The organism is Bacillaceae bacterium S4-13-56 (assembly GCA_040191315.1).
In the GTDB taxonomy this organism is placed as follows: Bacteria; Bacillota; Bacilli; order Bacillales; family JAWJLM01; genus JAWJLM01.
In genome coordinates, this window is record JAWJLM010000028.1 from 1 (window position 1) to 56,301 (window position 56,301).

General features: G+C 41.0%; 53 protein-coding genes. 1 reads left to right on the plus strand and 52 read right to left on the minus strand.

Annotation, left to right across the window (positions count from 1 at the left end; genetic code table 11):
• Positions 1 to 526: 526 nt before the first annotated feature.
• The 50 genes from murA to RZN25_09375 form a co-directional block, all read right to left on the minus strand.
• Complete coding sequence (gene murA, locus RZN25_09130; protein ID MEQ6376979.1) at positions 527 to 1,825, minus strand: UDP-N-acetylglucosamine 1-carboxyvinyltransferase; 1,299 nt, start codon at positions 1,823 to 1,825, stop codon at positions 527 to 529.
• A gap of 32 nt (positions 1,826 to 1,857) precedes the next feature.
• Positions 1,858 to 2,577 carry a YwmB family TATA-box binding protein gene (locus RZN25_09135; GenBank protein ID MEQ6376980.1) on the minus strand — a complete coding sequence of 240 codons (720 nt, stop codon included), beginning with the start codon at positions 2,575 to 2,577 and terminating at the stop codon, positions 1,858 to 1,860.
• A gap of 123 nt (positions 2,578 to 2,700) precedes the next feature.
• Complete coding sequence (locus RZN25_09140) at positions 2,701 to 2,934, minus strand: DUF1146 family protein (GenBank protein ID MEQ6376981.1); 234 nt, start codon at positions 2,932 to 2,934, stop codon at positions 2,701 to 2,703.
• 795 nt (positions 2,935 to 3,729) lie between these two features.
• On the minus strand, positions 3,730 to 5,259 hold the full coding sequence (gene nuoN, locus RZN25_09145) for an NADH-quinone oxidoreductase subunit NuoN (GenBank protein MEQ6376982.1): 1,530 nt from the start codon (positions 5,257 to 5,259) through the stop codon (positions 3,730 to 3,732).
• 4 nt (positions 5,260 to 5,263) lie between these two features.
• A complete protein-coding gene (locus tag RZN25_09150) occupies positions 5,264 to 6,739 on the minus strand; it encodes an NADH-quinone oxidoreductase subunit M (GenBank protein MEQ6376983.1) in 1,476 nt (491 codons plus the stop codon).
• A 1-nt stretch (position 6,740) separates the two neighbouring features.
• Complete coding sequence (gene nuoL, locus RZN25_09155; GenBank protein ID MEQ6376984.1) at positions 6,741 to 8,603, minus strand: NADH-quinone oxidoreductase subunit L; 1,863 nt, start codon at positions 8,601 to 8,603, stop codon at positions 6,741 to 6,743.
• A 26-nt stretch (positions 8,604 to 8,629) separates the two neighbouring features.
• Complete coding sequence (gene nuoK / locus RZN25_09160; protein ID MEQ6376985.1) at positions 8,630 to 8,944, minus strand: NADH-quinone oxidoreductase subunit NuoK; 315 nt, start codon at positions 8,942 to 8,944, stop codon at positions 8,630 to 8,632.
• Positions 8,941 to 9,456, minus strand: coding sequence for an NADH-quinone oxidoreductase subunit J (locus RZN25_09165; protein ID MEQ6376986.1), 516 nt, complete (start codon positions 9,454 to 9,456; stop codon positions 8,941 to 8,943). The genes nuoK and RZN25_09165 overlap by 4 nt, the downstream gene beginning before the upstream one ends.
• Positions 9,453 to 9,872 carry an NADH-quinone oxidoreductase subunit NuoI gene (gene nuoI, locus RZN25_09170; GenBank protein ID MEQ6376987.1) on the minus strand — a complete coding sequence of 140 codons (420 nt, stop codon included), beginning with the start codon at positions 9,870 to 9,872 and terminating at the stop codon, positions 9,453 to 9,455. Before nuoI ends, RZN25_09165 begins: the two co-directional genes overlap by 4 nt.
• 179 nt (positions 9,873 to 10,051) lie before the next feature.
• Positions 10,052 to 11,050: an NADH-quinone oxidoreductase subunit NuoH gene (gene nuoH / locus RZN25_09175; protein ID MEQ6376988.1), complete on the minus strand. Its 999-nt coding sequence runs from the start codon at positions 11,048 to 11,050 to the stop codon at positions 10,052 to 10,054.
• A gap of 8 nt (positions 11,051 to 11,058) precedes the next feature.
• A complete protein-coding gene (locus RZN25_09180) occupies positions 11,059 to 12,159 on the minus strand; it encodes an NADH-quinone oxidoreductase subunit D (protein ID MEQ6376989.1) in 1,101 nt (366 codons plus the stop codon).
• Between the two features lie 3 nt (positions 12,160 to 12,162).
• A complete protein-coding gene (locus tag RZN25_09185) occupies positions 12,163 to 13,392 on the minus strand; it encodes an NADH-quinone oxidoreductase subunit C (protein ID MEQ6376990.1) in 1,230 nt (409 codons plus the stop codon).
• Entirely contained in the window at positions 13,389 to 13,907 is a 519-nt protein-coding gene (locus RZN25_09190) for an NADH-quinone oxidoreductase subunit B family protein (GenBank protein ID MEQ6376991.1), read from the minus strand. Before RZN25_09190 ends, RZN25_09185 begins: the two co-directional genes overlap by 4 nt.
• Complete coding sequence (locus RZN25_09195) at positions 13,898 to 14,272, minus strand: NADH-quinone oxidoreductase subunit A (protein ID MEQ6376992.1); 375 nt, start codon at positions 14,270 to 14,272, stop codon at positions 13,898 to 13,900. The genes RZN25_09190 and RZN25_09195 overlap by 10 nt, the downstream gene beginning before the upstream one ends.
• Before the next feature lie 1,357 nt (positions 14,273 to 15,629).
• A complete protein-coding gene (locus tag RZN25_09200; GenBank protein MEQ6376993.1) occupies positions 15,630 to 16,031 on the minus strand; it encodes a F0F1 ATP synthase subunit epsilon in 402 nt (133 codons plus the stop codon).
• Between the two features lie 95 nt (positions 16,032 to 16,126).
• A complete protein-coding gene (gene atpD / locus RZN25_09205; GenBank protein MEQ6376994.1) occupies positions 16,127 to 17,539 on the minus strand; it encodes a F0F1 ATP synthase subunit beta in 1,413 nt (470 codons plus the stop codon).
• Between the two features lie 27 nt (positions 17,540 to 17,566).
• Positions 17,567 to 18,427 (minus strand): F0F1 ATP synthase subunit gamma, encoded by an 861-nt coding sequence (locus RZN25_09210; protein MEQ6376995.1) that lies wholly within the window; start codon positions 18,425 to 18,427, stop codon positions 17,567 to 17,569.
• A 56-nt stretch (positions 18,428 to 18,483) separates the two neighbouring features.
• A complete protein-coding gene (gene atpA / locus RZN25_09215) occupies positions 18,484 to 19,995 on the minus strand; it encodes a F0F1 ATP synthase subunit alpha (protein ID MEQ6376996.1) in 1,512 nt (503 codons plus the stop codon).
• Between the two features lie 31 nt (positions 19,996 to 20,026).
• The gene (locus tag RZN25_09220) at positions 20,027 to 20,566 is read right to left on the minus strand and encodes a F0F1 ATP synthase subunit delta (protein MEQ6376997.1); all 540 of its coding nucleotides are present in this window, start codon (positions 20,564 to 20,566) and stop codon (positions 20,027 to 20,029) included.
• Positions 20,563 to 21,090: a F0F1 ATP synthase subunit B gene (gene atpF, locus RZN25_09225; protein MEQ6376998.1), complete on the minus strand. Its 528-nt coding sequence runs from the start codon at positions 21,088 to 21,090 to the stop codon at positions 20,563 to 20,565. The genes RZN25_09220 and atpF overlap by 4 nt, the downstream gene beginning before the upstream one ends.
• A 151-nt stretch (positions 21,091 to 21,241) precedes the next feature.
• A complete protein-coding gene (gene atpE / locus RZN25_09230; protein MEQ6376999.1) occupies positions 21,242 to 21,448 on the minus strand; it encodes a F0F1 ATP synthase subunit C in 207 nt (68 codons plus the stop codon).
• Between the two features lie 44 nt (positions 21,449 to 21,492).
• Positions 21,493 to 22,212 (minus strand): F0F1 ATP synthase subunit A, encoded by a 720-nt coding sequence (gene atpB, locus RZN25_09235; GenBank protein MEQ6377000.1) that lies wholly within the window; start codon positions 22,210 to 22,212, stop codon positions 21,493 to 21,495.
• A gap of 11 nt (positions 22,213 to 22,223) precedes the next feature.
• Positions 22,224 to 22,604, minus strand: a complete 381-nt coding sequence (locus RZN25_09240) for an ATP synthase subunit I (GenBank protein MEQ6377001.1) — start codon at positions 22,602 to 22,604, stop codon at positions 22,224 to 22,226.
• Positions 22,604 to 22,828 carry an AtpZ/AtpI family protein gene (locus tag RZN25_09245; GenBank protein ID MEQ6377002.1) on the minus strand — a complete coding sequence of 75 codons (225 nt, stop codon included), beginning with the start codon at positions 22,826 to 22,828 and terminating at the stop codon, positions 22,604 to 22,606. Before RZN25_09245 ends, RZN25_09240 begins: the two co-directional genes overlap by 1 nt.
• A 628-nt stretch (positions 22,829 to 23,456) precedes the next feature.
• Complete coding sequence (locus tag RZN25_09250) at positions 23,457 to 25,883, minus strand: S8 family serine peptidase (protein MEQ6377003.1); 2,427 nt, start codon at positions 25,881 to 25,883, stop codon at positions 23,457 to 23,459.
• A gap of 598 nt (positions 25,884 to 26,481) precedes the next feature.
• Positions 26,482 to 27,111, minus strand: coding sequence for a uracil phosphoribosyltransferase (gene upp / locus RZN25_09255; protein MEQ6377004.1), 630 nt, complete (start codon positions 27,109 to 27,111; stop codon positions 26,482 to 26,484).
• 220 nt (positions 27,112 to 27,331) lie between these two features.
• Positions 27,332 to 28,585 (minus strand): serine hydroxymethyltransferase, encoded by a 1,254-nt coding sequence (gene glyA / locus RZN25_09260; GenBank protein ID MEQ6377005.1) that lies wholly within the window; start codon positions 28,583 to 28,585, stop codon positions 27,332 to 27,334.
• Between the two features lie 98 nt (positions 28,586 to 28,683).
• Positions 28,684 to 29,244, minus strand: a complete 561-nt coding sequence (locus RZN25_09265; protein MEQ6377006.1) for a TIGR01440 family protein — start codon at positions 29,242 to 29,244, stop codon at positions 28,684 to 28,686.
• Positions 29,245 to 29,300: 56 nt separating this feature from the next.
• Positions 29,301 to 29,738 carry a ribose 5-phosphate isomerase B gene (gene rpiB, locus RZN25_09270; protein MEQ6377007.1) on the minus strand — a complete coding sequence of 146 codons (438 nt, stop codon included), beginning with the start codon at positions 29,736 to 29,738 and terminating at the stop codon, positions 29,301 to 29,303.
• A 417-nt stretch (positions 29,739 to 30,155) separates the two neighbouring features.
• Entirely contained in the window at positions 30,156 to 31,445 is a 1,290-nt protein-coding gene (locus RZN25_09275; GenBank protein MEQ6377008.1) for a methyl-accepting chemotaxis protein, read from the minus strand.
• Between the two features lie 20 nt (positions 31,446 to 31,465).
• Entirely contained in the window at positions 31,466 to 31,927 is a 462-nt protein-coding gene (locus tag RZN25_09280; GenBank protein ID MEQ6377009.1) for a low molecular weight protein arginine phosphatase, read from the minus strand.
• A 592-nt stretch (positions 31,928 to 32,519) separates the two neighbouring features.
• Positions 32,520 to 33,074: a manganese efflux pump gene (locus tag RZN25_09285; protein ID MEQ6377010.1), complete on the minus strand. Its 555-nt coding sequence runs from the start codon at positions 33,072 to 33,074 to the stop codon at positions 32,520 to 32,522.
• A gap of 225 nt (positions 33,075 to 33,299) precedes the next feature.
• On the minus strand, positions 33,300 to 34,364 hold the full coding sequence (locus tag RZN25_09290) for an L-threonylcarbamoyladenylate synthase (GenBank protein ID MEQ6377011.1): 1,065 nt from the start codon (positions 34,362 to 34,364) through the stop codon (positions 33,300 to 33,302).
• Between the two features lie 187 nt (positions 34,365 to 34,551).
• Positions 34,552 to 34,959 carry a hypothetical protein gene (locus tag RZN25_09295; protein ID MEQ6377012.1) on the minus strand — a complete coding sequence of 136 codons (408 nt, stop codon included), beginning with the start codon at positions 34,957 to 34,959 and terminating at the stop codon, positions 34,552 to 34,554.
• Between the two features lie 583 nt (positions 34,960 to 35,542).
• The gene (gene spoIIR, locus RZN25_09300; protein ID MEQ6377013.1) at positions 35,543 to 36,133 is read right to left on the minus strand and encodes a stage II sporulation protein R; all 591 of its coding nucleotides are present in this window, start codon (positions 36,131 to 36,133) and stop codon (positions 35,543 to 35,545) included.
• A 470-nt stretch (positions 36,134 to 36,603) separates the two neighbouring features.
• Positions 36,604 to 37,548, minus strand: a complete 945-nt coding sequence (prmC, locus tag RZN25_09305; protein ID MEQ6377014.1) for a peptide chain release factor N(5)-glutamine methyltransferase — start codon at positions 37,546 to 37,548, stop codon at positions 36,604 to 36,606.
• Between the two features lies 1 nt (position 37,549).
• Entirely contained in the window at positions 37,550 to 38,623 is a 1,074-nt protein-coding gene (prfA, locus tag RZN25_09310) for a peptide chain release factor 1 (protein MEQ6377015.1), read from the minus strand.
• Positions 38,624 to 39,391: 768 nt separating this feature from the next.
• Complete coding sequence (locus RZN25_09315; protein MEQ6377016.1) at positions 39,392 to 40,033, minus strand: YitT family protein; 642 nt, start codon at positions 40,031 to 40,033, stop codon at positions 39,392 to 39,394.
• Positions 40,034 to 40,064: 31 nt separating this feature from the next.
• Positions 40,065 to 40,616 carry a GNAT family N-acetyltransferase gene (locus tag RZN25_09320; GenBank protein MEQ6377017.1) on the minus strand — a complete coding sequence of 184 codons (552 nt, stop codon included), beginning with the start codon at positions 40,614 to 40,616 and terminating at the stop codon, positions 40,065 to 40,067.
• A gap of 159 nt (positions 40,617 to 40,775) precedes the next feature.
• Entirely contained in the window at positions 40,776 to 41,159 is a 384-nt protein-coding gene (locus tag RZN25_09325; protein ID MEQ6377018.1) for a hypothetical protein, read from the minus strand.
• An 84-nt stretch (positions 41,160 to 41,243) separates the two neighbouring features.
• Positions 41,244 to 42,740, minus strand: a complete 1,497-nt coding sequence (locus RZN25_09330; protein MEQ6377019.1) for a hypothetical protein — start codon at positions 42,738 to 42,740, stop codon at positions 41,244 to 41,246.
• Positions 42,733 to 43,290, minus strand: coding sequence for a sigma-70 family RNA polymerase sigma factor (locus RZN25_09335; GenBank protein ID MEQ6377020.1), 558 nt, complete (start codon positions 43,288 to 43,290; stop codon positions 42,733 to 42,735). The genes RZN25_09330 and RZN25_09335 overlap by 8 nt, the downstream gene beginning before the upstream one ends.
• A gap of 1,676 nt (positions 43,291 to 44,966) precedes the next feature.
• Positions 44,967 to 45,575 carry a thymidine kinase gene (locus RZN25_09340; protein ID MEQ6377021.1) on the minus strand — a complete coding sequence of 203 codons (609 nt, stop codon included), beginning with the start codon at positions 45,573 to 45,575 and terminating at the stop codon, positions 44,967 to 44,969.
• 201 nt (positions 45,576 to 45,776) lie between these two features.
• Complete coding sequence (locus RZN25_09345; protein MEQ6377022.1) at positions 45,777 to 46,022, minus strand: type B 50S ribosomal protein L31; 246 nt, start codon at positions 46,020 to 46,022, stop codon at positions 45,777 to 45,779.
• 213 nt (positions 46,023 to 46,235) lie between these two features.
• Positions 46,236 to 47,519 (minus strand): transcription termination factor Rho, encoded by a 1,284-nt coding sequence (rho, locus tag RZN25_09350; GenBank protein ID MEQ6377023.1) that lies wholly within the window; start codon positions 47,517 to 47,519, stop codon positions 46,236 to 46,238.
• A 282-nt stretch (positions 47,520 to 47,801) separates the two neighbouring features.
• Positions 47,802 to 48,770: a class II fructose-bisphosphatase gene (gene glpX, locus RZN25_09355; GenBank protein ID MEQ6377024.1), complete on the minus strand. Its 969-nt coding sequence runs from the start codon at positions 48,768 to 48,770 to the stop codon at positions 47,802 to 47,804.
• An 82-nt stretch (positions 48,771 to 48,852) separates the two neighbouring features.
• Positions 48,853 to 50,139, minus strand: a complete 1,287-nt coding sequence (locus RZN25_09360) for a UDP-N-acetylglucosamine 1-carboxyvinyltransferase (GenBank protein MEQ6377025.1) — start codon at positions 50,137 to 50,139, stop codon at positions 48,853 to 48,855.
• Positions 50,140 to 50,212: 73 nt separating this feature from the next.
• A complete protein-coding gene (gene fsa, locus RZN25_09365; GenBank protein MEQ6377026.1) occupies positions 50,213 to 50,857 on the minus strand; it encodes a fructose-6-phosphate aldolase in 645 nt (214 codons plus the stop codon).
• A 236-nt stretch (positions 50,858 to 51,093) separates the two neighbouring features.
• Positions 51,094 to 51,957, minus strand: a complete 864-nt coding sequence (fba, locus tag RZN25_09370) for a class II fructose-1,6-bisphosphate aldolase (GenBank protein ID MEQ6377027.1) — start codon at positions 51,955 to 51,957, stop codon at positions 51,094 to 51,096.
• A 184-nt stretch (positions 51,958 to 52,141) separates the two neighbouring features.
• Positions 52,142 to 52,510 (minus strand): response regulator, encoded by a 369-nt coding sequence (locus RZN25_09375; GenBank protein MEQ6377028.1) that lies wholly within the window; start codon positions 52,508 to 52,510, stop codon positions 52,142 to 52,144.
• A 135-nt stretch (positions 52,511 to 52,645) separates the two neighbouring features.
• Between RZN25_09375 and RZN25_09380 the strand changes: the two genes are divergently transcribed.
• Positions 52,646 to 53,170 carry a DUF2529 family protein gene (locus tag RZN25_09380; protein MEQ6377029.1) on the plus strand — a complete coding sequence of 175 codons (525 nt, stop codon included), beginning with the start codon at positions 52,646 to 52,648 and terminating at the stop codon, positions 53,168 to 53,170.
• 512 nt (positions 53,171 to 53,682) lie between these two features.
• Here the strand turns inward: RZN25_09380 and RZN25_09385 are convergent.
• On the minus strand, positions 53,683 to 55,281 hold the full coding sequence (locus RZN25_09385) for a CTP synthase (GenBank protein ID MEQ6377030.1): 1,599 nt from the start codon (positions 55,279 to 55,281) through the stop codon (positions 53,683 to 53,685).
• A 208-nt stretch (positions 55,282 to 55,489) separates the two neighbouring features.
• Positions 55,490 to 56,098 (minus strand): DNA-directed RNA polymerase subunit delta, encoded by a 609-nt coding sequence (gene rpoE, locus RZN25_09390; protein MEQ6377031.1) that lies wholly within the window; start codon positions 56,096 to 56,098, stop codon positions 55,490 to 55,492.
• Positions 56,099 to 56,301: the final 203 nt, after the last annotated feature.

Genomic DNA, 56,301 nt, shown 5'->3' on the forward strand with positions numbered 1-56,301 from the left:
AATATTTATGCTCAGGTTTTAGAGGTGAATGCTCACGCCCTCTCCCTTATGCTCAAAACCTAGCTGTAATGCTCAAAATATGAGATCCATGCTCATTCTGTAATGTTTATGCGTGAAATCTCAAGGAGGTATGCTCAAGTTGATAACTTTATGCTCAAATTCCACATTCAAAAAATGTGCTTTGCGCAATATTCCCCTCTTATGCTCACTAATAAGAAAAGCGCAAGCGCCCTTGATCATCGACGTAAGGCGGTGAGGCCCACAGGATGTGGGTCACGTAGGCGTTGCCACACGATGTGGCGGTGATCCTCCGAGATATAGGAAACACGGTTCACGAAGTGAATCGATGTTGACTTATCGATGGAGAGGAGGGAACCAACTATAGTCGATAGGGCGCTGGAGCTAGACAAATTTTAAAATTTATTTTATAAAAAAAAGCCTCGAAGCAAGAAACTTCGAGGCTTTTTTTAGTTTAATGAACTTATTTACCGTTAAAACATTTCTGTAGTCAAACTCGTTTAAGTGATTAGTTAACGTTTTGATGTGCTTTAATTTCTAAGATTGGTTCTTCGTTGATGCGTTCTATGTCTGCACCAAGTGAGGCTAATTTTTCAGCAAAGTTGACATAGCCTCGGTCAAGATGTTTTAATTCAGTCACACGAGTGTAGCCATCTGCCACGAGACCTGCTAAAATGAGTGCTGCTCCTGCTCGTAGATCGGTTGCTTGAACCTCTGCACCTTGTAAAGTAGTTGGACCTTCTACGATGCAGCTACGTCCTTCAATTTTTAGCTTCCCGTTCATACGGCGGAATTCCTCCACATGCATGAAACGGTTTTCGAATACCGTTTCAGTAATTACGCTAGTTCCTTCTGCTACGAGCATTAATGCCATCATTTGGGACTGCATATCGGTTGGGAAACCTGGGTGGGGCATTGTTTTAATGTCGACAGCTTTTAGAGTTTCTGGTCCAATGACTCGAATTCCATCTTTTTCCTCGGTCACTTTTACTCCCATTTCTTCAAGCTTTGCAACAAGTGAACGTAAATGTTCCATTTCTGCACCTTGCACAAGTACATTTCCTTTTGTAATTGCAGCTGCGACGATGAAAGTTCCTGCTTCAATACGATCGGGAATAATAGTATGCTCTACCCCGTGAAGTTGGTCAACACCTTCGACACGAATTGTTTCTGTTCCCGCACCGACAATGTGTGCTCCCATTGCATTCAAGTAATTGGCTAAGTCAACAATTTCTGGTTCTTTTGCGCTGTTTTCAATGACAGTCCTGCCTTCAGCCATTGCTGCAGCCATCATAATGTTTTCTGTTGCACCAACACTAGGCACATCTAAATAAATACGGGCACCTTTAAGGCGTCCTTCTACATGTGCTTCAATAAAACCATTTCCAACGTGTACTTTTGCGCCCATAGCTTCAAAACCCTTCAGATGTTGATCGATAGGGCGAGAACCTATAGCACACCCGCCTGGAAGTGCTACTTTTGCATGACCGTAACGTGCCAACAATGGACCCATTACGAGTACAGATGCTCTCATTTTGCGAACATATTCAAATGGTGCTTCTGTTTTTAAAGGTTGTGAGGCATCAATGATTACATCGTTTCCGTTAATTTCAACCTTCGCATTCATATATTTTAGCACTTCACTAATCGTTGAAACATCAGCTAGAGCGGGTACTTCGTGAATAATACTCTTACCTTCGCTTGCAATTATACTAGCTGCGATGACAGGCAGTACGGCATTCTTAGCACCTTCTACCTTAACGCTACCGTTCAGCTGCCTCCCACCATTTACGATGATTTTTTCCAAGGTCATTCCCCTCCGCGTCCAATTTCTCTATATTAATATTCAGAAGTTATGATTGGTGTTCCTATTGTTATGGTTGTCCCTGAGCCCAAACCTGATCTGAGGCCAAATTGAACATTCATTGAGTCCTTGTCCGAAATCGGAATCGCGGCATTCCATTTGGGTGTGTAGCCAGAAACTGCGACAAAATCTTTTTCTTCCAATTCTTCAAGCTTCTCAACTTCCATTTTTTCAAGGTATTTTTCTAGCAATAAAACACTTCTTATGTTACCATCACCTGTTAGTCGAATACAAGTGAAATTTGTGGAATTTTCTTGAAAGAACAGATGCTTAGCTTTATTAAAAATTGGATAAAATTCTCCCTTCACTTCATGATCCCACTGACTTCCCACTACGTTGTAAAAAAGCTCCGTTACATTAGACCCGTCAATAGATTCGACAATGGTAAATTCTTCTGTAAATTGGCTATGCTTTTTCTTATAGGACCATACTTTTGATGAATGACCTTCCCGTACAGTGGGGTTGGCATGCTGTGTATAGGAAAGAATTTGCTTTCGTACGCGTTCCTTTTGAGAAAGTGGTACTTCTTCTCTTAGCGTCACCTTCCAACTATCTAATTCAACATTATTTTCCCCTTGAAAAAAATCAATGTTATCTTCAAGCTCCGGAATTTTTCCAGCACCTTGGATCATCGGACTTCCATTTATCACAATCATGACGATTAAAATAACCATTGTAATGACCTTAGTTCTCATATTTTTCTCTCCCCTGTTCTTGATTGTTAACAGTATCAACAGGAGAAACATAAGGTATACCTTATGTTTGTCGTCACTTTCCGACAAAATGTAATAAATGAAAATCCGGCGATAGGAAGATGTTTAAAAGAGATTCACCAATTGCTGTGACCATACAAGAAAATCCAAAAAGAATCGACTGACTGTCGTTCCTATTGTGATAGTCACAAAGATGAGAAATAACCGCGCTTCAAATACCTTGCTTTTTTTAAATATTCCTTCAAACCTGATCTCCTGAAGCAGCCTCCAGGTAATAATAATAAAGACGATATGAGACACCATACTAATAAGTCCTTGTACTGCAATAGACTGCATCATCTTCCGACACCCTTTCCCAAATTATTGCCCAGGAAATCTTTTTTCGACAGGTTTTCCTAGGGTATTTCGACAGATCATTCGGTCTAGTCAAGTGCCCTTGTTCAATCCACGAAAAATCTATTCCCTTTATTCACATAGTAAAACATTGCCATGCTCTCGATATAATGTCAATGGAAAAGGTTGAAAGATGGGTATGACTTTATTTTATTACAACAATGTTAGGGCATACCTGCTAATTGTTGGCTTAAGCGGGCTCTTGCCTCGATGGATATTAATGCAATTACTCATATTTTCGTAAGGGAAATGTGTTTTGTGGGTGTAGACATGCGGAGAATTTAGTTTGATGTGAAAAACTTAACTTAGGGTTCGTTGTTTGGGAGGTTAAAGAAATGAATAAAGTAACTTTTTGTGTTTTGTTTATGCTCAAAAGAATGCTTTAATGCTCAACTATTTAGGACTTGGCGCAGAATATATAGCTTATGCGTAGGTTTTTAAGGAGCTATGCTCAAAAATGATTGTTTTATGCTCGGGTTTTTAACTACTATGCGCGATTAAATACTTATTAGAGTAACTTTAAGTGTTTATGCTCATTCTATAGAGCTAATGCGCTTCTTTGTATAATTTATGCTCAACTTTGTGAATTTTAAGCTCAGATTTTTAGACACTTAGCGTAATATGTAATTCTTTCGCTCAAGAAAAGGAGCAAATGCTCAAAATGCGCGCCATCAAGGATCCCCCAATCTAAAAACCCCCCTGCGCAAGCAGGGGGGCACCTAACAAATACAAATATTGTGTTTAACCCAATACTCCCATCAAAACTTCGGCTGCGTTAAGATCTCCGAAAATGCTGAATGCAAGGTCTGGGAAGATACCTAACACAAGTGTTCCAGCAGCACAGATAATCATAGCGATCAACAATGGTGCTGGGATTTTGATTTTAGAGTAACTAGATGCTGGACGTGAGAACATTTGGGTCATGATACCGAAATAGTAGAAGTAAGATATTACTGTCGTAGCCATCATGACACCGGCAAGTACATAGTGAGGCTCAGCTCCGTATAATGCACCAAGGAAAATGTTCAGTTTTCCAATAAAGCCAGCCGTTCCAGGAATTCCAGCTAGGGATACCAAGAAAACGGTCATTACTATTGCTAACAATGGAGAGCGATAAAACAAACCAGAGAAAATGGTGAGATCCTCAGATTTACTTTTTTCAATCATCAATTGGATGACTGTGAATGCTCCCAGGTTCATGAACAAGTAAGCAACAAGGTAGAACCAAGTACTTTCGAAAATCATTGGTGTTAGTGCTGTAAAGCCAACTAGTGGGACTAAAAGGTATCCCGCATGGGCAATACTAGAATAAGCGAAAAGTCGCTTTATATTGCGTTGGCGAAGTGCAACGGTGTTACCAATAATCATCGTGATTCCAGCCAATACTGAGATGAAAATCATTAAGGATTGAATAATGGAAGTGTTCATCTCAAGGCCTGGTGTTGTTGTAAAGATCGTTACGAATAGACGGATGATTAACGTAAATCCAGCGGCCTTCGAAACAACACTTAAAAAGGCAGTAACTGGTGTTGGTGCCCCTTCGTACACATCTGGTGCCCACATATGGAACGGTGCAGATGAAATTTTGAAGGCTAACCCAACAAAAGTAATGATAAACGCTAATGCCACTAAGGCATGTGATTGAGAATCTGCAGAAATTGTTTGCAGTTGTTGCGCAATCGTTACAAGCTTTGTGCTTCCTGTAAGGCCGTATATATAACTTAAACCGAATAAAGTAATTGCTGTGGAGATTCCACCCATGACTACATATTTCATGGCAGCTTCATTCGACTTCAATGAATTTTTCTTCAAACCTGCCAAAATGTAAGACGAGATAGTAAGTAGCTCAAGTCCTACGAAAAGAGTGATGATGTCGGCACTAGAAGCCATCATCATAGCACCTAATAGGGCTGTTAATAGTAAGTAGTAAAATTCACCGCGATAAACACTTAGTTTGCCTTCTTTTTCATATGGAATGGCAAGAAGAAAGACAATGAGTGTTCCAACAAGCAAGATGAGCTTAAAGGCTTTCGAGAACCCATCCAATCGATACGTATCAAACAGTATTTCTGTAAACCCGTGGTCCAATTGTCCAACTAAGAAAGCTAGAGCCACAATGATTCCAGCAATCGCAATCCATCCAAATGGTCGGCGATCCACCTTTTTACTCATAAATAGATCGGCAATAGAGAGGATGGTAGCAACGATTAGGATCGTGAATTCAGGTGCCATGATGCTCCATTCAAAACTGAGTAGTGTATCTAGATCCATAACCTTACCCCCCTATTCCTTGTAGTATAGTTTCCAGAGTGAGCTGAAGCGTGTCAGTCAGCACTGTCGGATAAACACCGATTAAGATAATGAAAGCCAGTAGAGCAATAACCGGAATCAACTCTAGACCTTTAACATCCTGTAATCCTTCCAGTGCTTTTTCCGTACGGCCAAAAGTCACTCCTAGAACGGCACGAAGCAGATAAACAGCTGTTAAGATTATACCTAAAGTTCCGATGGCTGCTAGAATTGGCATTTCTTCAAATAGTCCAAGGAAGGCCATGAATTCGGAAACGAATCCACTCATTCCTGGAAGTCCAAGAGATGCCATAGCTGTTGCCAATAGGAAACCTGCTGTCAATGGCATTGCTTTTGCAAGACCACCAAGGTTGTCGATAATCGTGGTTCCTGTCCGTTCGTGTAGAATACCAACGAGCAAGAACAGTAACGCAGCGATTAACCCGTGGGAGATGGTTTGGAAAATCGCACCTTGTACTCCCGCTTCATTCATCGCGGCAACACCGAGTAGAACAATCCCCATATGGGATACACTGGAATAAGCAAAAACATGTTTTAATTCTGTTTGTACTAGAGCAAGGAAGGCTCCATACAAAAGATTAACTAATCCTAAAATCGCAACAAGCACTGATATTTTTTCAAATTGGGCTGGGAACATTCCCAAACCGAATCTGATTAAACCGTAGGCGCCGATTTTTAAAAGGATACCAGCGTGAATCATAACCACTGCAGTTGGTGCATTCACGTGAACTCGAACCATCCATGTGTGTAACGGGATGATTGGAAGTTTTACACCAAAGGCAATTAATAAAGCAATCAATATACCCATTTTAAAATCTTCACTAATCGCTGGATGGTCCATGCTCATGATACTTGTTAAAGCGTCGATATTAGTTGTCCCAGTCTTTGCAAGCAACGTTGAGAAGACAATCAACAAAATCGCTGAACCAATTCCGTTATAGATTAAGTAGCTGTAAGCTGCTTTTTCTCTTTCCACAAAGCCCCATTTTCCAATCAGGAAAAACATAGGGATAAGTGTGAGTTCAAAGAAAACAAAGAACAAAATTAAGTTTTCAGATGTGAAAACACCTAACATTCCAAGTTCGAGAAGGAGGAAGAATATGTAGTAAGACTTCCATTCCTTTTTGATTTGGAAGGTTGCAGCAAGAGCTGAAAGAGTTGAAACGATTGTGGTTAGAAGAACTAGAAGTAAGGCAAATCCTCCAACCCCAAGTTCATATTTAATTTCAAACGCTCCTCCACCGAAGAAGATCCAATCACGAGTTTCTGCTAGATTGGTACCTCCCTGATAGAGGCTATAGACGATAAATGAAACGACTAATGGAACAATGGTTGCGAGCGTTCCAACGGTTTTAAGCACTGTTTTTTGATCCTTAGGAATGAAAGCAAGGACCAACATCCCGATGATTGGGGAGAATACCAATAACGTAAGCCAGCTCATTTTAGAAATACCCCCCTTTAATTGCAAGGAGTAGCACCAGAATGGCCAGGCCTAAGAAGGCAACTGCACCATAGGTCTGAACTTGACCACTTTGGATACGTGCTCCTATTCTTCCGATTCCCTTTGTAATGGATGCTACCAATGCTACGAGAACCTCCACAATATAGGTTTCAACGAATTGAATGAAATAACCAAACGTGCGAGCACCAAATACAATCGTATGGTGATAGAGTTCATCAATCCAATATTTATTGTAAAGGAGTGAATAAACGCCAGGTACTGCACCTGAAATCGCATCGCGCCGAATGGATCCTTTATAATACATAAGATACGCAAAATAAATTCCTGCTAATGATACCAAAGTTGCTACTAAAGTAATCCAAATTGGACTACCGTGATCCTCTAGATGAAGGAATACATTCCCCTCCACTAACCAATCTCCTAGGATCGTTGCAAATGGTGTATTGATAAATCCTGCCACAACAGCAAGTACACCAAGAACCACCATAGGGAAAGTCATGCTCTTAGGTGATTCTTGGACATCTTCCACTTCATGTCGTGGTTTTCCAATGAACACCATAAAGAAGAGACGGAACATATAAAATGCGGTAAAGAAAGCTGCAATGACCGCTATCCAGAAGACGAAAAAGCGTCCGTCGTTCCAAGTAGATACAAGAATTTCTTCCTTACTGAAAAATCCAGAGAATAGTGGGAATCCACTAATCGCTAACGTACCAATCAAAAAGAGTGGTGCAGTAAATTTAAGTTTTTTCCATAATCCGCCCATTTTTTCAATATCCTGCGTATGAACTGCATGGATGACACTTCCTGCTGCCAAGAACAAAAGTGCTTTAAAGAAAGCGTGCGTCATAAGGTGGAATACACCTGCGACATAACCTGCTGCACCTAGGGCAAGCATCATATATCCTAGCTGTGAGACTGTGGAGTAAGCAAGCACTCGCTTGATATCTTTTTGCACCAAGCCGATGGAAGCAGCAAAGATGGCGGTAAAGGCACCGACTACAGCGACAACTGTCATTGCTGTATCGCTTGCTTCAAACAATGGGAACATGGTGGCTACAAGGTAAACCCCGGCAGCTACCATTGTTGCAGCGTGGATTAAGGCCGAAACTGGTGTTGGACCTTCCATCGCATCTGGTAGCCAAGTGTGTAGTGGAAATTGACCTGATTTCCCCATGGCCCCTACAAAAATTAGGATAGCTGTTAACGTGATCCATCCTTCACTAATCTCACCATTTTGAACAGCAGAGAATATTCCAGCAAATTCTAATGTGCCAGCTTGCCAGAATAATAGAATCATTCCGATTAAGAGGCCCACATCCCCAATACGGGTAACAATAAATGCTTTCTTAGCTGCTTGCTTTGCTTCTTCCTTATTAAAATAAAATCCGATTAATAGGAAGGAACCTAGACCTACCAACTCCCAGAACATATAGAGTTGTAATAGATTCGGTGAAAGCACAAGAGCTAACATAGCGAATGTAAATAATCCCAGATAGGCATAAAATACTGAAAGACGTTCCTCATCATGCATGTATCCTTTTGAATACACATGAACAAGGAAGCTTACTAGTGTAACAATCAGTAACATTAAAGCATTTAATGGGTTAACCACCCATCCGATAGTAAATTCAATTGACCCGATGGTAAGCCAGGACATTTCAGTGGTGCTATTTCCGTTTGCGAGTTGATCAAAAAGCACAAAAAGTGCAAGCAGAAAGGAAAGTCCAGTCGTACCGATCCCTATGTAACTACTTTTTTCTTTTAGTTGTTTTCCAAAAAGGAGCAATAAAAGAAAGGACAGTAGCGGGAGTAACGGGATTAACCACGCATTTTCCATCATCCTATCACAATTCCCTTCTGTACAAGCTAGTTTTTCATCGTATCCATTTCATCAATTTGTACGGTAGAACGATTACGGTATAGGGCGATTAATATCGCTAATCCTACAGCAGCTTCAGCGGCTGCAACAGTGATCGTGAATAAAGAAAAGATCTGTCCCGTAATGCTCGGGTTCATGCCGTACTTTGAGAATGCTACTAGATTAATATTGACGGCGTTTAGCATTAGCTCAATAGAGATGAGGACAATGACGGTGTTACGCTTTGTCAGCGCTCCGAATAACCCGATACAGAACAGAATTAACGCTAGAATCAGATAGACGTTAATCGGTAAAGAACTCATGATTTCGCCTCCTCTTCATCGTCATCGCGTTTTGCTAATACGATCGCTCCAATGAGAGCTACAAGAAGCACAACAGACATTAACTCAAACGGGATGATATAGCGCGAGTATAGGGCAACCCCGATTTGTTTCGTATTTTCAATATGAAGATCGGTAGCCTGTTCTCCAAAATTTACGCCACTAATCGCGGAGTACATCACCGCAAAGAAGATAATCACACTAGCCGCTACAACCAAGGATCTAAATTTACTAGGACTAGTTTGTTGTGTGTCATTATGTCTTGTAAGCATTATTCCAAAAGCCATGATGATCGTAATAGCTCCCGAATAGATCAGGACCTGAACAACGGCAACAAATTCTGCGGAAAGCAGAACGTAGAGGCCCGCAATGCTGAGAAACGTTAGGACAATTGCTAAGAGCATGTGAACGACCTTCGAAAGGTTGATCATTAAAATCCCGCCGAGGATTGCGAGCATCGCTAGGATAAGAAACGCAACTAATTCCCCGTTCATGCTTTATTCTCCTTCCGAATGCTCTCGTCGTTTTCATCGAGCCATTCCAAATTTTTAAACAACATATCACGAGAATATTCTGCAAGCTCAAAGTTGTTTGTCATAATAATTGCTTCGGTTGGACAAACCTCCGTACATAAATCACATAAGATACAGATTTCAAAGTTAATATCATACGTATCGATGATCTTCCCTTTTTTGTTTGGATCTGGATGTTTTTTCCCTACAAGATCAATACAGTCAGTTGGACAAATGTTCACACATTGATTACAAACAATACACTTTTCCGGGTAAAACTTTTGAATTCCACGAAACCTATCTGGAAGTGGTAATGGTTCATCCGGATAAGAATAACTCATCTTTTCTTTTGTCATATTGTTAAGGGTATATTTCAAGCCTTTTAGTAAACCAAGCATTTTTCCACCACCCTTTGTTTTGGTCATCTAGCTGTTGGTGCTTCCCGGTTTTGGAAGACCACTTATGGAGTCTAACAATGTCTAGATCTAGAATCCTATCAACTAGAGTTGGTTCCTTTATATCACTCGATTGGAGTCCACCGCCTTACGTCGATAAACAGGATTCTTCCGCTTTTCTTTTAAAAAAATAGTTCTTTTAGAATCGCGGTTAAGAAGATATTTGCTAAAGCAATTGGAAGTAGGACTTTCCATCCAAATTCCATGAGCTGATCTCCTCGAACACGCGGAAATGTACTTCTAAACCACATGAAAATAAAGACAATGACTATAAACTTAATGGAGAACCAGAACGGATCTGGTATAAACCCTAATCCTGGGATTGGATTCCATCCTCCTAAGAAAAGCACGGTAATTAGTGCACTCATCGCAAATAAGTAAACATATTCCGATAACATGAAAAATGCAAAACGGAAACCAGAATACTCAACATGATAACCTGCAACAAGCTCCGATTCAGCTTCTGGTAAGTCAAATGGTGTTCTGTTTAATTCAGCCGTTGCAGCAATGAAAAACACTATGAATGCAATCGGTTGGATAAAAATAAACGCAATGTTTTCTTGTGCTTCCACGATTGTTGTAAGGTTTAAGCTACCAGATAGCAAGACAATTCCTACCACTGACATAACGAGCGGGATTTCATAAGAAATCATCTGGGCTGCTGCACGCATTCCCCCAATGAGGGAGTATTTGTTGTTGGATGCCCATCCGGCTGTCAAAACCCCAAGTGTTGTTACCCCAGAAACAGCGATGTAGTAGAGTAACCCTACTCCAATATCTGAAAACTGGACCGCTTCTGTGAATGGAATAACAGCAACCACCATGAACGATGGAACAAATGCAATCACAGGAGCAATAATAAATAATGGTTTATCTGCTTTGGCTGGAAAAATATCTTCCTTCAATAATAGCTTTAAAATATCGGCTACTGATTGAAGAAGTCCAAATTTTCCTCCTACACGGTTAGGACCATGTCTAAGCTGCATGTAGCCCATGACTTTACGCTCAGCTAGGATGGCATAAGCCACAAAGCCTAAAATCGTTATGAGGAGCACTGTTGACATTAGGAAGAAGAATCCGAAAGTCCCCCATCCTGGTTGAGTGGAAAACATCTCTTGCATATAGGTCATTATCCATCCACCTCCCCAAGGACGATATCTACTCCTCCAAGAATGGTAATTAAGTTTGCCATGTTTTCTCCCTCTAATAACTTCGGAAGAATTTGAAGGTTATAGAATGATGGTCTTCTAAACTTTAAGCGATATGGTTCTTTTTTACCGTCACTCGCAATATAAACACCAATTTCACCACGGGGAGCCTCGATATGAACGTACGTCTCGCCCTTTGGTGCCTTTATGATTTTAGGAACTTTGGCTAAAATTGGTCCTTCAGATGGGAATTGTTCACAAGCTTGCTCGATAATCTTTAAGGACTCTTCCATTTCCTCAAAGCGGACTTGGTAACGTGCCCATGCATCTCCGCCATCTTGGGTAACCGTTTTGAAATCAAAGCGGTCATAGATGGAATATGGTTCATTTTTACGAAGATCCCAATCTACACCTGTACAACGAAGATTTGCTCCACTCAATGAATATTGAAGGGCATCTTCTTTTGTATATTTTCCTACACCTTTCACACGATTTAGGAAAATTTCATTCCCGGTAACAAGCTCATGGTAACCTTCTATTTGTTGTCTCATGTATGGAACGAAGTCTTTTACTTTGTCGATCCAACCTTCTGGAGCATCCCATTTCACTCCTCCTACTCGCATGTAGTTGAATGTGAGACGTCCTCCTGAAAGTTCATTTAATAGATTGATAATGATCTCACGTTCTCTGAAGGCAAAAAGAAATGGGCTGGTAGCACCTAAGTCGAGTAAGTATGTACCAAACCAAACTAGGTGGCTAGCCACACGCCCTAACTCCATGGCTAAAATTCGTAAATATTCGGCACGATCTGGGATTTCTAAATCCATCATCGTTTCTACCGCATGACAAAGTACATAGTTGTTTGTCATCGCAGCCAAATAATCCAATCGGTCTGTATAAGGAATAATTTGTGTGTACTGCAGGTTTTCTGCTAGTTTTTCGGTTCCTCGGTGTAAATAACCGATGACTGGTGTGGCCTCTTTAATTATCTCCCCATCTACTTTTATAACTAGACGGAAAACTCCATGCGTACTTGGATGCTGAGGTCCAACGTTTAACAACATTTCTTCTGTTCGTAACATGACCTACACCTCCACATCGTGTGGTTCGTAGTCTTTTCTGAGTGGGTGACCAATCCAATCCTCTCCTAGCATAATTCGTTTTAAGTCCGGATGGTTCTTGAAACGAATACCAAGGAGATCATACGCTTCACTTTCTGGCCAGTTAGCTCCCTGCCAAAGTGGAACGAGTGATTCGATTTCAGGTTGATCCCGATCAATTGAGACTTTTAATGCCACTGATTGCTGATTTTTATAGGAATACAAATGCACATAAACTTCCATATGAGTTTGAAAGTCTGTTCCATGAATTTCTGATAAATAGTCAAAACCAAGCTGCTCATTATACTTCAAAAATTCAGCGACTTTGAAGTATGTATCACTCTTTGCTACGAGTGTTGGTACATCCTTAGATAGCCGGTTAATATAGGAATCTTCTAAAACGTCCTCCCCAAGATTCTCAGCTATCACCTTGAGATATTTATCCAGTATTGGTTGATTTGGAGATGGCTTTTGTTCTTCAACCGATTCATCCTTTGCGGAAGCTCCACCACCAGCGTTTGCTTTTGCTGCTGCGGATGCTTTCGCCTTGGCAATAGCTGCAGCTTTTGCCTTCGCTTTTTCATCATCTGGCGCATCTGATCCCGCGGCTTTTCCTTTTGCTGCTGCGGCTGCTTTTGCCTTGGCTGCGGCTGCAGCTTTCGCCTTCGCTTTTTCATCATCTGGCGCATCTGATCCCGCGGCTCTTCCTTTTGCTGCTGCGGCTGCTTTCGCCTTAGCTGCGGCTGCAGCCTTTGCTTTTGCGGCTGCGACCGCTTTCGCCTTTTCATCATCTGGCGCATCTGATCCCGTGGCTGCGGCTGCTTTCGCCTTAGCTGCGGCTGCAGCCTTTGCTTTTGCGGCTGCGACCGCTTTCGCCTTTTCATCAGCGGAAGCTGCAGGCTTTTCTTCTTTTGACTCTTCTTTTGATTCTGCGGGGGCTGAATCATTGCCCTCTGACGCGTTCTTCTTAGCTTCTGCTCGCGCTTTCGCTGCGGCAGCAGCTTTTGCTTTCGCCTCAGCGGCCGCTTTCGCCTTTTCATCAGCGGAAGCTGCAGGCTTTTCTTCTTTTGACTCTTCTTTTGATTCTGCGGGGGCTGAATCATTGCCCTCTGACGCGTTCTTCTTAGCTTCTGCTCGCGCTTTCGCTGCGGCAGCAGCTTTTGCTTTCGCCTCAGCGGCCGCTTTCTTTTTTTCTAACTCTTTATCCTCACTCACTGATTACTCACCCGCTTTCCTGTTTTAGCTTCATAGCGGATTTTTTCCTGTAGCTTATTAATTCCATAAATAAGTGCAGCTGGATTGGGCGGACAACCGGGAATATAGACATCCACCGGCACGATTTGATCGACACCTTTAACGACTGAGTATGATTTTACGTATGGGCCACCAGCAGTTGCACAAGAACCCATGGCGATTACCCATTTCGGCTCTGGCATTTGGTCATACAAGCGTCGTACAATGGGAGCCATTTTTTTTGTTACAGTACCAGAAACGATCATAACATCGGATTGACGAGGCGATGTACGGAAAAAGGATCCGAAGCGGTCAAGGTCATAATGTGAAGACCCAACCCCCATCATTTCAATGGCACAACAAGCTAGGCCGAAAGTCATCGGCCATAAAGAATTACTACGAGCCCATCCTTTTACCTGATCAAGAGTAGCCACAAAGACGTTACGCTCAAGCTCCGCCTTTTCTTCTGGTGTGAAATTCTCAAGATTTAATTCCATTCTAGCACCTTCTTTTTCCAAGCATAGATTAATCCTAGTAGTAGCATCGCCACAAAGATGAGCATCTCAATTAGTGCAAAAATACCAAGTTTATCGTAGGCAACTGCCCATGGATAAAGGAACACTGTTTCAACATCAAAAATAACGAACATTAGGGCAAATATATAATAACGTACGTTAAACTGAACTCTTGCATCTCCTGATGGCTCTATCCCACTCTCATACGTTACCTTCTTTGCTGCCGATGGTTTGTGAGGGCGTAAAAAACGCCCGAGTGTTAACGCCACTATCGGAAGCAATATTCCTAATGTCAGGAAAACGAAAACCACAATATAGCTATTTTGATAGACGTGGAGTCCTTCCATTTCCCTCCCCCTCCGTGCGTAAATTTTTTTTTGCTTTGATATCGCTATCATTATATCAAACTCATTTTTAGGTGTCGATAAAACCTACTAGATTGTCCACCCAAATATTCATGTCATAACCCATATTATCTAAAATACTTTGAAAATACCATGACAAACGTGGTTGCATAATAAGGGAAAACAACGTATAATAATAAGTTTTTAATCGTTAGTACTGTTACAAAATCTGTATTAATTTTGACGGACTTATAAGCGTTTTATATTTCACAACGTTTCCATTTTTCAAAACTACTTTATTTCAATAAAGTAAAATGAGACTTCCGTCAGTGGACGTCCCCCACAGATGATTGGCGCCCAAGAAGAAATTACCTAGAGATCCTTGTATCAATCGGACATTCACGAGTAGTTTTCTCCCGCCTAATCTTTTCGTTTCCCTTAAGACTTGAGGTAAGGGTATTACTCCCATGAAAATAAAAAATAAATTTTTTCATCCTCGTTGGAAAAACTTGCTTCATGGTTGGTTGCCCGTTCCTCCGGATAAATTTTTGGTTTAAAAATCTTTTTATAATTGATCTCTTTTCTGTTGTAATACAGTCTTTTTAAAAATTTATATTTAAAGTAGTTTTTCTTTGTTTTTTGAATACAATTTCACATAGTATAAGACTTTATTGTTCACAAATTGTTCATTTATTAATTTAGTAAAAATGTAATATTTATTTGAATAGTAATATTTACTTTCATTAGATAATTTAGGTGGGAGGTATAGATTAACTTAGTTTTTCCTGGATTGTTAAATTTTCCATCCTTGTTTCTGTAGCTTGCTTCATGTTTCATGCGGGATAAAACTTCCCTAAGAATCCACAATAACGAGAGCACATTAACTATAACACTTCCAGAGTACCCGTAGATTAAAAATTAATTTAATCATTTCCATAAGGAAAAGCGCAAGTGCCCCTCGAAATTAGAAAAGCGCAAGCGCCCTTGATCATCGACGTAAGGCATCGATAAAGGATCGTCGGCTAAAACCGTCACATCGTGTGGTGACCTACATCCTCGAAAAAGCACGCTTTTTCTTCGTGCGAAGTAGTTCATTGTAGCTTTCCTGTCCTGTAGGCCCAAAGGAAACACGGTTCACGAGGGCTCGCATCCTGCGAGTCAGTTCGGTGTTGCGACAAATGTTTTCGGTGGGCCGAGTAATCGGATAACCGAACCTCCTTCATCGATGTTGACTTATCGATGGAGAGGAGGGAACCGACTCTAGTCGATAGGGCGCTTGCGCTAGACAAATTTTATACTTTCTCATCTTGAAAAAAACAAAGGCAACCTCGGTAAGAGATTGCCTTTCTTCCATTTAATATTATCGCTGTCCTGCGACATTTAGTCGGTTGATGGCACGACGGAGTGCATATTCGGCGCGCTTGAAGTCAATGTCGTCTTGCTTCACTTGGAGACGACGCTCGGCGCGTTCTTTTGCACGACGAGCACGTTCGATGTCAATATCTGAAGGTTTTTCTGCAGACTGCGCAAGGATGGTAACCTTATCTGGGCGAACCTCAAGGAACCCTCCGCTAACGGCAACTAGATCTGTATTGCCTTCCTTTTTCAATCGAACTGCACCAACAGTCAATGGGGCGACGAGCGGGATATGACCTGGCAGAATACCAAGCTCCCCACTTTCAGCCTTCGCACTCACCATTTCATATACATCATCTAAGACCGGGCCATCAGGAGTGACAACACTCACAGCTAGTGTTTTCAAAGTTACCCCTCCTTGGGCTAATGGGGGAAGTCAACAGGTTTGACCTAGTCAAAATTTAAACTCAACATCAAACCTTGACCGAGGTACCTTTCCCCTTATTCCATAGATTTTGCTTTTTCTATTACTTCTTCGATGCGTCCTACGAGGCGGAATGCGTCTTCTGGAAGGTCGTCGTATTTACCCTCAAGGATTTCTTTAAATCCACGGACAGTTTCTTTTACAGGAACATAGGACCCTGGTTGGCCTGTAAACTGCTCGGCAACGTGGAAGTTTTGAGATAGGAAGAACTGGATACGACGGGCACGTGCTACAGTTAGCTTGTCCTCATCAGAAAGTTCGTCCATACCTAGTATTGCAATAATATCTTGAAGCTCACGGTAGCGTTGAAGTGTACGTTGAACTTCACGAGCTACGTTGTAATGCTCTTCCCCAACGATTGCTGGGTCAAGAGCGCGAGAAGTAGATGCTAGTGGGTCCACCGCTGGATAAATTCCTTGCTCAGAAAGCTTACGCTCAAGGTTAGTTGTTGCATCTAAGTGAGCAAATGTTGTTGCTGGTGCTGGGTCTGTATAGTCATCGGCTGGAACGTAGATCGCCTGGATTGACGTAACAGATCCTTTATCAGTTGATGTGATACGCTCTTGTAACTGACCCATTTCTGTTGCAAGTGTTGGTTGGTAACCTACCGCAGATGGCATACGACCAAGTAGGGCAGATACCTCAGAACCTGCTTGTGTAAAACGGAAGATGTTATCGATAAAGAATAACACGTCTTGTCCTTGCTCGTCTCGGAAATATTCCGCCATGGTCAAACCAGTTAGGGCTACACGCTGACGAGCACCTGGTGGTTCGTTCATCTGACCGAATACCATCGCTGTCTTTGCAATAACTCCAGAGTCTTTCATTTCATAGTAAAGGTCATTACCTTCACGAGTACGCTCTCCAACTCCAGCGAATACGGAAATACCACCGTGCTCCTGAGCGATGTTGTTGATTAGCTCCTGGATTAATACCGTTTTACCTACACCGGCTCCACCGAATAGACCGATCTTACCTCCCTTGATGTAAGGGGCAAGTAAGTCTACAACTTTAATTCCAGTTTCCAAAATTTCAGTTTCGGTTGCTAGGTTTTCAAACTTTGGAGCTTCGCGGTGAATTGGATCACGACGAATTCCTTCTGATAGTGGCTCATCAAGGTCAATTTTTTCTCCAAGAACGTTAAAAACTCGACCAAGAGTAATGTCACCAACAGGTACAGAAATAGGAGCTCCTGTGTCTATTACTTCCATATCACGTTTAACTCCATCAGTAGAAGACATCGCAACAGTACGAACAGTGTCATCTCCTAAATGAAGAGCAACTTCAAGTGTAAGGTCAATGCTTACATCGGATTCATTTTCTGCTGTATAACGAATTTGCAGCGCGTTATAGAGTTCAGGTAGTTGCCCACGCTCGAATCGCACGTCAACTACTGGTCCCATAACCTGAGTTACGCGTCCTTTAATCATCGACTTTCCCTCCTAACTTTCTCCTAATTATTCAAGGGCAGCGGCTCCACCGACGATCTCGGTGATTTCCTGAGTAATTGCTGCTTGACGTGCACGGTTATAAGACAATGTAAGGGAACCAATGAGTTCATCTGCATTATCTGTTGCACTTCTCATGGCTGTCATTCGTGAGGCGTGTTCACTAGCTTTTCCATCGAGAAGGGCACCGTAAATTAGGCTTTCAGCGTATTGTGGAAGCAAGACTTCCAATATTTCTTGTTCATTTGGTTCATATTCGTAGGTTATTGGCTCTGTACCTTTAGATTCAAGATCTGTAATTGGCAATAGCTTATCCTCTGTTACTTCGTTCGAAATCGCACTTACATAGTGATTATAATAGACATATAGTTCATCGATTTGTTCGTTAGTATAGAGGTCTACTGTTCGACTTGTAATATCTTTTATTTCTGCGAATTCTGGCTGATCTGCTATACCGACAATTTCCATTTCCACTGGCATATTGCGTTTTTTGAAAAAGTCACGCCCCACACGTCCAATGGCAATGATCATATATTCATCGGTAGATTTATGTCGTTTCTTTATAGTCTGAAAAACCGTTCGTAAAATGCTACTATTGTATGCCCCAGCTAATCCACGATCTGAGGTAATGACAAGATAACCTGTCTTTTTCACAGGGCGGGAAGAGAGCATTGGATGATCTACATCCACACTACCCGATGCCACACTTTCTACTACTTCTTGGATCTTTTTCATATAAGGGACAAAGGATTTCGCATTTTGTTCCGCACGATTTAGTTTCGAAGCCGATACCATTTGCATAGCCTTGGTAATTTGCTTCGTCTTTTTCGTAGAGGAAATCCGGTTCTTAATATCTCTTAGAGATGCCACGCCTTCTCACCGTCCTTTCTTCCGGTTTTAGAAGATGTTGCCCACAGGGACAAAACTTATTCAGAGATTACAAAAGTCTTTTTAAATGCTGCAATTGCGCTCTTGAACGCTTCCTCATCCGGAAGGTTTCCAGTTTCACGAATGGAAGACAGTAAATCTGAATGATTTTTTTCAAGATAATTATACATTTCTGATTCGAACCGTAGTACATCTTGAACTGGAATATCATCTATCATACCTTTGGTTAAGGCAAATAGAATTGCAACTTGCTTTTCAACCGCTAGCGGCTGATGTAAGCCTTGCTTTAATACCTCTACGGTACGCGCCCCACGGTTTAGTTTTGCTTGTGTTGCTTTATCTAAGTCAGAGCCGAATTGCGAGAATGCTTCAAGCTCGCGGTAAGATGCAAGGTCTAGACGTAACGTACCAGATACCTTCTTCATCGCTTTAATTTGCGCTGAACCCCCTACACGGGATACGGATAAACCTGCGTTAACGGCAGGACGTACACCTGCGAAGAAAAGGTCAGATTGTAAGAAGATCTGTCCATCTGTGATCGAAATTACATTTGTTGGAATATAAGCAGAGATGTCCCCAGCTTGTGTTTCAACGAATGGAAGTGCCGTTAAAGAACCTCCACCTTTTGCATCACTCAATTTCGCTGCGCGTTCAAGTAAGCGAGAGTGCAAGTAGAATACATCCCCTGGGAATGCTTCACGACCTGGAGGACGACGCAATAATAAGGAAAGCTCACGGTAAGCTGCCGCTTGCTTAGAAAGGTCATCATATACAAGAAGTACGTGCTTTCCGTTGTACATGAACTCTTCACCCATAGTTACACCAGAATATGGTGCTAGGTATAATAATGGGGCGGGTTGTGACGCACCTGCAGTTACAACGATTGTATAATCAAGCGCACCATGCTTACGAAGAGTTTCTACAGTTCCACGAACGGTAGATTCCTTTTGCCCAATGGCTACATAGATACAGATCATATCTTGACCCTTTTGGTTAATGATTGTATCGATTGCAACAGCGGTTTTCCCTGTTTGGCGGTCTCCGATGATCAACTCGCGCTGACCACGACCAATTGGAATAAGAGAGTCAATTGCTTTAATCCCTGTTTGTAGTGGTTCATGAACGGATTTACGGTCCATAACCCCCGGTGCAGGAGATTCGATAGGACGAGTTTTATTCGTTTCGATTGGCCCCATACCATCTATAGGTTGCCCTAGTGGGTTTACGACGCGTCCTAAAAGAGCGTCTCCGACTGGTACCTGCATGATACGTCCAGTACGACGAACTTCGTCTCCCTCACGGATTTCTGTATATGGGCCAAGGATAACAATACCGACGTTACTTTCCTCAAGGTTTTGAGCGAGACCCATTACACCGGTTTTTGTAAATTCTATAAGCTCTCCGGCCATAACGCTGTCAAGGCCATGAGCACGCGCAATCCCGTCACCGACTTGGATAACAGTACCCACATCACTGACTTCTATTTCCGACTCATAGTTTTCAATTTGCTGTTTAATTAGAGAGCTAATTTCTTCAGCTTTGATGCTCATGCATTTCACCCCTATCTCTATTTGTTCACCGTTATTTTGCTAGTAGGCTTCTTTCGATGCGAGCAAGCTTTCCGCTTATGCTACCATCATAAATTCGGTTTCCTATTTTTAACTTGACCCCTCCGATAATGGATGGATCGATAATGGTACGAATACGTATTGAAGATTTATTCGATTTTGCAGTAAAAATTTGCTCAAGTTCTTTCTTTTCGTCGTTAGTTAGCTCGCGAACGGAGTAAACATCAGCATCCGCTATATTACGATAGTCATTGGATTGTTCCATAAAAAATTGAATCATATCCACGACTGAATCTTCGCGACGACGATCCACAAGTAACGCAAGCGTATTTCTAATTTCTTTTGATATCCCCTTAAAGGCTGTATCCAAAAGCTGATGTTTTCTTTCTCTCGACACGCCTGGGTGATTTAAATAAGGAAGTAACTTATCGTTTGTCACAAAAACCTCACGTACTGTACGTAGCTCTTCTTCTAGTATTTCAAGCATTGATTTTTCTTTTCCAATCTGAAAAAGAGCTACTGCATAACGTTTCGCTACTACTGGATTACTCATCGGTTTTCCCCTACTTCTTTGAGGTAATCTTGGATAAGTTTATCTTGATCTTTAGCGGAAATTTCTTTTTCAATAACTTTGCTAGCGATTTGAACAGATAAGGTAGCCATATGATCTTGAAGAGCTTTGATGGCATTTTTCTTCTCTTGGCCAATTTCTTGACGAGCTGCTTCTTTTAATCGATCTGCTTCTGCACGTGCAGTCGCAATAATGTTTAGCTCCTGTTCTACAGCCGCTTTCCGTGCTTCCTCAATAATTTGTTGTGCCTCTTGACGGGTTTTCTTCAATTGTTCTTGTGCTTCACGGTTTTGACGTTCCGCTTCTTCACGGTTTTTCTCTGCTGTATCAATTTCGTTTGCTATATGCTCTTCTCGTTCGTGCATAACCTTAAGCAAAGGTCCCCACGCGTACTTTTTAAGAAGGAATAACAAAACCAGAAATGCTACGAGCTGATATATGATATCAATTATATTGACACCGGCTGATGCTGCCTGTAGCACAAGAGTTTCTGCTCCAAATTGCACGACCTACACTCCTTTCACTTCACAAGGAAATCCTAGGGGATTTTAACCCTAGGGTTTTTTATCAAAAATGTCATTTTGACGAATATTCGTAAAGGAATGGCGAAGTCTCTTAAGTAAAAGCTTCGCCATTATGAAAAACTGTGTTAGATTGTTACATTACCATAAATGCGACAACTACTGCGATGATAGGAATCGCTTCTACTAACGCAACCCCGATAAACATAGTAGTCTGAAGTGCACCACGTAATTCTGGTTGACGAGCAATCCCCTCGACTGTACGAGATACGATCATCCCGTTACCAAAACCAGCTCCTAAAGCTGCTAGTCCAATTGCAATTGCTGCTGCTAATGCTTCCATGTTATAAATTCCTCCTCTTTATATTAGGTAGTTGTTGTTTATTATTAATGGTCTAGACTCACTTTGTGGGCCATGTAAACCATTGTTAACATTGTAAAGATAAATGCTTGAATTGCACCAATAAATACGCTAAATGCCTGCCATAAAAGCATTGGAATAAATCCTCCAAGGGCACCGAGAATTCCGCTTGTTCCTAAGCCCACGAGTAGTCCCAACATAATTTCACCGGCATAGATATTCCCGTAAAGACGGAGGCCAAGCGTTAAGGTATTGGAAAATTCCTCAATAACCTTAAATGGAAATAATAATGGAATTGGACTGACAAATCCTTTTCCATATTCCTTTGCACCTTTCAGCTTAACTCCGTAATAATGACTAAGTACGACAACAAGCACGGCTAGCGTAAGGGTAATCGTTGCATCTGCCGTTGGTGATTTCCACCATAGTTCGTGATCAAATACAACTGCAAAAGGTAACCCCAGCATGTTTGAAACAAAGATATACATGAGGAGTGTTAGTCCTAGAATTAGGAAGCGTCCTCCTGTTTTCCAATCCATCGTACTATCTATGATCCCTTTGACAAAGTCAACCACCCACTCCATAAAGTTCTGAAGACCACGTGGTTTACGTTCTAAAGTTCTGGTAAAGCTAAGGGCTAGAATAAAAACGAGGACTGATGAAACGGTAATCATTAAAATATTTGATAAATTTACTGTCAACCAAGGAATTCCAAAGAGTTCCCGGACCGGTGATTCGTGATCCATACTTCTTCACCTCACTTCCTATCGCTAGACTGAATGATTTGCAAGAAAAATTCTATCATAATGACTAAATAAGAAGTCATTAATCCAATGACAATACCTATGATTGAAAGCTGATCCTCGAATTCTATTGCGATCATGACAGCAAGTGCTGCTGCTGCAAGCCGAGTAAAGGTCCCTAACGATCGGGCCGTTCGCCCATATTCAATTGCCTCTCCTAGCTTGTCAATTTTTCGTTGTAACAACCAGAGGTTATAGAAGCTTAAAATTGCTCCAATAAGTATACTGAGGAAAAAATATTGATAGGGTGTGAATCCCCATCCCACTACTAAAAATGCTAACAAAAACAGCATAAATTTACGCTGACGACTAACCATTTGTCCATAAGGGAGCATTATGATTTTTCTCCTGTGAATTTTCTAATTAGGTACAGTGTTCCAAAAACTCCTGTCCCAAGGCCCAATAATAGCCCCGCGATAAGGAAAATCGGCATTGTATGTAATTGCTTGTCCAACCACTTCCCTGCAAAAATGCCAATCAAAGTACATCCTGCAAGTTGAGATAAAATTCCACTCGTTAAGGCCATTGCTCGAAAAGGGTATTCTTGTTTTTCCGACAATTTTCCACAACCTCACGACAAATATTGAAAACCTTATCATTTCCATACTAAAATAGCATACAATAGGCATTTTTTAATGTCAATTAATTTAAAGTAAAATATATTACATGGGTAATTTTACAAATTCGCGAACAATTTGTGAATATTTATATCAATTTTTTATTCTATTTTTTCTATATTATCCTTTATTTGAATGGGTATGCTGCGTAGCAATATATAGAAAACTATTCTTGGGTTGTGTACACATAAGAAAAGCGCAAGCGCCAAGCCTTTGTGGCGAATACCTTAGTTGCACTTATGCAGATAGGAAAGTTTTATACTTTCCCATCTGTTAAAAAAGACCTTGCCACATTCACTACGGGCAAGATCTAGCATGCTGATCTGTCAGCTAGTTATAATATAGCAGCTCGTTATTTTATTCGGGCATACCAAAATCCATGTCTGAAAATTCATGGTTGTCCTTGCAGGCAAAAAGAACATCACAAACTTTATCTTTGTTAATTAGTCTTCATCAGGCAATGAAGTCACCGAAAATGGCTTAATCTTGCTTGTTTTGTACTGTATTCAAGATAAGGGATGCTCCATCAAATTGCGTAAACTAACCATCAGTAGGTATTGAAGTTTCCCTTTATTCTATCTGTATAGTTCCTTCATAAGAGGAATATCCAAAAGCAGTTTTTGCTTGGATGACGGCTAGATAGATGCCCGGTTCTCCTGCTTCGTGAGTGGAGAGGCTGCCTTCAATCAATCCCGCTTCTAGGTCTCCATCAGTTAACAACGTCCTTTTAAACTCCAATGTATTGGGATCATACAAATCAATCGTTAACTCCTCCACATCTTCCGCCACATAAATTTTATATTTATATTCATCCTGCTCGAGTGGATTTCGCATCCATTCCAAAGCGGTGATACGAGGAAAATTTGCGTCCTTTACAATAAAGAAATAGGGAAGTTGAAACGTTTTTCTGTCAACCGTACTGTCAGCTTTCCTTTTTTTGTCAGAGTTATTTTCTGAGTCTCCCCCCCTAGAAGCTGTCCTTTCTGTAGGAACAGACTCCACCTTCAGCCACCCCTCATGGATACCCTTGGCAGCCTGAGATGTGTGAACTCGGAAACTAACCTCGATTTCCCTCTTTTCCCCCGGGCCAAGCGTCACTGGTAAAGGGAGCTTCCACTGGACCCCTTTTTCCAAAGGAGGGGATTTGAAGGTGTAGGTTTGCGTGACGTTGGCCTTGTTTTGAATGGTCATGGTGTGGCTGCGGGTTTCGGTCGGTTTCATGATGCGACCGAAGCTGAGTTTGGTGCTGGTGATCAGGGTTTTGGTGTTGATGGCTTCGGCTGGGGAGACTTTGCCCATTCCTTGTTGGGATGGTGACAGTGGGTCTCCGTTTTTATCGGTGATTGGCTTGGCGGTTGTGAGCAGAGCGGCTTTGAGTTCGGTGTTGGTCCAGTCTGGGTGGGCCTCCTTGAGCAGCGCCATAATTCCGGCGATATGCGGCGAGGCCATGCTGGTTCCTTGGAGCGCCTCGTAGCCTTCATTGGGCACGGTACTCATGATCGCAACCCCGGGCGCGAGGATGTCCGGCTTGATATCCCAGTTTGTGGTCACCGGCCCGCGCGAGCTAAAGTCGGCAAGCTCGTCCTGTGACGTCCGCTCCTTCGTTCCAATCCACTGCTTCTGGTCAATAATATTCTCCTTCAGCCACCTCCCATCCTCCATCGTGATTCCCGCCACCGGAATATCCACTGGTTCTGTCAAGCTTCCTTGAAAAAGTTGACCAGGTTCGTTGTTGGCCACAAGTAGCGCAACAGCTCCCTTAGCGCGTGCCTGTTCGGCCTTCTCTTGGAAGGGGATGTCGTTGCGTTCATCGAGTATGATTTTTCCTCTGGCGGTTGCGTGATTTTCATTGGTGTTATGTGTGGCTTGATGTGTGAGTGCATTTGTTTTCTGCTGATCAGACTTTTTATTGGATAGGCTCGTTGTATTTTTTAAGTCTTTCATCTCTACGATAGGATGACGCTGAGTTAAGTCCCATGGAATCGATCCCATCATGGGTACGATTGGGATTTTTTTGTTGTGAAAGGAGTCGTAGAGAAATGGTGTTGTTAATTCGGGTGTGGAAGCCCCAACGGCAATTGAGTGGGATGCTGTGGCTGGTGAGCCGACGGTCCATGGAGCCGGTCCTGAGTTTCCGTTAGCAACAACAGGGATAACTCCCATTTCCGCTGCTTTGTTAATCGCTTTGCTTGTTGGCCAGTCTGGTCCGTTTACATTGCTTCCTAGGGAAAGGTTGATAATATCCATCCCGTCTTTGACTGCTTTTTCAATGGCCGCAATGACTTGAACACTAGTTCCACTTCCACCAGGTCCAAGTGCCCGGTAGGAGTAGAGGCTGACATCAGGTGCAATCCCTTTCATGTCCCCATTTGCACCAATGACTCCAGCCACGTGAGTGCCATGTAGGGTGGCTAGACCCTCAGGCTCTTTGGTTTCCATTGGATCGTCATCGAGGTCGACGAGGTCATATCCCCCCCTGTAGTTTTTTCGGAGATCTGGATGTTTATGATCTATTCCTGTATCGATTACCCCGACCTTAACGCCTTTTCCGGTATAAGGAAATTCATAGGGGAAAAGTTGATCATCAGTTCCAAGGATGAATGGTATGCTTTTATTAATCTCTTTGTCGTCTGTCAAGGTACTACTTTTTGATTTTCTGTTAGTGGATTTTGCGGTTGGCAGAGCTTGATAGGTATGCACAGGATGGACAGATGCTCTTGCGCCTGCCTGCATAATGATTTTATCAAGAGACTGTTGATTTCCTTTCACAGCGACTGCTTGTAAAAGAGTGTCAAAGACCTGGATCACCTCGACCCCTTGCACATAATTTTCAATATCTTTTTTTACCTCGTGTGGATTGCGATCCGTTTCAATGATCCAGGAGTTTTCATCATCAGTTTCTGCCTGTTTGGTCTGAGGAGCAAGGCTTACACTGGTTATGATCAAGGCTAGGATTATTATTTTGTGTAGTAATGATTGGGGTTGGGCTGCTTTCATTTTTGCTCTGCTCCTTTTCTAGGTGGTTAAAAGAATATTTGCGTAGTTATTATTGTGGATGATTTAGACGAAGTTCATTCATGGTTTTGCGAATGTTTTCAAATGAGCGTGTTGGTGGGGACGGTTCTCAGCGTGAAAAATGAGGATTATCAAGGGTTTAAAAATGAACGGTTCCATTAACAAGACTTTTTAATTTTATAAAACAAACAGCCCTATGTTTAACGTAAGCATAGGGCTTATTCTTTGCTCAATATTCCATCTTAATGCTCAACTTTTGTTTCTTTCGCGCAAGTTAAATCCTTTACGCGCGGATTAAGTAGGGGCTATGCTCAAAATTCGAATATTTATGCTCGGGTTTTAGAGTTGAATGCTCACGTCCTCTCCCCTATGCTCAACACCTAGCTGTAATGCTCAAAATATGAGATCCATGCTCATTCTGTAATGTTTATGCGTGAAATCTCAAGGAGGTATGCTCTGGTTGATAACTCTATGCTCAAATTCCACATTCAAAAAATGTGCTTTGCGCAATATTCCCCTCCTATGCTCACTAATGAAAAAAACCCAAGGGTAACTTGGGTTTTTTTCACAGTTAAACTAATTATTTTGTGCCAAACAGCCTGTCCCCAGCGTCACCAAGACCTGGAACAATGTAGCCGTGCTCGTTTAGTTTTTCATCAAGTGCTGCTAGGTAGATGTCGACATCTGGGTGTTCTTTTTTTACAGCTTCCACGCCTTCTGGAGCCGCGATGAGGCACATTAAACGAATATTTTGTCCTCCACGTTTCTTTAAGCTGTGAATTGCTTCGTTAGCGGAACCACCGGTCGCTAGCATTGGATCGATAACAATTAATTCACGCTCTTCGATATCAGATGGTAGCTTTACATAATATTCAACGGGCCGTAATGTTTCTGGATCACGGTAGAGACCAATGTGGCCCACTTTAGCTGCTGGAATCAGCTTCAAAATTCCGTCTACCATGCCAAGTCCGGCACGTAGGATTGGAATGAGTCCTAACTTTTTACCAGTTAAAACCTTTGCCTTAGCTGCTGCCACAGGAGTCTGAACGGTCACTTCCTCCAGAGGTAAGTCACGAGTAATTTCGAAAGCCATAAGAGTTGCTACTTCATCAACAAGTTCACGAAATTCCTTTGTACCTGTTGTGGTTTCACGTATGTAAGTTAGCTTATGCTGAATTAACGGATGGTCAAAAACATATACCTTTCCCATGAGCTGATCTCTCCTTTATTTTAAATCTTCCTCTAAGCATCCAACAAATTGTACTGAAAATTTACATTCGTTGCAAGTGAATGGATGAACACTTTAGTAAAAATTCACATCTTCTAAGAAAACAGGCCGACCTCCCCCACCTTTATCATTCGACAAAATTCGGGTGGTGACAGGCACCAAAAAAACAGCACTCCAAAGAAGTGCTGCTTCGTTCATAAATTTATTTCACATTCAGTAATTCGCGATAGAGTGGAAATTGGGCGTTTAATTTTTGAACTGCCAATTTTGCTTCTTCTAACGCACCTTCATTTTCATGATTTTTAAGTGCTTTGCCAATGATGGATGCGATAGTTTGCATCTCGGTTTCTTTAAATCCACGAGTTGTTACTGCAGCTGTTCCGACACGTATTCCGCTAGTTACAAATGGACTTTCTGGATCAAACGGAATCGTATTTTTGTTGGTTGTAATTCCAATATCGTCTAACGCTTTTTCAGCGACTTTTCCGGTTAGACCTAAACCACGAACATCCAATAAAATTAAGTGATTATCTGTACCACCAGATACGAGACGAATTCCCTCTGCTTGAAGGGCTTCTCCCAATGCCTTAGCATTTCTCTTTACCTGTTGGGTGTATTCTTTAAAGTCTAGGCTTAAAGCCTCCTTAAAAGAAACGGCTTTTGCTGCGATGACATGCATCAATGGACCACCTTGGATCCCAGGAAAAACAGATTTATCAATCTTTTTCCCATACTCTTCCTTACATAGAATCATACCTCCGCGAGGTCCACGTAAGGTTTTATGAGTAGTTGTAGTGACAAAATCAGCATATGGAACTGGACTTGGGTGTTCGCCCGTAGCAACTAAACCAGCAATGTGAGCCATGTCGACCATTAAGTATGCTCCAACTGCATCAGCGATTTCACGGAATTTAGCAAAATCAATGACACGGGAGTAGGCACTTGCACCAGCCACAATAAGCTTAGGCTGAACCTCCTTCGCCCTTTCCAAAACAGCGTCATAATTGATCGTTTCTGTTTCTTTATCCACTCCATAATCAACAAAATTATAAAGTTTTCCACTGAAGTTTACAGGACTTCCATGGGTTAAGTGGCCCCCATGACTTAGATTCATACCAAGAACAGTGTCACCTGGATCAAGGATGGTGAAGTATACGGCCATATTAGCTTGTGCACCTGAATGGGGCTGAACGTTTACATGTTCCGCACCAAAAAGCTCCTTCGCTCGATCTCGAGCAAGGTTTTCCGCTACATCTACGTACTCGCATCCCCCATAATAACGGCGACCTGGATAGCCCTCTGCATACTTATTGGTAAGAACAGATCCTTGCGCCTCCATGACCGCTTCTGAAACAAAGTTTTCAGAGGCAATCAATTCAATTTTGTCCTGCTGTCTTCCTTGCTCAAGCTTGATGGCCTTTAGTAGTTCTGGATCGACCTTTTCTAAGTAATCCATGAAATCATCCCCTTTATCAGTATATATGTTCAACGTATATTACGTTTTTCCCTAGATACCTAGTTTTTCTTTGTGCAGTATATCTTCAAAAACATGGATCATACCTCTCCGTGTTTTTGATCTAACGTATATACAGCACGTTCTCCCCCGATCAGTTTCGGGCGTGTTTTAGCCATTGTAACATGCGCTTTTCCAATTTGCTTCTTTTTTAGACGAATTGGGACAGCTACCCGTTTTAAATGCATTCCAATAAAAGTGTCTCCTATATCTATTCCTGCATCTGCCTCAATTGTCTCTACCAAAACGGGGTCCGCCATATGACGATAAGCGAAACTAGCCATAGAACCACCTGCTTTCGGAACGGGTACGGCGCTGACCTGTGTCAAACCACGTTCTTTCATCGTCTTTTTTTCAACAACTAAAGCTCGATTTAAATGCTCACAACATTGGAAAGCTAGTTCCACGCCTGTTTTTTTCTGAAAACTAGAAAAAGCGCCAAAGAGGTCGCGGGCAATTTCTTCACTACCAGAGCTTCCAATCCGGTGTCCTGAAATTTCACTTGTTGAGCATCCTATGACAAAAAGGTCGCCTTCCTGAGAGTGGTTTAGATCGACCCATTCTTGCAAAATTGCTTCCAAATCCTCTTTCAATCGAATCACCTCATTAAATATACGGAAAGAGAAGCATTAAACACTTCTCTTTCTCTTGTTAGTTATTAGTTTTCGTATTCCGAAATTTTGCTGACACGACGGGCATGACGTCCACCTTGGTAAGAAGCTCCAAGCCATGCTTTAACAATTTCGGTCGCGAGTCCAGGGCCAATAACACGCTCACCCATGGCTAAAATATTGCTATCATTATGTTCTGCAGTTAATCTTGCGCTATACACATCATGTACGAGTGCACAACGAATTCCTTTTACCTTATTAGCTGAAATCGACATTCCAATCCCAGTTCCACAAATTAATATTCCTTTATCCACTTCCCCATTGGCAACTTTTTCAGCTGCAGGAAAAGCGAAATCAGGATAGTCCACTGAATCAGAACAATCACAGCCCATATCCTCATATTCATAACCAAGTTCATCGAGGAGATTAGCAATTTCTTTACGGAGGTTGATTCCTCCATGATCTGATGCTAAGACAAGCTTCATTTATGACACTCCTTTTTTAAAAGATGAGAAAGTATAAAATTTGTCTAGCTCCAGCACCCTATCGACTAGAGTCGGTTCCCTCCTCTCCATCGATAAGTCAACATCGATGAAGGAGGTTTGGTTATCCGATTACTCGGCCCACCGAAAACATTTGTCGCAACACCGAACTGACTCGCAGGATGCGAGCCCTCGTGAACCGTGTTTCCTTTGGGCCTACAGGACAGGAAAGCTACAATGAACTACTTCGCACGAAGAAAAAGCGTGCTTTTTCGAGGATGTAGGTCACCACACGATGTGACGGTTTTAGCCGACGATCCTTTATCGATGCCTTACGTCGATGATCAAGGGCGCTTGCGCTTTTCTAACTATCAGCATTCAGTTTTAGTCGGTAGATAGTATAAGAAACGCATCGTTTCTCTAATAAGTAAATTTTTCGATCTGCTTTTTTAAAGCATTTGCTTGTTTTTCTAATGCATACGTAATCTCACTTATATTTTCAATTAAAGTATTTTGCTCTTGAATGGAGGCATTAACTTCCTCGGTTCCTGCCGATGTTTCCTCAGCAACAGAAGAGACCTCATGGGATTGTACGGAGGTTTTATTCATCGCCTCTAGTTGGTCTTCCACAATACTTGAAATTTCCTCCACTGCTTCTACAACTTCATGAATAGACTCAGTCATTTCATCGATCGCCTGGTTAGTTTGAGTACCTTTCGCAGCCTCTTTTCGTGCGAATTCAACTTGGTTTGTGATTTTGGATACAACCTGTTGAACATCTGCTTGAATCGATGAAATTAATGATGATATGCCTTGAACGGCTTTTCCGCTTTCATCAGCCAGCTTGCGAACTTCATTAGCTACAACAGCAAAGCCCTTTCCATGTTCACCAGCACGCGCTGCTTCAATAGAAGCATTCAGCGCAAGAAGGTTGGTTTGTTCTGCAATTTCCCCAACAAGAGAAATAATCTTTTCAACTTCCTTCGCATTTTGTTCCAAACTTTTTACAGATTGTAAAGAAAATTCTTGTTCGTTGGCAATGCTTTGAATTCCAACCACAAGCGATTGTACGATTTTCTTACTTTCATTTAGGGTTGTCACCATATCATCTGATAATTCCCGAGAATGACCTGCTTTTTCTTTCACTTTTCCTGCTAGATTTGTAGATTCTTCGATGGATTCTGCAGTCACTTGGATGGAGGAAGCAGTAGATTCTGCGCCTGCCGCAATTTCTTGAATTGCTTTTGAGATGGCATCTGCATGAGTTGAAGCCTGTGTTGCTGCGCTCTTAATGTTATTCACGGATTCATTGGTTTCATGAAAATTACCATCTATATCGCGGACCATTTGGCGAAGATTCGCAAGCATTTGGTCAAACGCCACACTTAAAGCCTTGATCTCATCATCTGACTTAGGAATGACGATAGTTTCTTCGATATTTCCAGCAGCCGCCTGTGTCGCAGCCTTTTCCAGTCTGTTTAATGGTCTAATAATAAATTGAGCGGCAAAATAAACTAAAATTCCGGACCAAATGATCCCTAGAAATAAGGTTATAATGGTAAACCATGTTTCTGATATGTTTATGAAGTCCTTAGCATAATCATAAACAAAATAAATAAAAAAGCCGCTTGTCGTGTAGGTAATTAGGGCTAGAAAAGTGGTAAGCGTGACAAGCTTTAATCGCAAGCTAAATTTGTATTTTTTTTTCAAGTGTTTCCCCTCCAGAATTATCAACCTATCTCATCTTCATTTTCTAATTTTCCGACAAGAAGTTCAACATATTTTTCTAATTCTTCAAAAGTTTTCTCATATACATGCTGTGGACCACCAAATGGGTCCATAATATCGCGTGATTCATTGGAGTCTATATTGACATATTCTTTAAGAGTAAACACTTTTCTTCCCGTCTCTGGAAATTCCATAATTAAAGCTTGTTTATGCTCCTCTGTCATGGTGAGGATGAGGTCTGCCCAATCTATGACTTCCTTTGAAACAGGTTGAGATTGATGCTCACAAGGAATTCCCTTTGCTTGAAGTGCGTTCTGAGTCCCCTCAGATGCCGGCATCCCCGGCCCAGCATACACTCCTGCTGACTTTACATTGAATTGACTTGGATATTTATGCTTTAAAATTGCCTCCGCCATTGGGCTACGGCATGTATTCCCTGTGCACACAAACAAAATATTCTTCATGCCTATCTCCTACCTCACATGTATTTACGTTAAAACTATACCATAATTAGGGGCTGTTTCCAAAGGGAAGAAAAGATGTGGCGTTATTCATTTTCTAACTAAGACAGGTTGAATAATTTGAGTGCTTTTTTGTTCACTAGAGTGGTGTTTGAACCCTTTTAGTGGTTTGTGTGCCACTTTATTCACTTGTGTGACGATTCATTTGGTTGGGTGATGGTTTGAAAAATTTAAGTGCTAAAGAACTGGTTTTAAGTGACGATTTTTTCGTGGATAGTGACTATCTCTTAGTTTGGGTGCTAGTCATATAAGTTGGGTGCCACAACAGGGATTTGTGTGAAGGTCAAAATTGGGTTAGGTGCTAAAATATTAGTTTAAGTGCCATCTGACAATCACTTGAGTGCCGAAAGAAAGGTTTGAGTGACACCTAAAATCATTCAAACAAGCTGACCAATACTCTTGTGTCGGATTTTCGGACACTTTTATCAACTAAATAACAGCGAATTTTTAAGCGCCACAAAAAACCAGGGTCCCTCCAATCCCCAAAAACAATTAACACAAAAAACACCGGCCCCCATCCAGAAGCCGATGTTTTTCAAAATAATAAACGCAATCCTAATCCAAGCAGGATGCTCGCACCAAGTATTTCACTGTAGACACCGAGCCAGCTACGAACGTGACGGCCAAGCAACAGGCCCGCCCAAGTGAGCGCCATACTAGCCCCACCAAACAGAATGAGAGCTAGGACAATTTTAGCTCCGAACATCCCTAGACTTAAACCAACGGAGAAACTGTCCAGGCTCACACTTAAAGCAAAAACAATGAGACCCATCCCATGAGGATTCACGACATTCTCCTCCTCTTCACGAAGAGTCCCCCAAAACATCTGTATCCCCAAAAGGAGTAATAACAGGCCGCCTACACCTTTTGCATATGCACCAAATTGATGGGACAACAAATCTCCCAATATTACCCCAGCCAGAGGCATAATCATATGAAAAATACCAATCACGATCCCAATCATAGCAATCCGTTTAAGCCGGAGCGGGATCATCCCCATCCCTAAGCTAACAGAAAAAGCATCCATCCCTAGTGCAAAGGCCATAATGCTTAATGTAATAAATTCTCCAAAAAGTTCGCTAGACACCATGAGTTCCCCCTAGGACATGCTACAGTTCACTATATGCCGTCCTTAAGGAGAATAGACTTCTTTTATTATCAAAATGGATACGCTCAAGTAACATTCAATTAATTATTTCAGAAAAAGATTTATCGCACAGGAACGAGCGGAATAAATCTTAAGTAAAATGAGGAAAATTCACCGATTGGTTCAAGCACCTTTAGGTCAATCCGCGGGGGATGACCATTCACTTTACTATGCCATCCAAACTCCCGTCGCAGCCTTCTCCAAACGATTCATCACAGCAACCCCAATACCCACCGGTAAAACAGGTTCACAAAGAATCACATCCACCCTTTCCCTGGAAAAACTCCTCAAGGTAGAATAAAGATTTTTGGCTATATCTTCTGGCCGTTTAGATGAGCCGTAGGACAAGATTTGCTCTACGTTCCAGTCCTCGGGGGGACTTCCGTCGTTCGGGATTTTCATTAAATGTTCATCAGCGGTAATGAACCCTACTCTTTTTCCTTGCTGATGAAGCTCCTCTATCTTTTGATCAACCCATGAGAAGGGGCCATCTACTATATATAAGGGAACTTCTGGGGCATAGTGAGTGTATTTCATTCCAGGTGATTTAGGCTTTTCTTTCTCCTCTGTCAACGATGGATCGAGTACAATGGTTCCGATCACTTTTTCAATTTCTTCGCGAGTGACACCACCCGGACGAAGAATTTCCGGAATCTCTCCAGTAACATCTAACACGGTTGATTCTACACCGACTCCCGCTGGACCTCCATCAAGAATTCCAGCTATTTTTCCGTCCAAATCAAGCAGGACATGTTGTGCTGTTGTTGGACTTGGACGTCCAGAACGGTTGGCACTTGGGGCAGCAATGGGGCATCCACAGGCTTTAATGAATTCCAAAGCAACTGGATGATCAGGTATCCGCACTCCGACTGTAGATAACCCGGCAGTCACATTCTCTGCTGCTTGTCCATTGCTTGGCAGAATTAAAGTCAATGGGCCAGGCATAAAGGCGTCGATTATGCTCTCGGCCAGTGAGGGAATGTTTGCCGCAACCAACAGTAGGTCCTCTTTTTGAGCAACGTGTACAATGAGAGGGTTATCAGATGGGCGACCTTTTGCCTCGTATATTTTTTTTATCGCAAGGGGGTTGGTGGCGTCTGCTCCTAGCCCATAGACGGTTTCGGTTGGAAAGGCGATGACGTCCCCCATTTGAACGTGTTGGGCGGCTTGGTTGATGTTGTTTTTGTCGTTAGGCGTTAAGTCAGTTGTTACGTTCCATTTGGTTGTTCCCATCGTATTGCTCCTTTAATATTGTTGTCTTTTATTATGAGTAGATTATGGGAGAAGTTCAAGTTTATCCACTTTATCCACTTTATCCACAGTGTTATCCACATGTTTGGGTGCTGAAAATCTATAGTTTTAGTTCGTTTTGTGGATATGTTTATGGTTTTACCTAATTTTATTCACATTGTTACCCACATTATTGGTTTGTCGTATTTTTTAGGTTAGCTTGCCAGTATGTTTGTCCATCTTTTCGGACTTCAGCGCTCTCTAATGGTGTAAATTGATGGGCTTCTAGGAGCCTGTCCGTTTCTTTGCTATGTGATGTTACTAACAGGTTATCCACACCTTCGCTTAATGCATGTTGTTTGATTCCATCCAATAGCATGATAATGGCTGATGGTGGGTTTCCTTGTTTTATATAGAAGGATCTTAATACTTTGGATTGTTCATTAACTGGGATAAGTGCGAAGAATCCAAGATCTTGTCCAGCTAGTTGGGCGATGTATCCATGTTCGATTAGTTCGGGTTGTGATTCTATTTGATAGAATTGTTCTTGAAAAAATAGTCTAAGTTGATCCTCCTTTGCTTTCTTGATTTGTAACACGGTATCCACTCTCCTTTAGTTTATTTACTACACTATCACCTACTATATGTTTTTCGGTTGATAGGATAAGAAAAAACTTGGGCTTTCTCTATTAAACCGGTGTCAACCCCAGTGTTACTAATATCCTATGTTCTACTATAAAAAAATAGAACGGTATTTTTGTAATATCCTTTTTCATATTAGCATAATCATGATTGCACTCATTGTTGGAGTTGTATTGCTAACGACAGGAAGAATTATACCTAGTCCGAGATAGTTCATCTGTGTATAATGTTGTTGATAAGTAGCTTTTCAATGTGAATAAGTTGGAAATATTCTAAAAGGTTGTGTATCGTTTTATCCCCCATGAATGGGCTTCACCAATAAGGATAAAATTTAATGTTTTATTTTCATGGGAGTAATACAAATCTTAAGTGAAATGAAAAGAGTAGATTGGGAATAAATGTCCGATTGGTTTAGTCATACCCTTGGGTGCTAACAATCTGCAGGGGACGGCCACTGATGAAAGATTCCCTTTTTTTAAAAAAGAAAAGCTGAGGTCCTAGGGGGGGAGGCCTCAGCTTTTCTTACGGTATATAGGCTATTAGCCGAAGAATTTTGAATACCATTCTAAGGCTAAAAATTTAACTTTTACTTTTGTGGATAACTCACGTTCTGGATAAGCTTCCACTGGATTAATGGATGTGCCATTTGCAAAATCAAGGAAACAGAGGGGTGGAAACAATACGCACCACCAGTTGGCTCCCTTTCCTTCACCTATGGTAATTAAAAGTGCTTCATATTCTCCTGCCGGGTAAAGATATGGTCCATACAATTTTGTTGGAAAATCTACTCGGTCAAATTTGACGCTAAAGTCTTGTACTTTCCCTTCCTGCTCCATTACTTCTTGCACAGCCACTTCCACTTCGGAAATATGGTCACGAATCACTTGACGGGCCTCTTCTAGATCATCTATCTCTGCCACCCACTCCGTAATTTGTGCATTTACGTGATCTCGGATTTTGCGCTTGAGATCCTGGTCATCATCCGCGTTGCTATTAGCAAGTATCCGAAGTCGGATTGCTTCATCTGGTATGACTTTATAATCCTCTCCGCTATAACCTTGTCCTTTATATGGGAAAACGGTAATCCCGATTGCTAGAATAATTAATAAAAAAATTCCCTTTCGTACCATGTCCAATTCCTCCCGAACTTGTTTCTTAGGAACATTATGGACAGATATCAAAGGGAGTATACATCACTTACTAGATTTTTTAGTAGAAAAATAGATTTAGTTTTATGGCGCGCGCATAGAGCTTGTTTATTGAGCATATCTCGTTAGTTTTGAGCTTACAGGGCATTGTGTTAAGAAAAGCCGCGCATTAACTCCTATTTTTTGAGCATAGCTTTTGGTCCTTTCGCGCATAAAATTTGGTTGCTGCGCTTATCGGATTTCTTTTGAGCATACATGGATTAACCTGAGCATTCACTTTAAAAGTCCGCGCATAAAACTCCAATTTTTGAGCATAGACCCTTACTTTTCCGAGCATAAGAGACTTTAATAGCGCATAGGTAAGTTAAACTGAGCATAACAAGACCATTTTGCGCAAATACCGTCCAAAAGCCGACTTATAGGGAGTCAGCTATGCCTTCATAAAATAGTCTCTAATTAGAAACCCAAGCAAACACCATGCGGTCCTTGCCGTTGATGTCGCGGACAACTTCAAGGTTGGAATCCGGAAATTGATTCTTTATTAATTCGGGAACAGTCTCCCCTTGGTCATGACCAATTTCAAAGGCGATGAGGGCTTCACCGTCAATGACAAAAGGAATTTGTTCCAATAGTTTCTTATAAATAGCTAGTCCATTGTCTTCAGCAAATAATGCTAGTGACGGCTCATGGTTCACGACAACGTCAGATAATAATTCTCGCTCGGATTCTGGGATATAAGGTGGGTTTGAAATGACAAGGTCCACTTTTTGTCCGCTTTCTATTAATGGTTCAAGTAAATCCCCGTGACAAAACTCTATATTGGCTTTTAGTTCTGATGCGTTATCTTTTGCTACTATCAGTGCTGCTTCAGAGATGTCAGTCGCGGTCATTTTTATATTTGGGCATTCTAATGCCAAAGTGATGGCTATAATACCGCTGCCTGTTCCAACGTCGACTCCAGTTAACTTCGTATTGATTCTAGTTAATTCCTTTTTGTTTCCAGAGTTTAATCTTTCTAAATGCTTGCCGCTTCCATCCACTTTCTTTGCAAAATGATTTTTTGATAAGAGTCGTTTCTTCGTTTCCACAATCAGTTCCTCTGTTTCTGGGCGTGGGATGAGTACGTCTTTGTTTACCTTGAACTCCCGGCCGAAAAACTCGGTGTGGCCGATCATGTGCTGAATGGGGACTCCGTCTAAGGCATGGGAGCGAATCAAACGTTCATACTCCGCACCAACCGTGTCGGAGATTGCATCATGCCAGGAGGCGAGCATTTGGGCGCGGTTTTTTTTCAAAAGATGTTGGAGGAGTAGGTCGGCAACTAGCGGTTCGCGGTTATGCTGTTGTAAAAAAAGAGAAGCCCAGCGGCGGGCTTCGAAGTTGGTTTTCCAGTGCATGTTATGCTTCTCCTATTTCTTTTAGTTTGGCAGTTTGTTCTTCGATGATGAGTGTGTCGATGATTTCTGAGATTTTTCCTTCGACGATTTGGTCGAGTTTTTGAATGGTCAGGCCGATTCGGTGGTCGGTGACACGGTTTTGTGGGTAGTTATATGTGCGAATGCGTTCGGAACGATCTCCTGATCCGACGGCTGATTTTCTAGTTTCGTCATATTTTTCTTGGGCTTCGCGTTGGAATTTATCATAGACTCTTGCGCGAAGTACTTTCATGGCTTTTTCTTTGTTTTTGATTTGTGATTTTTCATCTTGACAGGAGACGACGATGCCAGTTGGGACGTGGGTTAGTCGTACGGCTGACATGGTGGTGTTAACGCTTTGTCCTCCTGGTCCGCTGGATGCGAAGGTGTCGACGCGGATATCTTTTTCGTGGATATCGACTTCGACTTCTTCGGCCTCTGGTAAAGCAACTACGGTTGCTGTTGATGTATGGATACGGCCGCCTGATTCCGTTTCCGGTACGCGTTGTACGCGGTGGGCTCCGCTTTCATATTTCAGTTTGGAGTAGGCACCTTTCCCTGTGATCATAAAAATAATCTCTTTATATCCGCCAAGTTCGGTTTGGTTGGCTTCGATGACTTCGGTTTTCCAGCCTTGTTCTTCGGCATAGCGGGAGTACATGCGGTATAGAGTGTTGGCAAAAAGAGCTGCTTCGTCTCCACCAGCTGCTCCACGTACCTCCATGATTACGTTCTTATCATCGTTAGGATCCTTCGGCAAAAGAAGAATTTTCATTTGTTCTTCGAGTTCTTCTTTGCGATCGGCCAGCTCACTAATTTCTTGCTTGACCATTTCACGCATGTCAGCGTCGCTTTCTCCATCTAGCATTTCTTTGGCATCTTTCAGTCCTTCTGATACCTCTTTGTACTCACGGTATGCTTCGACAACTGCTTGCAGCTCGGATTGTTCTTTAGAGTACTCGCGCAGTTTTTTTGTATCGCTAATGACCTCGGGGTCGCTAAGTAGTTCATTTAGTTTTTCATAACGGTCTTCTAGTGATTGTATACGATCAATCATATATTCCACCTCATTTTTCTCATAACATTCCTATTATAGTATAGACCAAGCTTTACCGTCAAAATTCGGTTTAAAGAAAAGATTTTGATTTATTTGATTGTTATCCGTTTGGAAAATGGACATTTTTTAGTGGAATGGGGATTCTAATGAGGAATAAAAGGAGTACTAGTGATGGCAAAAGTTTTATATGTCACAGCGAATCCGAAAGAAGTGAACGAGTCCTTTAGTTTGACGGTCGGTGAGGAGTTTTTAAAAACTTATCTCCAATTTTGAGAGCCTGTTTCACCAATTTACTAGCTTGCGAGTCAAGTAAAATCATTAGAAAAACTTAGCTTATTGTTAAAAGGGATTCCTTAAAAGCGTATTTTGCTTTCTTAGAATCCCTTATACTCTGTCCATGACGAATCCCTACTTATACTAACCACCGACTAAAGTTATAAAAGTGCATCTGCCAAACGGATACACTTTCTCATTAATTTTTAGTTACCTCGTCTAAAGGGATATGTTGATAGTAGTCAAATGTTACGGTCTCGGTTTTACTTGAGTTATTTTCCAATGGATCATTTTTCGTTTTAGGAATGCTGTCGAATGGGATATCTTTGTAGTAATCGTACATGTTGGTTGATTCATTCTATCAAGTCTCTAATTCCCTGAAAAAGGTACAAAAAGTGAGTACAATTATCGGGGAGATTATTACTATTTTAATAGTGAAAACGTTTTATTACCAGCTGTTTTTATTGGGAAAATGAAACCATTCAGTTCACTCAGCTACGATATGTTTTTCTGTAGGGAAGTAGTTCTAATCGTTGTTTTCTTATAAAAGGTCTCAGCAAAGGGCATTAAGTAATTAATGACATATCCACTGCTAAGGGCAATGATTACTGTGCCAATTCCAATAGGTCCATTAAAAATGAGAGCCAACGCTACTAGGACAATATTAATGAGAATTCGTGAGTGAGCAAGATTTTTCCCTGTTACTTCCCTAATGACGAGCATCATTTCATCCATTGGAATTGGTGCAAATTTTGCTTGTAGATAAGTAGCAACTCCAATTCCGCTTAAAATAATTCCTAAAAACATGAACAGCCATTGTTCAACCCAAAAGCTTGGGATAAGCCACCCTCTTAACAAAAGGAGCCACATATCAATACAAATTCCAGTAATAACAGATGTTCCAATGGCCAAATAATTAGGCCGACGTTTCTTTATCATCGCATTTATTAAAACCATGGCAACTCCCAAAATTATCTCCCAGCTACCAACTGTAAGCCCAACTGTTCGATATAGCCCTACTAGTAACGCATCAAAAGGGGATGTGCCCATAGAAGACTGAATGAGAACTCCAATACCGAGAGTCATAATGACAATACCAATCACATAAAACAAAGCTCTCTCTCGTACAATCTTCATAAAAAACCTCCCCCTTATCTATTTTTAAAAACTAAAGGAATTTCGCCATGGAAATAAGGTCAAAATATTCGTCCTCAATTTTGACTTGTTTCTTACGCCTTCCTTCTTCCTCGAAACCGATACTTTTATATAAATGAATGGCAGGTATATTGTTATGGAAAACTTCAAGATTGATTTTTTCTAAAATGGGATGTGCAGTTGCCCAATCAATCATTGTGGAAACAAGGGAGCGCCCGATTCCTTCGCCACGAAAGTTTTCATCAACACTCATCCCGAATTCCCCTTGGTGAACGGTACGTAGTTGATGGCCACCGTGAAAATCAAGGAAACCAATGATTCCTTCATCGATTTCTGCAATAATCGCAAGCTTGTTTGGATGATAGAGGATCGACTTGATCCATTCTTTTTCTTTTTTCAAAGGAACATAATTCATTTCCTCAGCAGTTGTAAGTAAAAAATCCGTGTTCATCATCACTTTCCGACTATGTTTAAGAATAGAAGCTGCATCTTTTGGTTTTGCTGAACGAAGACGGTAATGCCGTCCTGACTTCATCTCTAAATCCAAACTCCCCATATCAGCCATTCGGATTCCCTCCATCTATTTAGAAGTCCTACAGATAGGAGAGTTCTTACTTCCTATCCTCAAACAAAATTCGGGAAGTGCGACTTGCACTACCCGAATTGATGTTTCTTATAATATCATCATATGACTTTTGCCGAACAAATTGCAACTAAAATTCACTTAATCCATTAAGACATCGATGCGATAACGCGGAACAGCACGTTGTACAACATTTTGGACTCGTTTGACTAGTTCCTCATCATTCTCGTTTCCTTGATTTTGAATAACTACTTGAACCGATGTTCCTAAGAAAGTCACTCGTTGTACTTCCACGCCATCTACCGTTTCAGCAGCATCCTGGATTTGATCACGGTCGATTCGAAAGCCTCCTTCTAGGTGCCGCATATCTGCTGGGTGTTCTGTAGCAATACCACCTGGATGGGGTTGTTCATTGGAAAGCCTTAAGACATCGGCACGATTTTCATTCGTGTTATCAGCCATATCGGTTCCACAACCAACCATTATAAAAAATAGAGAAAATAGGAACAAAAAACCTAAACGCATAAAATCCCTCCTCACAGATTCTTACGTTTAGGTTTTCCTAAATTTTAGGGAACTTGCATACTTTTTTATGAAATGAATGGAAGGTTATTCTATCGACAGTTCATTAAAATGATAGCCTTGTTCCCAGCTTTGGCCTCCATCTTTTGTAATGTACAAAATCGAGGACCCTTTTCCATCTCCTTGAATCCACCAACCGTTTTGTTCATCTGAAAAACCGATAGTTGGTTTTGCATACCCAATGAATTCTCCCTCGCTAATAGCCCATGTTTCTCCACCATCTGTAGTTCCCCCTATTGAAATTGGATTATCACATGGGGCACAAATTGCTGACATAAAGGCAACATCTTTAGTAAGGACAAACAAATCACCAGGAGCAGAACCAATGGCTGGATAGTCCCTACCATCTTCCTCTATCGTAAAACCTGGACCAGGTCCCGCTCCGGCTGTGGAATTCACCAAAACTGGTCGGAGATCTTTCCCATTATCTTGAGTGTGAAATAAGGAATAACCCACTTGTGACATGCCAGCATCTCCGGTCATCTGAATCCAAGCATCATCCACTCCAGCAGAACGAATTTCAACTTTTCTAAGAGGAGCCTTAGTCTCACGCTCCATGATAATTTTCCAATTCGCTCCTCCATCTTCCGTTCTTTTTACAGTAATGATTGTATTCTCTTCCTCATAGGTCACTGCCCATCCATTGTTTTGATCATGGAAATATGGATGATGAATTGTGTTTTCAGGAATCGGTAGCTCCACCCAAGACACCCCACCATCCTGCGTCATAAAGTTACCCGCAAATCCCTCTGTGTCAGAGTTAAAGTGAAGGAACCCAGCAGAAGAAGAGTCGGTGAATAAGTCTTTGCTTACTGGAACCTCACCAACAATGGTCCAGTTTGATCCCCCATCGGTGGTTCTTAATAGCTTCATTGGTTCATCATTCGTATTTTCATCGTCAAGAACCGCCCAAGCTAACTCATTATTTAAAGCAAAAATTTGTTTAACTGTCTCCGACTGATTTTTCCATTGAATATCCCAAGATGCTCCTTTATTTTCACTCCTAGCAATCCATCCTTTCCCACCGGTCCAACCATTATTCTCATTAGTCAGCCGTAGAGCTGTTACTAGCTTGGGCTCTATTTTTGCTACATCAATTTTTTCATCTTGTTCTTGCTCATTTTCTGCCGAATCATTTTGATCTATTGCATTTTTCTCGTCAGAACTTTCATCTACATTATCATATTCTTTATTTTCGTTTTCTTCTTCATTTTCGGTTTTTTCTTCATTAAGAGGGATATTTGCAGCATTCTCAGAATTATTGCTACCTCCTAATTCCCTATTATAATTTGCAGTATCCATCTGATGGGGCTGAATATTGAAAATTGTATAGGCCCCACCAAGAAGGAAAACAAAAAGGAATGCTGTCACTATAACGGGCATCTTCATCATAAAAAATGAGCTTTTTTTCTTTTTCTCACGAATTTTACGACGGACTTCAGATCTACTTTTTTCGGAGAAATCCCCATCCTTGAACACGGTTTCGTCCATGGCTTTCCGTAAATTTTTTAATCGATCATCCATTGATGCCGGCCTCCTCATACATATCCTTTAAAAGATTTCTCGCTCGGCGCATTCGAGTCCGAATCGTCTTGGAATTGACCTTTAAGGCCGCGGCAATTTCCTCTGTATCCAACTCGGAATAATAATATAGTAAAATGACTTCCCGATATTTCATTGGAAGTTTCATGATACAATCTGCTAAAAATGAATCTTCATCCTTTTTTATCAAATCCTGTTCAGGAGTCGGGGTTGTACTCCTTGTGGATTGGTAGTATTCATCAAAACCGGACCGTATATTTCGAAAAGACCAGGATTTTAAAGAGTCCTTACATTTATTAATGGTCACACGATGGAGCCAGGTTTTTAGAGATGATTCTCCACGAAAAGAAGTTAGTTTCTCATAACTTGTTATAAAAACGTCCTGAACCAAGTCCTCTGCTTTTGCCCAATCATGTACATAGGTATAGGCAAGCTTCATTAAATCAGGACCATATTCATTCATAATAACTTCTAAAATATCATCTGGCTCTTGTTCTTGGATCCACTCAATGCCTCTCTCTGCCCGGTTCATCCAATTACCCCTATTCCTTGCTTAGTTAAATCTTTGAACGCGTTCATCGTCATTGACGAGGCTCGCCTACATTCCGTTTCAAAATATATTGTACATTAAGTTGAGAAAGTATGGGAGGTGGAGTTTTAGAATGATGTGATTTAAAAGAGGACTATGTTAGGAGAAACGTTTATGGCTATGTTTTGGCGGATGCACTGCGTTTTGCGGGATGCACTGCGTTTTGCGGGATGCACTGCGTTTTGCGAGATTAATGCTCGAATAGAATGGTATATGCTCAAGTTCTGACTCCTATGCGCGAAATATTTTGTTTTTGCGCAGCTTTTATGGGGCCTATGCTCAAAATTCAGCATTTAATGCGCAGCTTTTCCTGAGGTATGCTCAGTTTCTTTGATCTATGCTTAAGTCAGTGTCTATTGGCGCAAATTCTCCATCTTATGCTAAGTTAAACAGCTTTTTATTCACTTTTACTCCCTGATCCCACCCAAAACTCAATTATAAACAGTCTTTTATTCACTTTTACTCCCTGATCCCACCCAAAACTCTATTATAAGCAGCTTTTTATTCACTTTTACTCCCCGATCCCGCTCAAAACTCAATTATAAACAGCTTTTTATTCACTTTTACTTCCTGATCCCACTCAAAACTCAATTATAAACAGCTTTTTATTCACTTTTACTCCTTGATCCAACCCAAATCTCAATTATAAACAGCTTTTTATTCACTTTTACTCCTTGATCCAACCCAAAACTCCATTATAAACGGCTTTTATTCACTTTTACCCCTTGATCCAACCCAAAACTCAATTATAAACAGCTTTTTATTCACTTTTGCACCCTGCTCCCACTCAAAACTCAATTATAAACGGCTTTTTATTCACTTTTACCCCCTGATCCCGCTCAAAACTCAATTATAAACGGCTTTTTATTCACTTTTACTCCCCGCTCCCACCCAAAACTCTATTATAAACAGCCTTTTATTCACTTTTACCCCCTGCTCCCACTCAAAACTCAATTATAAGCAGCTTTTTATTCACTTTTACTCCCTGATCCCACCCAAATCTCAATTATAAACAGCTTTTTATTCACTTTTACTCCCCGCTCCTACCCAAATCTCAATTATAAACAGCTTTTTATTCACTTTTACTCCCCGCTCCCACCCAAATCTCAATTATAAACAGCTTTTTATTCACTTTTACTCCCCGCTCCTACCCAAAACTCAATTATAAACAGCTTTTTATTCACTTTTACTCCCCGCTCCCACCCAAAACTCTATTATAAACAGCCTTTTATTCACTTTTACCCCCTGCTCCCACTCAAAACTCAATTATAAGCAGCTTTTTATTCACTTTTACTCCTTGCTCCCGCTCAAAACTCCATTATAAACAGCTTTTTATTCACTTTTACTCCCTGATCCCGCTCAAAACTCCATTATAAACAGCTTTTTATTCACTTTTACTCCCCGCTCCCACTCAAAACTCAATTATAAACAGCCTTTTATTCACTTTTACTCCCTGCTCCCACTCAAAACTCAATTATAAACAGCCTTTTATTCACTTTTACTCCCTGCTCCCACTCAAAACTCAAAACTCAAAAACTCAAAACTCAAATCTCAAACTCAATCAAAAAAACCCCAAACGCATGAGCGCCGGGGTTCCATAAACATCATTCAAATAAAAACTATTCTCTTTCTGCAAACACGACTAGCCTGGGCTTGTTTGGCACCTCATGGTGATGACGACAGCGAGGCTCGTATGATTCAGAAGCACCTACTAGGATGATTGGATCGTCATAAGAAGCTGGTTCTCCATTTATTAGACGTTGCGTACGACTAGCAGGTGATCCGCATACCGGACAGATTGCTTGAAGCTTCGTTACTGATTCTGCAAGAGCCATTAAACGGGGAACTGGGCCAAATGGCTCTCCACGAAAATCGGTATCGAGACCAGCTACGAGAACTCGGTAACCTTGGTCTGCGAGTTGCTCTGCAATGTCAACAACCGCATTATCAAAAAATTGGACTTCATCAATTCCGACTACATCCACAGTCTCATCAATATAATCAAGAATATCTGCTGCCTTTTCTACGGGACGAGCTAGGATAGACGTTCCGTTATGTGAAACGATGGAGTCTTTGGAATATCGATTATCTATTATAGGCTTGAAAACCCTAACGGATAAATTACCATAAGTTGCTCTGCGTACCCTACGAATAAGCTCCTCTGATTTTCCAGAAAACATACTCCCACAAATCACTTCTACCCAACCACTTTGTTTCATGACGTACATGGTGTTCTCTCCCCTCTTAGATTCAAGTCCAATTTATTATGTACCATGAACTTTTCAACTCTATTCACAAAAGGTTTATATTAAAGAAAGTAAAGTATTATTTCCAATGATAGAAAAGGGATTGTCCCCATAAACGAGTAAAAAAACAGGCAAAGTTAGACATTTTGCCTGTTTTTTTGAGAAAAATAAACTTATCAAAGTTTATTTCATGTTGTATTTTTTCTTAAAGCGATCTACACGGCCACCAGCTTGGTCAGCTTTTTGCTTACCAGTGTAGAACGGATGTGAAGCTGAACTAATCTCCACGCGGATTAATGGGTATGTGTTACCATCTTCCCATTCAATAGTTTCATCAGAATACTTTGTTGATCCGCTTAAGAATTTGTAGTCCGAACTAGTATCAAGGAATACTACTTTACGGTAGTTTGGATGAATTCCTTCTCTCATGTCTTCCACTCCTTTTCGCCCTGAATCCTGAGGAAACAGAGTATTTGTAAGAGTTTTATCATTCGCCAATGTTAGCCGATTTGAACTCACATAGAAAGATTATAACAGTGTGATTTTGATTTTGCAAGACCATTTATTGTTGATTCAGTGGTGAAAGCTGGTTGTCTATCAAAAATCCTTCATGATGAAAATATAAATCCTTTCTATATCAGGCTATACACGACGTTTATTCGTTTTTCCCTTCATTTCCTCATCCATCATTTGGAAGAATTCTTCATTGTTTTCCGATAATTTCAAACGACGAAGGAACCGCTCTGTAAAGTCAGGAGAGTCATTCATTGTTTTGCGGATCGTCCACATCTTATCTAGGTGTTCCTTTGAAATTAACAGCTCTTCTTTTCTTGTGCCAGAACGTAGAATGTTAATTGCTGGGAAGATACGACGTTCAGCAAGAGCACGATCAAGGTGGAGCTCCATATTACCTGTTCCCTTAAATTCCTCGTAAATAACATCATCCATACGTGATCCTGTTTCAACAAGGGTTGTTGCAAGAATTGTTAGACTTCCACCTTCTTCAATATTTCTTGCAGCACCAAAGAAGCGTTTTGGACGGTGGAAGGCAGCTGGATCAATCCCCCCAGATAATGTACGGCCACTTGGAGGGATAACCAAATTATACGCACGCGCCAACCTCGTAATACTATCCATTAAGATAACGACGTCACGCTTGTGTTCTACCAAGCGCATGGCACGTTCCAGAACAAGTTCAGATACTTTTATATGATTTTCTGGAACCTCATCAAAGGTCGAGCTGACCACGTCCACTCCATCATGAACGGAACGCTCGATATCGGTTACCTCTTCAGGACGTTCATCTACTAAAAGAATAATTAATTTAGCATCAGGGTGGTTCACAGAAATACTATGAGCGATTTCTTTTAGAAGCATCGTTTTTCCAGCCTTTGGAGGAGCTACGATCAATCCACGTTGACCAAATCCAACAGGAGACATTATATCCATAATTCTAGTAGAGATTTTCTTTGACTCGGTTTCTAGTTTAATTCTACGGTCCGGATAAAGAGGAGTTAATGCAGGAAAGTGAACACGCTCTTTGGCAACTTCAGGATCCTCTCCATTCACAGCATCCACATGAAGCAGGCCATAGTACCTTTCATTTTCTTTAGGAGGACGAACCTTACCAGACACCTTATCCCCATTTCTTAAATCAAAACGCCGGATTTGAGAAGCCGAAATATAAATATCCTCCGAGCTTGGAGCATAATTGATCGGTCGTAAAAATCCAAAACCTTCCGATGAAATAATCTCTAAAATTCCATCCATAAATAAAAATCCATCTTTCTCAGCCTCAGCCTTTAGAATAGAAAAAATAAGTTCGCGTTTGGTTAACTTTGCATAGTAGGAGACTCTGTATTCTCGCGCCAGAGTATACAACTCCTTTAAGTTCATTGTTTCTAACTGCGAAATCGATAAAGCCATGTAACTTACACCACTCTCTATGAAATTTTTAGTCTAGTTCTTTGTTGAGAATTAGAATCAGATGAAGTAAAAATCAAGTAGAAAATACAAATGTAGAATAATCCACGAGGCGAGGTTTATAACAACCTCCATTTTACCCGAACAACCTGAAAAGTATACCATAAGAAAGAGAAACAGAGGATAGTTTTGCGGTCTACTCATTAGGAGAGAGGTCTAAAGCGGTAGACCTCTCTTTATGTTACTTTTCGTGATGGTGACAGTTAGTTCTTCGACTTTACATAGTTACGGCCGAATCACGAGGTTTGGTTTCTTCTTCAAACTATGGTTTCCATCGATAAATCGAACGGTACCTGATTTCGCTCTCATAACCACTGACTGTGTAGTTCCCCTAGTTGCCTTGAATTGAACACCTCTTAGAAGCTCACCATCTGTTACGCCTGTTGCGGCAAAGATACAGTCATCTCCTCCACAAAAATCGTCCATGTATAGAACTTTGTTCACATCGGTGATTCCCATTTCTAAACAACGGAGTCGTTCTTCTTCATTGGATGGAAGTAGTTTTCCTTGGATTTCTCCCCCTAGGCATTTCAATGCTACAGCAGCTAAAACTCCCTCTGGAGCTCCTCCAATTCCAAACAAGATATCTACTCCTGTATGGTCAAAGGCCGTGTTGATTGCGGCTGCTACATCTCCGTCTGAAAGGAGCTTAATTCTTGCTCCTGCATCACGAATGTCCTGAATCAGTTTTTCATGACGTTTGCGATTTAAAACAACAGCTACTAGGTCTTCCACATCTTTGTTCTTAGCCTTGGCTACTGCTTGAAGATTTTCTAACACAGATGCATTAATGTCTATTTTACCTACTGCCTCTGGTCCTACTGCGATTTTCTCCATATACATATCCGGCGCATGTAGTAGTTTACCATGATCTGCAACGGCAAGAACGGCTAACGCATTCCATGTTCCTTGTGCAACAATATTTGTTCCTTCTAGTGGATCTACCGCCACATCAACTCGAGGACCATAGCCATTCCCAAGCTTTTCCCCAATATAAAGCATGGGCGCTTCATCCATTTCTCCCTCACCAATAACTACAGTACCCTTCATTGGAACTGTGTCAAACACGTCTCTCATGGCGGAGGTTGCGGCATCATCTGCCTCATTTTTCTTTCCTCTCCCCATCCAACGTGCTGAAGCAAGGGCTGCTGCTTCGGTTACTCGAACTAGCTCCATCGTTAAACTTCTTTCCACGGTCATTCCTCCTCAAATAATCCATTTGACTTCCCCATCTCCGTGTCAAGAAGATAAATCTATATTGTTATCATAGCACAATTTAAGAGTTTTGAAATTGTTCAATTTCCTCTGGTGTCATTTTCTCTCTCCAAATAACAGCCCCCAAATTCGTTAACTTTTCTACAATGCACTCATACCCACGGTCAATATGGTCAAGCCCCGTAATTTCAGTAATTCCTTGCGCCATCAATCCGGCGACTATAAGAGCTGCACCCGCACGCAGGTCACTGGCCTTTACTTTTGCTCCTTCTAGTTTCACTGGTCCTGAAATAATAGCAGAACCACCCTCCACTTTGATCTGAGCATTCATGCGTCTAAGCTCATCGATATGCTTCAGACGAGCCTGGTAAATCGTATCCGTAACTACTCCAGTTCCATGAGCTTGTGTTAAGAGGGCCGTAATAGGCTGTTGTAGGTCCGTTGGAAAACCTGGATAGACCAGTGTTTTAATATCTACACTTTTCATTGGAGCAATCTTGCGAACAATCAATTGATCGTCCTGATCCTCAATATCCACTCCAGCTTCTCGCAGCTTAGCTATTAAGGATTCAAGATGCTGAGGAATAACATTGTCAATCATAACCTCTTCCCCCATAGCCGCTGCAATGATTGTGTACGTACCTGCTTCAATACGATCAGGAATAATAGTATGCTGACAGCCATGAAGACGATCAACGCCTTCAATACGGATCACATCCGTACCAGCTCCTTTAATTTTTGCACCCATGCTAGTTAAGAGAGTAGCCACATCGATGATCTCCGGCTCTTTCGCAGCATTCTCAATAATGGTTTTCCCTTTGGCACGAACAGCGGCTAACATAATGTTAATCGTTGCACCAACACTAACTACATCTAAATAAATACGGGCACCCTTTAACTCTTCCGCACGCAAATAAACAGCGCCTTGTTCATTCGTTACTTTGGCACCAAGAGCTTCAAATCCTTTAATATGCTGGTCTATAGGCCTTGGTCCTAAATGGCATCCACCAGGTAATCCTATGACAGCTTTTTTAAACCTACCAAGCATGGCTCCCATAAAATAATAAGAAGCACGTAGCTTTTTGACTCTTCCATTTGGTAGCGGCATGGAAATCATAGCTGATGGATCAATATGTATCGTTTGACCATCTTTATGCACTTTTCCACCAATCTCTTCTAGTAATTCACTTAAAATGTCAACGTCTGATATTGCAGGTAATCCTTCAATTATGACAGGGGAATCAGCTAAAATAGCTGCAGGCAGTAAAGCCACTGCACTATTCTTTGCTCCACTAATTCTCACCTTGCCTCGCAAAGGCTTACCTCCTTCAACGAGCAGTTTTTCCATCTTGGACTCCCTTCCTAAAATACAGACCTTTAGATTAGCATGTGCAAAAAAGAATTATTCATTCCAATTATTCCTATTTTTGATTATTCCAATCTGCTAGAAATTTCTCAATTCCTTGGTCTGTAAGAGGGTGTTTTACCAATTGTTCTAGGACTTTAAACGGAATTGTTGCAATATGAGCCCCATTTAAAGCTGCTTCTGTTACATGAACTGGATGGCGAATAGATGCTGCAATAATCTCAGAAGCAATTCCATGAATATCAAAAATTTCTGCTATTTGACGAATTAAATCCATCCCATTATGACCAATGTCGTCCAAACGACCTAAAAATGGAGATACGTAGGTAGCCCCTGCTCGTGCGGCAAGTAACGCTTGGTTTGCTGAGAAAATAAGGGTTACATTCGTTTTAATGTTTTTATCAGATAAAGCTTTTACAGCTTTAAGACCTTCAAGGGTCATTGGCACTTTTATCGTTATATTAGGGGCAATAGCTGCAAGTTCTTCTGCCTCTTTAAGCATGCCTTCTGCATCAAGAGCAATAACTTCTGCACTAACAGAGCCTTCTGTTACTTCTTGTGTAATTTCTTTCAAACGATCATGAAAAGAAACCCCTTCCTTCGCTACTAGACTAGGATTAGTAGTTACTCCAGCTAGTACGCCTAGGGCATTTGCTTCCTTAATTTCTTCAATATTGGCAGTGTCGATAAAAAATTTCACGAGTTTTTTTCCTCCTTAAATTTAATCTTTTCTAGCTTCCTCCAAAGTTCACCTTCGAATATTTATCCAAATTAAGTAACCGCAGTCCCAACACGGGCGACGGTTTTAGCCGACGATCTTTTTTTCGATTCGGTCCACCGCCTTACATCAATAGGATCCAAGGAGCTTGTACTTTTCTTTTGGATAAGCGTAATCAAAAGGAAACCGCCCACTTTCAGGCGGCTTCAAAAGGGAGCTTAAGCTTTATTAGAAGAACCAAATTCGCGAATTTTGCCAATAACAGTTTGCTTGATAGCTTCGCGAGCTGGTCCAAGATATTTACGCGGATCATAAAGATCTGGATTTTCAGCTAAGACTTCACGAACCTTTTTAGCTGATGAAATTTGATTTTCTGTATTTACATTAATTTTAGCCGTACCAAAAGATATAGCTTTTTGAATGTCTTTTGTTGGAATTCCTGTTCCTCCATGAAGAACAAGTGGCTTATTAACCAAATTCATAATTTCTTCCATTTGCTTGAATCCAAGGTTTGGCTCGCCTTTGTATGGTCCATGAACAGATCCAAGTGCAGGAGCAAATACGTCTACGTTTGTTTCATCTACAAGTTGTTTACATTCTGCTGGAATCGCATAAGCTGCAGATGCATCTTCAACAATAAGGTCATCCTCTTGACCACCAATACGGCCTAGTTCAGCTTCCACTGAAACACCGTGAATATGAGCAAGTTCAACAACCTTTTTCGTAAGTGCAATATTCTCTTCTAGAGGGAAATGCGATCCGTCAATCATAACGGATGTGAATCCTGCTTGAATAGCTTCCGCGCATTTTTCAAAGCTTGAACCGTGGTCAAGGTGAATAGCTACAGGAACTGTAACTTTATACTCCTCCATTAAATCTTTCACTATACCGACAATAAGCTTAAAACCACCCATATAACGGGCTGCACCTTCAGAAACACCTAGAATAACGGGAGAATTCTCTTCTTGGGCCGCTTGTAAAATAGCTTGAGTGAACTCTAAATTATTAATGTTAAACTGCCCGACAGCATAGCGTTCCTCTTTTGCTTTTTCTAACATTTCTTTCATTGATACTAATGGCATTGCGTAGTTCCTCCTTTAAAAGTTCCCATTTATAAAACTGGAAGTTGGATAAGAAAGTATGATACTTCTAATCGAAAAGATCTTTTTTGTTTCAGTATTAGAATACCAACTAGTGAAAGCTTGTGCAACATAGGGTCTATTAAGATAACGCTTACTTCTAAATTTTTTTCATTTTGTCCACTTTTTAGGATGATTTTGGTAAAATAGAAAGGACAAAATTTCTTAATTCTTGAATATCAAAAGGCTTAGAAATTATCTTTTTTACTAGGGGATTTTGTGAAAGGACTTCCACGTTTTCTCTGCTAGTACCTGACATGACAATTATGGAAGTTTTGTAATCTTTTTTTTCTAATTCTTTGATCACCTGCTTGCCATTATAAAGTGGTAAATGGTAGTCCAATAAGATGACATCATATTGATTTTTGTTAGTCATATCAAGAGCTTTACGTCCGTCAGTAGCTATTGATACTTTTATTTCCTCTTGTTTTAATATCTCCTCAAGCAGCAAACATATTCCTGGTTGATCGTCTACTATTAAAACGTGAGGTACCATAGAAATCCCCCCTAAATCCTTTTTGTGCATATATGTATGGTTTGTGATGCTTTTTTTCAGGGTATCCTTTATACTACTTTTAATATCGTCAAGAACTAATTATACTTTAGTATAACAGAAAAAGGGAGGCTTCATATGCTAAAAATGTTGAGTACACAAATCACTGGAAAGTTTTTGGAGATTATGGAAACGGAGCAATATCATATCGAAGATGCTGCTCGATCACTTTCGCAAGCAATAATAGGACAAGGGACCCTTTATTGGTTTGGATTTGGTGAGATGCACGCCCTTATTGATGAGGTTGTACATGGAGCTGAAACGTTGCCATCCTCAAAAATTTTTCAATCTGATATAGAACTTCACCCTATGGATCGGGTAGTTATAGCTACTCGTTTTGCGGACCATAAAGACGCGATGTCCCTTGCTAAAAACATACAAGAATCTGAAGCTCAGGTGATTAGCCTTAGCGCCATCAGAAATGACGAGCATTCGCTTAAGCAAGTAGCTGATATTCATATTAATACAAAGATTACTGAGCCACTACTTCCATTAGAAAACAGCCGCGCTTGTTTCCCTTCTGTTATGACAATGCTTTATGCGTATTACGGACTTGTGTTAACTACGAGAGAAATATTAGCCGATCATGAGGAAGATGAGTGAGTCTCGTTTGACGGTGATACTTAGGTTTTAATGGAGGGCTTGAAATGTGAATTTAAACTTGATTTGTTGGCTTGGATACGCGGGCCTGCAACCTCTGATCGTGTCACTAATCAGTGGGATTTAGCACTGAAACTCTGCGTTCCATGAAAAACTGTCACATAACCCAATAAAATCATCCCATAGAAATGGGAACAGTTTCACGCAAATCCGGAACAAGGGGAAACTGGCACATATACGACTCCTACGGCACTATCCTTAGAAAAAGCGTCACTTAAAACCGGCCTTTTAGCACATAAGTTTTATTAACCGGTACTTAATTCATGTTTTTATCACGTAAGATAATTGTGCATCACGAAAATAGCGAGATTGTCACACTCAAAAGCAGGAGTAAATTCTCCAACATCAACTCTAAAAATCCAAAAGGCAGCTCGCGTCCCTTATGACGCGGCTGCCTTTTTCTAATGTCTAGCTTCAGGCCCTATCGACGTGAGCCGGCGCTTATGCTTTTCTTCTTATTTATTTTTGATAGATGCTCCAACAAAGTCACGGAAAAGTGGCTGTGGTCTAGTTGGACGCGACTTGAATTCAGGATGGAACTGGGAAGCCACAAACCAAGGATGATCTTTCAATTCAATAATTTCAATTAACCGACCATCTGGGCTTGTTCCTGAAAATATAAATCCTTTTTCCTCCATCTGTGCACGAAATTCGTTATTGAATTCATAACGATGGCGATGACGTTCATAAATAACTTCATCTGAGTAGGCTTCTGAAGCTTTTGTATCTTTTACCAATTTACATGGATAGATACCGAGTCGAAGGGTTCCACCAAGATCAAAGATATCTTTTTGTTCTGGTAGTAGATCAATAATTGGATAAGGCGTTTTTGGATCAATCTCAGAGGAATGAGCTCCTTTTAAACCAAGTACATTTCTTGCATATTCAATGGATGCTAATTGCATTCCTAAGCAAATACCAAGGAAAGGGATTTTATGTTCACGAGCATATTGGATCGCTTTGAGTTTTCCGTCAATTCCACGATCACCAAATCCACCAGGTACAAGAATCCCATGTACGCCTTGTAACATTTCCTCTATATTGTCGCCGTTTGTTTGCTCTGAGTTAATCCAGCGAATATTTATTTCTGAATTGTAATGGAATCCAGCATGCTTAAGTGATTCTACAACAGAAATATAAGCATCCTGCAGTTCTACATATTTACCAACAAGAGCAATGGTTACTTCATCTTGAAGATTTTTCACACGCTCTACTAACTGGTTCCATTCAGCCATATCTGCTTGTTCACATTTCAAATTAAAATGATCACAAGTTAGCTGATCCAAATTTTGGGCTTGAAGCATCAAAGGAACCTCATAAAGAGTTTCAGCGTCACGCATTTCAATAACAGCATTTTCATTAATATCACAAAACAGCGCAATCTTGTCTTTCATTTCTTGGCTAATTGGCATTTCTGTACGAAGAACAATTACATCCGGCTGGATACCAAGAGATCTAAGTTCCTTTACACTATGTTGTGTAGGCTTTGTTTTAAGTTCTCCCGCTGCTCGAATATAAGGAACGAGTGTGCAATGTAAGTACATTACATGGTCACGACCTACATCACTTTTAATTTGTCGGATGGCTTCTAAGAATGGTAAAGATTCAATATCCCCTACAGTTCCTCCGATTTCAGTAATAACGATATCAGCATTCGTCTCTTTTCCAGCACGAAGCACTCGGTCTTTAATTTCATTCGTAATGTGCGGAATAACCTGAACGGTTCCACCTAAAAAGTCTCCACGACGCTCCTTTTTGATAACAGAAGAATATACCTTACCTGTAGTGACGTTGCTGAACTTATTTAAATTAATATCGATAAAACGCTCATAATGGCCTAAATCAAGATCTGTTTCAGCCCCATCATCAGTAACAAAAACTTCTCCATGTTGGTATGGACTCATGGTTCCTGGATCTACATTAATGTAAGGATCAAATTTTTGAATCGTTACGTTTAATCCTCGGTTCTTTAGAAGTCGTCCAAGTGAAGCTGCTGTAATTCCCTTTCCTAAGGAGGAAACTACACCACCTGTTACAAAAATGTACTTAGTCATAATCTGCTTCCTTTCTCCTTTTAGCATCTATTTTATTTTTTTCAATAATAAAAAATCTATGAGAGCAAGGTCTAAATAAAAAAAGCGCTCCCGGTTATGGGAGCGCTTCTGTCCGAATCGTCATTTAAGGATATGTATCCTATCTGACGCTTTTCCAAGAGCCCAAATAGAATTCTACACATTTGAAAATTGAAAGTCAAGATGCTAATTATACATCTTCCTCATCTTCATCTTCCGTGTAATCCTCATCGTTATCATCATCATCAAGGTCGTCATCATCGTCAAGATCATCATCAAGGTCGTCATCATCATCCTCGTCGAGATCCTCTTCCTCATCATTAGAATCCGAGTCAGAGCCAAGGTCATAATCGTAATCATCGTCTTCCACATCATCGGAATCATCGGAATCATCTAAATCTAGATCTTCCTCATCTAAATCAAGGTCTTCCTCATCTATATCCTCTTCGTCTAATACATCATCTTCTAAATCTTCTTCCACACGCTTGGTCTTTTTCTTTTTCTTCTTCTTCTTCACCGGGATTGCGAAGTCTTCCTCTGACTGTTCGACGGGGTACCATCTTTTTAGTCCCCACATGTTTGAGCCCACAGTCATGAAACGACCATCTATATTGAGATCAGTGTACAATCTAGAAATGGCACGCTCTTTTTCTTCATCTGAAAACCCTTTTAAATCAGCAACCTTTTTAAAAATATCGTGGAAATTCACTGCTTTATTTTCTTCTGTTAATATTTCCATTGCTAGTTCGATCATCGATGCTTCTTGAATTGCTTCTTTAGAATAATCTTTGATTCTCATGACTCAGCACTCCCTTTATCTGAAAACATTTATTACTAACAAAACTTTCCTACGTTCCTTCATTATAAACAAATCAATAGGTATTATGCTAGAGATTAGGAAATGTTCTCACAAAATATTACGCATCGAGGTTATTTTAATGCTTTTAATAAAAAACTGCAACGTAAGTAAGAAAAGCGCAAGCGCCCTCGATCATCGACGTA

Coding starts and splice junctions, on each gene's coding strand:
- rho (MEQ6377023.1), bottom strand. CDS start 47,519: ATGGCTTTATCGATTTCGCAGTTAGAAACAATGAACTTAAAGGAGTTG.
- nuoN (MEQ6376982.1), bottom strand. CDS start 5,259: ATGGATCTAGATACACTACTCAGTTTTGAATGGAGCATCATGGCACCT.
- nuoK (MEQ6376985.1), bottom strand. CDS start 8,944: ATGAGTTCTTTACCGATTAACGTCTATCTGATTCTAGCGTTAATTCTG.
- atpD (MEQ6376994.1), bottom strand. CDS start 17,539: ATGATTAAAGGACGCGTAACTCAGGTTATGGGACCAGTAGTTGACGTG.
- upp (MEQ6377004.1), bottom strand. CDS start 27,111: ATGGGAAAGGTATATGTTTTTGACCATCCGTTAATTCAGCATAAGCTA.
- rpiB (MEQ6377007.1), bottom strand. CDS start 29,738: ATGAAGCTTGTCTTAGCATCAGATCATGGAGGAATCAACCTCCGTAAA.
- RZN25_09180 (MEQ6376989.1), bottom strand. CDS start 12,159: ATGTTACGAACAGAAGAAATGTTGTTAAACGTTGGACCTCAGCATCCA.
- RZN25_09220 (MEQ6376997.1), bottom strand. CDS start 20,566: ATGAGTAATCCAGTAGTAGCGAAACGTTATGCAGTAGCTCTTTTTCAG.
- RZN25_09250 (MEQ6377003.1), bottom strand. CDS start 25,883: ATGAAAGCAGCCCAACCCCAATCATTACTACACAAAATAATAATCCTA.
- RZN25_09345 (MEQ6377022.1), bottom strand. CDS start 46,022: ATGAGAGAAGGAATTCATCCAAACTACCGTAAAGTAGTATTCCTTGAT.
- nuoL (MEQ6376984.1), bottom strand. CDS start 8,603: ATGATGGAAAATGCGTGGTTAATCCCGTTACTCCCGCTACTGTCCTTT.
- spoIIR (MEQ6377013.1), bottom strand. CDS start 36,133: ATGGTACGAAAGGGAATTTTTTTATTAATTATTCTAGCAATCGGGATT.
- atpA (MEQ6376996.1), bottom strand. CDS start 19,995: ATGAGCATCAAAGCTGAAGAAATTAGCTCTCTAATTAAACAGCAAATT.
- RZN25_09335 (MEQ6377020.1), bottom strand. CDS start 43,290: ATGAACCGGGCAGAGAGAGGCATTGAGTGGATCCAAGAACAAGAGCCA.
- RZN25_09330 (MEQ6377019.1), bottom strand. CDS start 42,740: ATGGATGATCGATTAAAAAATTTACGGAAAGCCATGGACGAAACCGTG.
- fba (MEQ6377027.1), bottom strand. CDS start 51,957: ATGCCATTAGTATCAATGAAAGAAATGTTAGAAAAAGCAAAAGAGGAA.
- RZN25_09325 (MEQ6377018.1), bottom strand. CDS start 41,159: ATGCGTTTAGGTTTTTTGTTCCTATTTTCTCTATTTTTTATAATGGTT.
- RZN25_09320 (MEQ6377017.1), bottom strand. CDS start 40,616: ATGGCTGATATGGGGAGTTTGGATTTAGAGATGAAGTCAGGACGGCAT.
- RZN25_09150 (MEQ6376983.1), bottom strand. CDS start 6,739: ATGAGCTGGCTTACGTTATTGGTATTCTCCCCAATCATCGGGATGTTG.
- RZN25_09135 (MEQ6376980.1), bottom strand. CDS start 2,577: ATGAGAACTAAGGTCATTACAATGGTTATTTTAATCGTCATGATTGTG.
- atpE (MEQ6376999.1), bottom strand. CDS start 21,448: ATGGAAGCATTAGCAGCAGCAATTGCAATTGGACTAGCAGCTTTAGGA.
- RZN25_09340 (MEQ6377021.1), bottom strand. CDS start 45,575: ATGTACGTCATGAAACAAAGTGGTTGGGTAGAAGTGATTTGTGGGAGT.
- rpoE (MEQ6377031.1), bottom strand. CDS start 56,098: ATGAGAATCAAAGATTATTCTAAAGAAGCAATTCAAGAAGCATCGATG.
- RZN25_09360 (MEQ6377025.1), bottom strand. CDS start 50,139: ATGGAAAAACTGCTCGTTGAAGGAGGTAAGCCTTTGCGAGGCAAGGTG.
- RZN25_09240 (MEQ6377001.1), bottom strand. CDS start 22,604: ATGCTCCCTTATGGACAAATGGTTAGTCGTCAGCGTAAATTTATGCTG.
- prfA (MEQ6377015.1), bottom strand. CDS start 38,623: ATGATTGATCGTATACAATCACTAGAAGACCGTTATGAAAAACTAAAT.
- RZN25_09190 (MEQ6376991.1), bottom strand. CDS start 13,907: ATGGAATTAAATCTTGAGAATTTCACACCAGAAGAAAAGGCGGAGCTT.
- RZN25_09140 (MEQ6376981.1), bottom strand. CDS start 2,934: ATGATGCAGTCTATTGCAGTACAAGGACTTATTAGTATGGTGTCTCAT.
- glyA (MEQ6377005.1), bottom strand. CDS start 28,585: ATGGATTACTTAGAAAAGGTCGATCCAGAACTACTAAAGGCCATCAAG.
- RZN25_09385 (MEQ6377030.1), bottom strand. CDS start 55,281: ATGACTAAGTACATTTTTGTAACAGGTGGTGTAGTTTCCTCCTTAGGA.
- nuoH (MEQ6376988.1), bottom strand. CDS start 11,050: ATGCAAGAGATGTTTTCCACTCAACCAGGATGGGGGACTTTCGGATTC.
- RZN25_09315 (MEQ6377016.1), bottom strand. CDS start 40,033: ATGAAGATTGTACGAGAGAGAGCTTTGTTTTATGTGATTGGTATTGTC.
- prmC (MEQ6377014.1), bottom strand. CDS start 37,548: ATGCACTGGAAAACCAACTTCGAAGCCCGCCGCTGGGCTTCTCTTTTT.
- RZN25_09285 (MEQ6377010.1), bottom strand. CDS start 33,074: ATGGTGTCTAGCGAACTTTTTGGAGAATTTATTACATTAAGCATTATG.
- atpB (MEQ6377000.1), bottom strand. CDS start 22,212: ATGGATCACGAATCACCGGTCCGGGAACTCTTTGGAATTCCTTGGTTG.
- RZN25_09165 (MEQ6376986.1), bottom strand. CDS start 9,456: ATGAACGGGGAATTAGTTGCGTTTCTTATCCTAGCGATGCTCGCAATC.
- RZN25_09195 (MEQ6376992.1), bottom strand. CDS start 14,272: ATGGAAGGACTCCACGTCTATCAAAATAGCTATATTGTGGTTTTCGTT.
- RZN25_09380 (MEQ6377029.1), top strand. CDS start 52,646: ATGCTAAAAATGTTGAGTACACAAATCACTGGAAAGTTTTTGGAGATT.
- nuoI (MEQ6376987.1), bottom strand. CDS start 9,872: ATGCTTGGTTTACTAAAAGGCTTGAAATATACCCTTAACAATATGACA.
- RZN25_09375 (MEQ6377028.1), bottom strand. CDS start 52,510: ATGGTACCTCACGTTTTAATAGTAGACGATCAACCAGGAATATGTTTG.
- RZN25_09290 (MEQ6377011.1), bottom strand. CDS start 34,364: ATGGGAACAACCAAATGGAACGTAACAACTGACTTAACGCCTAACGAC.
- RZN25_09280 (MEQ6377009.1), bottom strand. CDS start 31,927: ATGAAGAATATTTTGTTTGTGTGCACAGGGAATACATGCCGTAGCCCA.